General features: G+C 56.7%; 58 protein-coding genes, 4 tRNA genes and 1 rRNA gene (1 of these 63 cut by a window edge). 7 read left to right on the top strand and 56 right to left on the bottom strand.

The window, feature by feature from the left end; translation table 11 throughout:
• Positions 1–337, top strand: the 3' portion of a protein-coding gene (locus HBO41_RS19590) for a DEAD/DEAH box helicase (protein WP_169987432.1). 3,911 nt of this gene lie to the left of the window's left edge; the window shows 337 of its 4,248 coding nt (coding positions 3,912–4,248); its start codon lies off the left edge, out of view; the stop codon is at positions 335–337.
• A gap of 112 nt (positions 338–449) precedes the next feature.
• Here HBO41_RS19590 and HBO41_RS19595 read toward each other — a convergent pair whose 3' ends face one another.
• Positions 450–2,558 (bottom strand): mechanosensitive ion channel family protein, encoded by a 2,109-nt coding sequence (locus tag HBO41_RS19595; RefSeq protein ID WP_169987434.1) that lies wholly within the window; start codon positions 2,556–2,558, stop codon positions 450–452.
• Between the two features lie 241 nt (positions 2,559–2,799).
• Here HBO41_RS19595 and HBO41_RS19600 point away from each other — a divergent pair, with 241 nt between their 5' ends.
• The 3 genes from HBO41_RS19600 to HBO41_RS19610 are packed head-to-tail and all read left to right on the top strand — an operon-like array spanning position 2,800 to position 5,784.
• The gene (locus HBO41_RS19600; RefSeq protein ID WP_138449343.1) at positions 2,800–3,579 is read left to right on the top strand and encodes an endonuclease/exonuclease/phosphatase family protein; all 780 of its coding nucleotides are present in this window, start codon (positions 2,800–2,802) and stop codon (positions 3,577–3,579) included.
• Complete coding sequence (gene clsB / locus HBO41_RS19605; RefSeq protein ID WP_169987436.1) at positions 3,576–4,838, top strand: cardiolipin synthase ClsB; 1,263 nt, start codon at positions 3,576–3,578, stop codon at positions 4,836–4,838. The genes HBO41_RS19600 and clsB overlap by 4 nt, the downstream gene beginning before the upstream one ends.
• Positions 4,828–5,784, top strand: coding sequence for a lysylphosphatidylglycerol synthase domain-containing protein (locus HBO41_RS19610; RefSeq protein WP_169987438.1), 957 nt, complete (start codon positions 4,828–4,830; stop codon positions 5,782–5,784). Before clsB ends, HBO41_RS19610 begins: the two co-directional genes overlap by 11 nt.
• A 112-nt stretch (positions 5,785–5,896) precedes the next feature.
• On the opposite strand, the gene HBO41_RS19615 is transcribed toward HBO41_RS19610, so the two are convergent.
• Both HBO41_RS19615 and HBO41_RS19620 read right to left on the bottom strand, forming a co-directional pair.
• Positions 5,897–6,652 carry a S9 family peptidase gene (locus HBO41_RS19615; RefSeq protein ID WP_169987440.1) on the bottom strand — a complete coding sequence of 252 codons (756 nt, stop codon included), beginning with the start codon at positions 6,650–6,652 and terminating at the stop codon, positions 5,897–5,899.
• On the bottom strand, positions 6,642–7,751 hold the full coding sequence (locus tag HBO41_RS19620; protein WP_169987442.1) for a DUF3182 family protein: 1,110 nt from the start codon (positions 7,749–7,751) through the stop codon (positions 6,642–6,644). Before HBO41_RS19620 ends, HBO41_RS19615 begins: the two co-directional genes overlap by 11 nt.
• A gap of 249 nt (positions 7,752–8,000) precedes the next feature.
• Between HBO41_RS19620 and HBO41_RS19625 the strand changes: the two genes are divergently transcribed.
• Complete coding sequence (locus HBO41_RS19625; RefSeq protein ID WP_099547544.1) at positions 8,001–8,564, top strand: cysteine hydrolase family protein; 564 nt, start codon at positions 8,001–8,003, stop codon at positions 8,562–8,564.
• 20 nt (positions 8,565–8,584) lie between these two features.
• On the opposite strand, the gene tam is transcribed toward HBO41_RS19625, so the two are convergent.
• Positions 8,585–9,346 (bottom strand): trans-aconitate 2-methyltransferase, encoded by a 762-nt coding sequence (gene tam, locus HBO41_RS19630; RefSeq protein WP_138449351.1) that lies wholly within the window; start codon positions 9,344–9,346, stop codon positions 8,585–8,587.
• 102 nt (positions 9,347–9,448) lie between these two features.
• On the opposite strand from tam, the gene HBO41_RS19635 reads away from it, so the two are divergent.
• Positions 9,449–10,357, top strand: a complete 909-nt coding sequence (locus HBO41_RS19635) for a LysR family transcriptional regulator (protein ID WP_169987444.1) — start codon at positions 9,449–9,451, stop codon at positions 10,355–10,357.
• Positions 10,358–10,424: 67 nt separating this feature from the next.
• On the opposite strand, the gene HBO41_RS19640 is transcribed toward HBO41_RS19635, so the two are convergent.
• Both HBO41_RS19640 and HBO41_RS19645 read right to left on the bottom strand, forming a co-directional pair.
• Positions 10,425–10,952 (bottom strand): single-stranded DNA-binding protein, encoded by a 528-nt coding sequence (locus HBO41_RS19640; protein ID WP_017135971.1) that lies wholly within the window; start codon positions 10,950–10,952, stop codon positions 10,425–10,427.
• 9 nt (positions 10,953–10,961) lie between these two features.
• Positions 10,962–12,356, bottom strand: coding sequence for an MFS transporter (locus tag HBO41_RS19645; protein ID WP_017135970.1), 1,395 nt, complete (start codon positions 12,354–12,356; stop codon positions 10,962–10,964).
• Between the two features lie 178 nt (positions 12,357–12,534).
• Between HBO41_RS19645 and uvrA the strand changes: the two genes are divergently transcribed.
• Positions 12,535–15,369 carry an excinuclease ABC subunit UvrA gene (gene uvrA, locus HBO41_RS19650; RefSeq protein ID WP_026013597.1) on the top strand — a complete coding sequence of 945 codons (2,835 nt, stop codon included), beginning with the start codon at positions 12,535–12,537 and terminating at the stop codon, positions 15,367–15,369.
• Between the two features lie 65 nt (positions 15,370–15,434).
• On the opposite strand, the gene bfr is transcribed toward uvrA, so the two are convergent.
• The 50 genes from bfr to rrf all read right to left on the bottom strand — a co-directional run bounded on the left by bfr (position 15,435) and on the right by rrf (position 51,196).
• Positions 15,435–15,899 (bottom strand): bacterioferritin, encoded by a 465-nt coding sequence (gene bfr / locus HBO41_RS19655; RefSeq protein WP_015886133.1) that lies wholly within the window; start codon positions 15,897–15,899, stop codon positions 15,435–15,437.
• A 155-nt stretch (positions 15,900–16,054) separates the two neighbouring features.
• On the bottom strand, positions 16,055–17,494 hold the full coding sequence (locus HBO41_RS19660; protein WP_407073967.1) for a catalase: 1,440 nt from the start codon (positions 17,492–17,494) through the stop codon (positions 16,055–16,057).
• Positions 17,495–17,741: 247 nt separating this feature from the next.
• The gene (gene rplQ, locus HBO41_RS19665) at positions 17,742–18,128 is read right to left on the bottom strand and encodes a 50S ribosomal protein L17 (protein ID WP_017135967.1); all 387 of its coding nucleotides are present in this window, start codon (positions 18,126–18,128) and stop codon (positions 17,742–17,744) included.
• A 41-nt stretch (positions 18,129–18,169) separates the two neighbouring features.
• Positions 18,170–19,171 (bottom strand): DNA-directed RNA polymerase subunit alpha, encoded by a 1,002-nt coding sequence (locus HBO41_RS19670; RefSeq protein WP_003176403.1) that lies wholly within the window; start codon positions 19,169–19,171, stop codon positions 18,170–18,172.
• Between the two features lie 22 nt (positions 19,172–19,193).
• Positions 19,194–19,814: a 30S ribosomal protein S4 gene (rpsD, locus tag HBO41_RS19675; protein ID WP_003210056.1), complete on the bottom strand. Its 621-nt coding sequence runs from the start codon at positions 19,812–19,814 to the stop codon at positions 19,194–19,196.
• Positions 19,815–19,832: 18 nt separating this feature from the next.
• Positions 19,833–20,222: a 30S ribosomal protein S11 gene (rpsK, locus tag HBO41_RS19680; protein ID WP_002555466.1), complete on the bottom strand. Its 390-nt coding sequence runs from the start codon at positions 20,220–20,222 to the stop codon at positions 19,833–19,835.
• Between the two features lie 30 nt (positions 20,223–20,252).
• On the bottom strand, positions 20,253–20,609 hold the full coding sequence (gene rpsM / locus HBO41_RS19685) for a 30S ribosomal protein S13 (RefSeq protein WP_003210063.1): 357 nt from the start codon (positions 20,607–20,609) through the stop codon (positions 20,253–20,255).
• Between the two features lie 129 nt (positions 20,610–20,738).
• On the bottom strand, positions 20,739–20,855 hold the full coding sequence (rpmJ, locus tag HBO41_RS19690; RefSeq protein WP_002555468.1) for a 50S ribosomal protein L36: 117 nt from the start codon (positions 20,853–20,855) through the stop codon (positions 20,739–20,741).
• Between the two features lie 28 nt (positions 20,856–20,883).
• The gene (gene secY / locus HBO41_RS19695; RefSeq protein ID WP_017135965.1) at positions 20,884–22,212 is read right to left on the bottom strand and encodes a preprotein translocase subunit SecY; all 1,329 of its coding nucleotides are present in this window, start codon (positions 22,210–22,212) and stop codon (positions 20,884–20,886) included.
• A complete protein-coding gene (rplO, locus tag HBO41_RS19700) occupies positions 22,213–22,650 on the bottom strand; it encodes a 50S ribosomal protein L15 (protein ID WP_003176407.1) in 438 nt (145 codons plus the stop codon).
• Between the two features lie 3 nt (positions 22,651–22,653).
• Positions 22,654–22,830: a 50S ribosomal protein L30 gene (gene rpmD / locus HBO41_RS19705; protein WP_003176408.1), complete on the bottom strand. Its 177-nt coding sequence runs from the start codon at positions 22,828–22,830 to the stop codon at positions 22,654–22,656.
• A gap of 2 nt (positions 22,831–22,832) precedes the next feature.
• Positions 22,833–23,333, bottom strand: coding sequence for a 30S ribosomal protein S5 (gene rpsE / locus HBO41_RS19710; RefSeq protein WP_003176409.1), 501 nt, complete (start codon positions 23,331–23,333; stop codon positions 22,833–22,835).
• Between the two features lie 3 nt (positions 23,334–23,336).
• Positions 23,337–23,687, bottom strand: coding sequence for a 50S ribosomal protein L18 (gene rplR, locus HBO41_RS19715; RefSeq protein WP_017135964.1), 351 nt, complete (start codon positions 23,685–23,687; stop codon positions 23,337–23,339).
• A 10-nt stretch (positions 23,688–23,697) separates the two neighbouring features.
• Positions 23,698–24,231: a 50S ribosomal protein L6 gene (gene rplF / locus HBO41_RS19720; RefSeq protein WP_003176412.1), complete on the bottom strand. Its 534-nt coding sequence runs from the start codon at positions 24,229–24,231 to the stop codon at positions 23,698–23,700.
• 12 nt (positions 24,232–24,243) lie between these two features.
• Entirely contained in the window at positions 24,244–24,636 is a 393-nt protein-coding gene (rpsH, locus tag HBO41_RS19725) for a 30S ribosomal protein S8 (RefSeq protein WP_010566853.1), read from the bottom strand.
• Positions 24,637–24,844: 208 nt separating this feature from the next.
• Positions 24,845–25,150, bottom strand: a complete 306-nt coding sequence (gene rpsN, locus HBO41_RS19730) for a 30S ribosomal protein S14 (protein WP_003176414.1) — start codon at positions 25,148–25,150, stop codon at positions 24,845–24,847.
• A 13-nt stretch (positions 25,151–25,163) separates the two neighbouring features.
• Complete coding sequence (rplE, locus tag HBO41_RS19735; RefSeq protein WP_003176415.1) at positions 25,164–25,703, bottom strand: 50S ribosomal protein L5; 540 nt, start codon at positions 25,701–25,703, stop codon at positions 25,164–25,166.
• Positions 25,704–25,723: 20 nt separating this feature from the next.
• The gene (gene rplX, locus HBO41_RS19740; protein ID WP_003176416.1) at positions 25,724–26,038 is read right to left on the bottom strand and encodes a 50S ribosomal protein L24; all 315 of its coding nucleotides are present in this window, start codon (positions 26,036–26,038) and stop codon (positions 25,724–25,726) included.
• 11 nt (positions 26,039–26,049) lie between these two features.
• The gene (gene rplN, locus HBO41_RS19745) at positions 26,050–26,418 is read right to left on the bottom strand and encodes a 50S ribosomal protein L14 (protein WP_002555479.1); all 369 of its coding nucleotides are present in this window, start codon (positions 26,416–26,418) and stop codon (positions 26,050–26,052) included.
• A gap of 23 nt (positions 26,419–26,441) precedes the next feature.
• Complete coding sequence (gene rpsQ, locus HBO41_RS19750) at positions 26,442–26,708, bottom strand: 30S ribosomal protein S17 (protein ID WP_003176419.1); 267 nt, start codon at positions 26,706–26,708, stop codon at positions 26,442–26,444.
• 2 nt (positions 26,709–26,710) lie between these two features.
• On the bottom strand, positions 26,711–26,902 hold the full coding sequence (rpmC, locus tag HBO41_RS19755; protein WP_002555481.1) for a 50S ribosomal protein L29: 192 nt from the start codon (positions 26,900–26,902) through the stop codon (positions 26,711–26,713).
• A complete protein-coding gene (rplP, locus tag HBO41_RS19760; protein ID WP_003232424.1) occupies positions 26,902–27,315 on the bottom strand; it encodes a 50S ribosomal protein L16 in 414 nt (137 codons plus the stop codon). The genes rpmC and rplP overlap by 1 nt, the downstream gene beginning before the upstream one ends.
• Positions 27,316–27,327: 12 nt before the next feature.
• Positions 27,328–28,014, bottom strand: a complete 687-nt coding sequence (rpsC, locus tag HBO41_RS19765) for a 30S ribosomal protein S3 (protein WP_003176422.1) — start codon at positions 28,012–28,014, stop codon at positions 27,328–27,330.
• 13 nt (positions 28,015–28,027) lie between these two features.
• Complete coding sequence (gene rplV / locus HBO41_RS19770; RefSeq protein ID WP_003103908.1) at positions 28,028–28,360, bottom strand: 50S ribosomal protein L22; 333 nt, start codon at positions 28,358–28,360, stop codon at positions 28,028–28,030.
• 11 nt (positions 28,361–28,371) lie between these two features.
• Positions 28,372–28,647: a 30S ribosomal protein S19 gene (gene rpsS / locus HBO41_RS19775; protein ID WP_002555486.1), complete on the bottom strand. Its 276-nt coding sequence runs from the start codon at positions 28,645–28,647 to the stop codon at positions 28,372–28,374.
• Between the two features lie 16 nt (positions 28,648–28,663).
• Entirely contained in the window at positions 28,664–29,488 is an 825-nt protein-coding gene (gene rplB / locus HBO41_RS19780; RefSeq protein ID WP_003176423.1) for a 50S ribosomal protein L2, read from the bottom strand.
• A 14-nt stretch (positions 29,489–29,502) separates the two neighbouring features.
• Positions 29,503–29,802, bottom strand: a complete 300-nt coding sequence (gene rplW / locus HBO41_RS19785; protein ID WP_002555488.1) for a 50S ribosomal protein L23 — start codon at positions 29,800–29,802, stop codon at positions 29,503–29,505.
• Positions 29,799–30,401, bottom strand: a complete 603-nt coding sequence (gene rplD, locus HBO41_RS19790) for a 50S ribosomal protein L4 (protein WP_017135963.1) — start codon at positions 30,399–30,401, stop codon at positions 29,799–29,801. Before rplD ends, rplW begins: the two co-directional genes overlap by 4 nt.
• A gap of 12 nt (positions 30,402–30,413) precedes the next feature.
• Complete coding sequence (gene rplC, locus HBO41_RS19795; RefSeq protein WP_003194649.1) at positions 30,414–31,049, bottom strand: 50S ribosomal protein L3; 636 nt, start codon at positions 31,047–31,049, stop codon at positions 30,414–30,416.
• 81 nt (positions 31,050–31,130) lie between these two features.
• Positions 31,131–31,442, bottom strand: coding sequence for a 30S ribosomal protein S10 (rpsJ, locus tag HBO41_RS19800; protein ID WP_003186070.1), 312 nt, complete (start codon positions 31,440–31,442; stop codon positions 31,131–31,133).
• Positions 31,443–31,601: 159 nt separating this feature from the next.
• Complete coding sequence (tuf, locus tag HBO41_RS19805; RefSeq protein ID WP_003176426.1) at positions 31,602–32,795, bottom strand: elongation factor Tu; 1,194 nt, start codon at positions 32,793–32,795, stop codon at positions 31,602–31,604.
• 30 nt (positions 32,796–32,825) lie between these two features.
• The gene (fusA, locus tag HBO41_RS19810) at positions 32,826–34,931 is read right to left on the bottom strand and encodes an elongation factor G (RefSeq protein WP_010206921.1); all 2,106 of its coding nucleotides are present in this window, start codon (positions 34,929–34,931) and stop codon (positions 32,826–32,828) included.
• A 30-nt stretch (positions 34,932–34,961) separates the two neighbouring features.
• Positions 34,962–35,432 carry a 30S ribosomal protein S7 gene (gene rpsG / locus HBO41_RS19815; RefSeq protein WP_002555493.1) on the bottom strand — a complete coding sequence of 157 codons (471 nt, stop codon included), beginning with the start codon at positions 35,430–35,432 and terminating at the stop codon, positions 34,962–34,964.
• A 118-nt stretch (positions 35,433–35,550) separates the two neighbouring features.
• Positions 35,551–35,922, bottom strand: a complete 372-nt coding sequence (gene rpsL, locus HBO41_RS19820; RefSeq protein WP_002555494.1) for a 30S ribosomal protein S12 — start codon at positions 35,920–35,922, stop codon at positions 35,551–35,553.
• A 217-nt stretch (positions 35,923–36,139) separates the two neighbouring features.
• Positions 36,140–40,339: a DNA-directed RNA polymerase subunit beta' gene (gene rpoC / locus HBO41_RS19825; RefSeq protein ID WP_017135962.1), complete on the bottom strand. Its 4,200-nt coding sequence runs from the start codon at positions 40,337–40,339 to the stop codon at positions 36,140–36,142.
• Between the two features lie 64 nt (positions 40,340–40,403).
• On the bottom strand, positions 40,404–44,477 hold the full coding sequence (gene rpoB / locus HBO41_RS19830) for a DNA-directed RNA polymerase subunit beta (RefSeq protein ID WP_017135961.1): 4,074 nt from the start codon (positions 44,475–44,477) through the stop codon (positions 40,404–40,406).
• A gap of 219 nt (positions 44,478–44,696) precedes the next feature.
• Positions 44,697–45,062: a 50S ribosomal protein L7/L12 gene (rplL, locus tag HBO41_RS19835; RefSeq protein ID WP_010566858.1), complete on the bottom strand. Its 366-nt coding sequence runs from the start codon at positions 45,060–45,062 to the stop codon at positions 44,697–44,699.
• Between the two features lie 78 nt (positions 45,063–45,140).
• The gene (gene rplJ, locus HBO41_RS19840; RefSeq protein WP_003176433.1) at positions 45,141–45,641 is read right to left on the bottom strand and encodes a 50S ribosomal protein L10; all 501 of its coding nucleotides are present in this window, start codon (positions 45,639–45,641) and stop codon (positions 45,141–45,143) included.
• 199 nt (positions 45,642–45,840) lie between these two features.
• Entirely contained in the window at positions 45,841–46,536 is a 696-nt protein-coding gene (rplA, locus tag HBO41_RS19845) for a 50S ribosomal protein L1 (RefSeq protein ID WP_003232403.1), read from the bottom strand.
• Positions 46,536–46,967: a 50S ribosomal protein L11 gene (gene rplK, locus HBO41_RS19850; protein WP_003176435.1), complete on the bottom strand. Its 432-nt coding sequence runs from the start codon at positions 46,965–46,967 to the stop codon at positions 46,536–46,538. The genes rplA and rplK overlap by 1 nt, the downstream gene beginning before the upstream one ends.
• 117 nt (positions 46,968–47,084) lie before the next feature.
• Positions 47,085–47,618, bottom strand: a complete 534-nt coding sequence (gene nusG / locus HBO41_RS19855; RefSeq protein WP_003176436.1) for a transcription termination/antitermination protein NusG — start codon at positions 47,616–47,618, stop codon at positions 47,085–47,087.
• 9 nt (positions 47,619–47,627) lie between these two features.
• Positions 47,628–47,996 carry a preprotein translocase subunit SecE gene (gene secE, locus HBO41_RS19860; protein ID WP_003194658.1) on the bottom strand — a complete coding sequence of 123 codons (369 nt, stop codon included), beginning with the start codon at positions 47,994–47,996 and terminating at the stop codon, positions 47,628–47,630.
• A 45-nt stretch (positions 47,997–48,041) separates the two neighbouring features.
• Positions 48,042–48,117 (bottom strand) — tRNA-Trp (locus HBO41_RS19865).
• A gap of 161 nt (positions 48,118–48,278) precedes the next feature.
• Positions 48,279–48,354, bottom strand: a tRNA-Thr gene (locus tag HBO41_RS19870).
• Between the two features lie 26 nt (positions 48,355–48,380).
• A tRNA-Gly gene (locus HBO41_RS19875) sits at positions 48,381–48,454 on the bottom strand.
• Between the two features lie 24 nt (positions 48,455–48,478).
• Positions 48,479–48,563: transfer RNA gene (locus tag HBO41_RS19880), tRNA-Tyr, on the bottom strand.
• Between the two features lie 142 nt (positions 48,564–48,705).
• Positions 48,706–49,152: a hypothetical protein gene (locus tag HBO41_RS19885; protein ID WP_017135960.1), complete on the bottom strand. Its 447-nt coding sequence runs from the start codon at positions 49,150–49,152 to the stop codon at positions 48,706–48,708.
• 7 nt (positions 49,153–49,159) lie between these two features.
• Positions 49,160–49,909: a pantothenate kinase gene (locus tag HBO41_RS19890; RefSeq protein ID WP_017135959.1), complete on the bottom strand. Its 750-nt coding sequence runs from the start codon at positions 49,907–49,909 to the stop codon at positions 49,160–49,162.
• On the bottom strand, positions 49,899–50,858 hold the full coding sequence (gene birA / locus HBO41_RS19895; protein WP_169987447.1) for a bifunctional biotin--[acetyl-CoA-carboxylase] ligase/biotin operon repressor BirA: 960 nt from the start codon (positions 50,856–50,858) through the stop codon (positions 49,899–49,901). Before birA ends, HBO41_RS19890 begins: the two co-directional genes overlap by 11 nt.
• A gap of 222 nt (positions 50,859–51,080) precedes the next feature.
• Positions 51,081–51,196: ribosomal RNA gene (rrf, locus tag HBO41_RS19900) — 5S ribosomal RNA — on the bottom strand.
• Positions 51,197–51,317: the final 121 nt, after the last annotated feature.

Here is a 51,317-nt window from a genome sequence, read left to right on the forward strand (position 1 = left end):
GTTGCGCACCTTCCATCGCCTGGAAGCGCGGGGTGAGATTCGCGGCGGGCGGTTTGTGAGTGGTTTGGCGGGGGAACAGTTTGCGCTGCCGGAAGCGATTCCACTGTTACGCGAGGTACGCCGTCGCCCACATGACGGCAGTTTGATCGCGGTGTGCGGAGCGGACCCGTTGAACCTGGTGGGCACCTTGCTGCCGGGCGATAAAGTGCCGGCGGTGAGTGGTAACCGGATTGTGTATCGCGATGGCTTGCCGGCGGCGGTGATGGTCGCGGGTAAGCAGCAGGTGTTGCTGGAGGAGGACTTGCAGGCGGTGCAGGAGAAGTTGATCAGGCGCTGAACCCTCTGTTGACCTTGCCGGCCTCATCGCGGGCAAGCCCGGCTCCCACAGGGGAATGCATTCCAACGGTGGGAGCTGGCTTGCCTGCGATGAGGCCGGAACATTCATTACATCATTGAGGCCTGTGCTGCTCGGTCACCACCACCGCACCCGGCACCTCCTCACCCGCCTCATCCACATGCGCCGAACGCTTGGGCAGCCAAACCTGCTGTGGATAAGTTTGCGCGAAGTGCACCTCATCACAGTTATCCACAAGTTTTTTCAGGCGTTGGTTAAACGCGCGGCTCACAGCATATTGCCCGCCCGACACGGTACGGAACTGCGCCGTCAGCACCACGCCGTTGAGGTCCATCTTGTCGACCCCGAACACTTCCAGCGGACCTTGCAGGTTGTACTTGAGGAACACATCGTCGCGGATCGACTGCCCCGCCTCACGGATCAGCTCCACAGCCTTGTCCACGTCGGTGTCGTAGGTGAACTGCACCGAGAAGAACGCATAGGCAAACTGCCGCGACTGGTTGGTGACCGCCTTGATCTGCCCGAACGGCACCGAGTGCACAAACCCCTTGCCGTCTCGCAGGCGCAGGGTGCGGATGGTCAGGCCTTCCACGGTGCCGGCATGGCCGGAGTCGAGCACTACCCAATCGCCGATCGACAGCGTGTCTTCAATGATGATGAACAGGCCGGTGATCACGTCCTGCACCAACTGCTGGGAGCCAAAACCGATGGCCAGACCGACCACACCGGCACCCGCCAGCAGAGGTGCGACATTGATGCCCAGGTTGGCCATGGTGGTGATCGCGCAGATCACCACCAGCACGATCTTCACCGCATTGCGCAACAACGGCAGGATGGTCTTGACCCGCGTGCTGGGCTGGCGACTGGAGCGCTTGTTGACCGGCGGCTTCAACGCCTCCTGGATTGCTGTGTCGAGCACCACCCAGAACAGCCAGGTCACCAGCAGGATCAGGCCGATGCTGCTGAGGGAATCGCTGATCGCACGCCCCACCGAGTTGCGCTGGGCAAACTCGAACAGCGAGATGCCCCAGATACGCCCGAGAATTTCGATAAACGCGATGGCCATGGCGATGCGCAATATCGCGTGCAGCAGGCTCAGGAAGCGTTCCTTGTAGGCGCTGCTGCGCTGAATCGCCACCTGGCTGCGGGACTTGAACAGGTGTTGCAACACCGTGCTGAGAAACACCGTACCGATCAACAGAATCGTGGTGAACAGCGCGCAACGCAAAGCCTTTTGGTTATCGTCGCCGGCGCCGATCAGGTTGATCGCCGAGACCAGCACCATCAACAGAATCGGCCAATACCACAGCCCGGAAAACACTCGCAGCGATTGCTGCAGCGCCGGGTGTTTGAGGCGCTGGGCCAGCGGCCGATTGCGGATCAGATGCGCGACCGGACGGCGCAGGCGCACCACCAGCACGCCGAAAATCACCGCTGCAAACAGGCCGGTAAACACTGCGATGCTGCTGGTGATATTGCCGCCCAACTGGCGCGCGATCTGCGGGCTGGTCAGGGCATCGCTGAGAGCGGCGAGAAAGCCGATCAGGAACAGCGGCTTGGGGCAATAGTTGCGAATAATCTGCACGGCCGGGCGTTTGTGGCCGACGTTGAACATGACGATGACGCACAACAGCATCGACGTGGAGAAGATGCCGCTGCTGGTGGCATAGGCAAAACACAGCGCCAGCGCACGGCCTATGGAGCTGGGTAAAAAGTGGCTGACGTAAAGCGTCAGCGGCAGGCAGATCAGGGCTGGAATCGTGTAGGGCACCACGTAGCCAAGAACGCCCCGCAGACGCTCGCGCTGTGCAACGAAACGCCGCCGACCGAGGCGTTGCACGCTAAAGCGCCCGAGCAGCGTGAGTGCCGCAAAGGCGCCGACCCACACCCCGGACAGCAGCAGGAAGTCACCGGCCACGCTCCACGGCGAACGTTGCGCGGTTTGATCGACCAGCCGCCCGACCTCAACCGCCGCACGGTCGGCGCGCAGGCGCCAGGCGTCGATGAGGTTCTGGTTGAGGTCGAGTTTGTCTTGCACATCGTCAATGCTGGAGCTGATGGCGCCGAGCAGGCCACCTTCGACCAACAACTCCGGCTTGGCGGGAGCCTCAGCTGCCGCAGGCGCCGCGGCCGCGGCTTGCAGCGCGCCATTGCCACACATCAACAGCGCGACGAGCAGTAATGCAGTTTTTAGATTCAGCAAAACACCGGGCTCCTTCAGCAGGGTCTGTAAGGAACTGACGGGTTTGAGCGCTGATCGTTCCCACGCTCTGCGTCCATGGGACGCGGAGCGTCCCGGGCTGCGTTACCACGCGGGGCGTGGGAACGATCGGTTAACAGCACCGCCTGTAGGTCACTCGAAACTTTCCGTCAACACCCGCAGTCAGCCAATAACATCAGCCAATAAAACAGGCTTCACCCTTTACTTATCCACAGGAGCGATCATGGCTGCGATTGCCGACTGGGTGCCCGTTACGCCCAGCACCGCCATCACCCGCTTCACCGTGCTGACGGTGAATATCCATAAGGGTTTCACCGCGTTGAACCGACGCTTCATCCTGCCCGAGTTGCGTGAGGCGGTGCGCAGCGTGGGCGCCGACATGGTGTTCCTGCAGGAAATCCACGGCACCCATGAGCGGCACCCGCAGCGTTACAGCGACTGGCCGAAGATGCCGCAGTATGAGTTCCTCGCCGACAGCATCTGGCCGCAGTTCGCCTACGGCCGCAACGCGGTCTACCCGCATGGCGACCACGGCAACGCGCTGCTGTCCAAATTCCAGATCATCCGCTACGACAACCTCGACATCTCCCAGAGCGGCCATGAAAGCCGTGGCCTGCTGCATTGCGTGCTGCGCTTGCCGGGCAGCGGCCAAGAGGTGCATGCGATCTGCATGCACCTGGGCCTGCGCGAGGTGCATCGCCAGCAGCAATTGCGTTTGCTGGAGCAGCGCATTGCCGAGATTCCGGCTGACGCGGCGCTGATCGTCGCCGGTGATTTCAATGACTGGCGCCACAAGGCCGACCTGAGCCAAAGCGGGCTCAGGGAAGTGTTTATCGAAGCCCATGGCAAACCGGCGCGCACCTTTCCGGCGCGCCTGCCATTGCTGCCTTTGGATCGCATCTATGTGCGTAACCTGAAGGTGCATAACCCCAGGGCGCTGACGACGCGGCCCTGGTCTCACCTGTCAGACCACGTGCCGCTGTCGGTGGAGATCGAACTATGAATGTCGCCGTGGAACACATTGCCACCGACCAGCCACCGGATGATGCCAAGGCCCGCGACCTGGATTACGGCTGGCAACCGGGCAACCGCATTGAGCTGCTGGAGAACGGCGAGGCGTACTTTCCCGCCGTCTTCGAGGCCATGCGCCGGGCGCAGCGGGAGATCTTGCTGGAGACCTTTATTCTGTTCGAAGACAAGGTTGGCAATGAGCTGCAAGGCATCCTGATTGAGGCGGCGCAGCGTGGCGTAAAGGTGATCGTCAGCCTCGATGGCTTTGGCTGCGGCGAACTGAGCCCTGCCTTTCTCAGTGAGCTGGCCGAGGCCGGGGTGACGGTGCAAATGTTTGACCCGGCAGCGAAGATAGTGGGCATTCGCACCAACTGGTTCCGTCGCCTGCACCGCAAGATTGTGGTGGTGGACGCCGCCGTGGCGTTTATCGGCGGGATCAATTTTTCTGCCGACCACTTGGGTGATTTCGGCCCCGAAGCCAAGCAGGATTATGCCGTGCAGGTAAGCGGCCCGGCCGTGGCGGACCTGCATCATTTCGCCCTCGCCCAAAGTGGCCGCCAGGTGCGCACGCGACGCGGCTGGCGACGGCGCCAGCAACGGCCATCGCTGTGGCCGACGCACACCGACGACGGCCTGGTGCGCCTGATTTATCGCGATAACCTGCAACATCGCGATGATATCGAAGAGGCCTATATACACGCCTTGAGCAAGGCGCAAAAACGCGTGGTGATTGCCAACGCCTACTTCTTCCCAGGCTATCGCCTGCTGCGTGAAATCCGCAATGCCGCGCGACGTGGCGTACAGGTGCAACTGATCATGCAGGGCCAACCCGATGTGCTGCTGGCCAAGCTCGCCGCGCGCATGCTGTATGACTATTTGCTCAAGGATGGCGTAGTGATTCACGAGTATTGCCAGCGCCCGTTGCATGGCAAAGTGGCCTTGGTGGATGACGACTGGAGCACTGTGGGTTCGAGCAACCTGGACCCATTGAGCCTGTCGCTGAACCTGGAAGCCAACGTGCTGATTCGTGATCGCGCGTTCAATCAACAGCTGTACGAAAGCCTGGAAACACTGGCGCGCAATCATTGCCGGACCATGCCGGAAAACCGCAAGCCGCGCCTGTGGTTATGGCGATTGACCGTGGGCTTTTTGGTGTTCCATGTCATGCGGCACTTCCCCGCGCTGACGGGCTGGCTGCCAGCACACAAACCGCGCCTCAAGCCATTCGAGAGCCAGGCCCATGAGCACTGAAAGCGGCGGCTCGCGGTTCAAGCGCTGGAAGAAACCGCTGACGTTCGCGTTTTTTCTGCTGCTGATTGTGCTGTTCACCCTGCTCGCACGGCGCATCGACTGGAGCGAAGTGCTGCAAACGCTGGCGGCCTTCAAGCTGCGCACGCTGTTGATCGCCGGTGGGCTGACGCTCTGCAGCTTTCTTGTCTACGCCAGCTTCGACCTGATAGGCCGCACCTACATTCGCCAGGATTTGCGTTGGAAGCAGATCCTGCCGGTCGGGATCATCAGCTACGCCTTTAACCTCAACCTGAGCGCGTGGGTCGGCGGCATTGCCATGCGCTATCGGCTGTACTCGCGGCTCGGGGTGAGCACCAGCAATATCGCCAAGATTCTTGGGCTGAGCCTGGCCACCAACTGGTTTGGCTATATGGCTGTGGCCGGAGGGGTATTCAGCAGTGGGCTGGTGACCATGCCGCCGGGCTGGAAGGTCAGCAGCGGCGCGTTGCAAGGCATTGGCGTGGTGTTGGTGCTGGCCAGCCTGGGTTATCTGGCGGCCTGCCAGTTTGCAAAGAAACGCGCGTGGTCGATCAAAGGCATCGAGATCAACTTGCCGTCGTTGCGCATGGCTTGTTTGCAACTGGCACTCGGTGCGTTGAATTGGTCGTTGATGGCGGCGGTGATCTTTACGTTGCTGCCCGCCAAGCTGGACTACCCGCTGGTATTGGGCGTGCTGCTGATCAGCGCGATTGCCGGGGTGATCACCCATATCCCGGCCGGGCTCGGTGTGCTGGAAGCAGTGTTTATCGGGCTGATGCAGCATGAGGCGTCGCGGGGCAGTTTGCTTGCAGGGCTGATTGCCTACCGGGCGATCTATTTTATTTTGCCGCTGTTGGTGGCGGTGGTGATGTACCTGGCGGTGGAGGCCAAGGCCAAGGCGTTGCGGGTCAAGAAAACACCGGCGTGAACGGTGTCGGCAGTTCGATCGCCATCGCGGGCAAGCCCGCTCCCACAGGTTGCAATACATTCCAAGTGTGGGAGCCGGGCTTGCCCGCGATGAGGCCCTAAAGGGCACCCCACTATCGTGACTGAATAATGCTCAACCGCTCCCCCACCACCATCTCGGTAATCCAGTCCACCAGGATCGAGGTGTAGGCCTGCTGCGACACCGGGTCGCTCAACGAATGATCGGCGCCATCGATGATCCGATGGGTCAGCGAATGGGTGTTCTGGCAGGCCGCGCGGTAACTCATGATGGTGGCATGGGGTACGTGGTCGTCGGTTTCCGACTCGACGATCAGCACATCGCCGCTGAACTTGGCGCAGGCATGCAGGGCGCGATTGGTCTCGGCGTGCACCAGGGTGCTGCGGTAATCCATCAGGTCGGCCTTATCCAGGTCGCGCTTGGGCTTGAGCCACTCCTGGTCGCGATACAACGCCGGCACGCGCAGCGCCAACCAGCGTACCGGCCGCAATGAAGTGAGAATCGCCGCCAGATAGCCGCCATAACTGGTGCCCACCACGGCCACGGCCGAGGTGTCGATGGCGGGGTGTGAGAGCAGCCGATCATAGGCCGCCAGCAAATCGCGCAGGTTGTCTTCACGGGTGACGCGGGACAAGGGAATGCCGGTGCCGGCGTGGCCGCGCAGGTCGAAAGTCAGGCATACGCAGCCTAAACCGGCGATGCCCTTGGCGCGCTCAAGATCTCGTTCCTGGCTGCCGCCCCAGCCGTGCACAAACAAAACGCCGGGGACTTTGGATTTTGGACTCAGGAAGGTGCCGATCATCTGTTCGTCGTCGATATCGATCGCAATGCTTTCGCTTCTAGCCGTCATAAGATTTAACCGTCACATACTTGAGAAGAAAGTCGCTGTTTTCGGCCGGGCCGCGATACACCTCAATAGCGTGCGCCGGCAGCGGTTGGTCCACATAGGTCTCTACCGAGGACACATGAATCGCCCGCAGGCCGGGGTTATTGATAAAGCTTTGCAGCGCGGCGACTTCCGCGCTGCTGGCCCCACCCATGCGCCAGGATTGTTCGAGCACGCCACTACGGCGTTGGCCGTCACTGTCCAGGCCTTGGGCAATGTCGTAATTGCGCCGCGAGGCATAGAAACCAGGGTAGGCCTCATCGGCGGCACTGTCGAAGACCTGGGCTTGTTGGATGGCTTCGCGCACATCGTCGGGCAAATCGAGCTCAAGCAGATCTTCATAGCCACCGGGCACCACCAGCAAGGTCGAGCCGCCGTAAACCTCTTCGCCGTGCCCGTCCTGGGTGAGAAATTGCTCGCCGCAGTAGCTGATCACGTGATCGCCGATAAAGCTCTGGCCCACACTGTGGGTGGTGACGTCGTGCAGATCCTGCTCCAGCACTACGCCGTCGTTGAACAGCTGCGCCGCTTCGGGTCGCGCCAGCAAAGCCTCGAATGCGTCGAGGCTGTGGATAACTTCCTGGCCGCGTCCGGCACAGGCATGCACCGGTTTCACGCGAATCGGCCCGCTGTAGAGCAAGCGCTTGGCGGCAGGCAATGCGTCTTCAAGGGCAAACACGCTGAGCCCGTCGAGAACAACCGTGCGCACACGCTCACAGAACGCTGGCGACCAGCCTTCAGGCGCCGTGGCGTCAGGACTCAGCAGGCCGTGGGTGATCGCTTTGGTACAGATGAATGCGTGATCGACATAACCGCCCCACAGATCTTCCGGCCCTTTGATATTAAGCGGTCGCGCTTGAGCGGGGCCGACCAGGGTTTGGGTGGGTAACACATACAAGTCGAGGCCGGCGTGTAACTGCGGGTCATAGCTGCCGCCGAATTTTAGCCCAAGGATCTGCGCCAGCCAGCGCGCGAGGGCGCGATTGGTTTCGACTTCATGCTGCGGCGCCCCTTCTCTTGGGGAGTGGGCGACTACGCGTTTTTTGCGTTGAATCGGGGTCATGCGTCCCCCTTGGCGATCCTGCCATGTGTGTGCAAGGACGGTTGCATGGATCACGCCAAGGCAAGGCTGGGGAGGATGGCCGTTAAATCAAACAGTTACTGACACAGCGATGGCACTAGGCCTGTTTTATTCTGCACGACAGGGGTTTAAACGGACGGTGTTCTGCACGACGCCTCCATCAAAGCAGCTGCGTGGATGGCGACGGGCCAGCTAAGATGCAAGGCACTGCCAACCATCATAAGGACACCCATGGCCAAGCAAGCGCTCATCCTCATCGATATCCAGAACGATTACTTCCCCGAGGGCAAGTGGCCGCTCGATGGCGTGGAAGCCGCGGCGGACAAGGCCGCGCAGGTGCTGCAGGCGTTTCGCCAGGCGGGCAACGCCGTTGTCCATGTGCGCCATGAGTTCACCAGCGAAGACGCGCCCTTCTTCACGCCAGGCTCCGAGGGCGCGCACCTGCATGCCAAGGTACTCAACGAGGGTAATGAGCCGGTGGTGCTTAAACACTTTGTGAACGCGTTTCGCGGGACAAACCTGCGCACCGTGCTGGAACAACGCGCCATCACTGACGTGGTGGTGGTCGGCAACATGAGCCATATGTGCATCGACGCCGTGGTGCGGGCTGCGGCAGACCTGGGCTACCAGGTCACGCTGATTCATGACGCCTGCGCGACCCGCGACCAGGTATTCAATGGCCAGGTGATTGCGGCGGCGCAGGTGCATGGCGCTTATATGGCATCGCTGGCCTTTGGGTACGCCAGCGTGGTGTCGACGGATGAATACTTGAAGGCGCAAGCGGCGGCGCAATGACCACCGCTTGTTTGCGGCCCTCAGCGGGTTGCGATGATGAACAGACGCGGAAAAGGCAGTAATACAGTGCCGTCAGCCAGGGCCGGGTAAGCCTGGGTAATACGCGCCTGGTATTGCTGTAGGAATGCGGCTTTTTCGCTATCGGTCAACGGTGCAAGAAACGGCCGCAACGCAGAAGCCTTGAACCACTCCACCACCGCCCCGTGATCGGCCAGCGGGTGTTGATAGGTGGTGCGCCACACGTCGACGGTGCTGCAATGTTTGCTCAGCAGCTCGTAGTAGTAACTCGCGGTGTGCCGCTCATTGTGTTTGACCGCACCGATCTTGGCCGCCCACGGGCCATCTGCCGCCACTTCGCGGGCCAGCCGGTGGGCCGGTTCGTCAAGGTTGTCCGGGGTTTGTACGGCGAGGGTGCCGCCAGGTGTCAGCTGGTCGAGCAGATGCGGATAAAGCGTGGCGTGGTCAGGTAGCCATTGCAGGGACGCGTTGGCGAGGATCACATCGAACTTCTGGCCTGGGTTCCAGGCGGCGATGTCTGCCAGCTCGAAACTCAGTTTCGGCAAACGCTTGCGGGCGTCGACCAGCATGTCGTCGGAGCTGTCCATGCCCGTAACGTGCGCCTGCGGGAAACGCTCGGCCAACACTTCAGTGGAATTGCCAGGGCCGCACCCCAGGTCGACGGCGCTACGCACATCGGTATTGGGAATGGCCGCGACCAAGTCACGGACCGGGCGGGTGCGTTGCTGTTCAAACATCGTGTATTGCTTGGCAGACCAGGTCATCGCGGCTTTCCTTCTTTGTTAGCGGTGACCACAGCCTAAGTCTTGTGAGCCATGAGAACAAATGCCAGGATTGGCAAACTCCCATACCTTGAAAGTATCCTTATGTTGGAGCTTCGCCAGCTTAAAGCCTTCGTGGCTATTGCCGAGGAAGGCTACATCACTCGCGCTGCGGAACGCCTGGGCATGCAACAACCACCCTTGACGCGCTTGCTGCAGAGTCTTGAAACGCAATTGGGTGTGGTGTTGATGGAGCGCCTGCCCCGCGGCGTGCGCCCAACCACTGCCGGCCTCGCGTTGCTGGACGAGGCGCGTGACATCCTGGCGCGGGCCGAGGGTATGGCCGACGTGGTGCGCCGTGCCGCCCGGGGTGAACGGGGCCGACTCGCTATCGGCTTTACCAGCTCGGCGGCGTTGCACCCGTTTGTGCCCAGCGTGCTGCGGCGGTTTCGCGAGGCCTTTGTGGGGGTCTCGGTGGTACTGGAAGAAGCGGGAACCGGCGAACTGCTGGACGCGCTGGTGCAGGAAAAACTGGATGCCGCGTTTATCCGCTCACCGCTCAGTGGCACGCAACAGTTGCAGGACGAACCGATCCTGGTGGAGCCGATGCTGCTGGCGCTGCCGACTGATCACCCGCTGGCACTCGACGCTGGAGGCCCCCTACCCTTGGCGGCGCTGGCGGATGAAGTCTTCGTGCTCTATCGCCGTCGCGTGGGGCTGGGTTTGTATGACGCCATTCTGGTGGCCTGCCGTGAAGCGGGGTTCAGCCCGCAGGTGGTGCAGGAGGCGCCACGCATGACAGCGACCTTGAGCCTCGTGGCTGCGGGGCTTGGCGTCTCCATCGTGCCCGCCTCCATGCAGCGGCTGCGCGGCGATGGCATTGTTTATCGCGAGCTGACCGAGTGCCAGAGCCTGGTGGCGCCGTTGCATTTGGCCACGCGTATTGGCGACAGCTCAGCGGTATTGCGCAGGTTCAAGGAGATGGTGGTCACAGCGGCCGCGACGGACGCCTGATTGCAGGCATTAAAAAACCCCCGAGGCTTTCGCCTGCGGGGGTTTTGCTCGTTCCGAGCCTTGGACCTTAGAACGGGATATCGTCATCAAAGCTGTCGAAATCCGGAGCCGGCTGTGGCGCGGCCTGCTGTGGAGGCGGTGCCTGGCGCGACTGTTGCGGAGCCGACTGCTGCGGGCGCGGAGCCTGCTGGCGTGGGGTCGGAGCGGACTGCTGGTAGTTATTGCCCCCGCCCTGTTGGTCGCCCTGCTGTGGACGGCCGCCCAGCAGTTGCATGGTGCCTTGCATGTCCACCACGATTTCGGTGGTGTAACGCTTGATGCCGTCTTTTTCCCACTCGCGGGTCTGCAGTTTGCCTTCGATGTAGACCTGCGAACCTTTGCGCAGGTATTCACCGGCGATTTCTGCCACCTTGCCGAACATCGACACACGGTGCCATTCGGTTTTCTCGACCTTCTGGCCAGTCTGCTTGTCGGTCCACTGTTCGCTGGTCGCCAGACTCAAGTTGGTCACGGCGTTACCGTTAGGCAAGTAGCGAACTTCGGGATCCTGGCCGCATGTACCGACCAATATGACTTTGTTAACCCCACGGGCCATAACGTTCTCCTAGGCTGGGCGCGCTGTCGGCACTGGGTTGACCAGTTGCTCGAGCGTCGCGCGATCCAATAATTCGGTGTCTAATTTGATGTAGATGGCGGCTTCTTCTGCAATAACCACGGCATCTGTAACCCCGGTAACGGCCTTGAGGCGCTCAACCAGACCGGCTTCGCGGATCGCTTCTGGCGATAACGGCAAACGCAGGCTCGTCACATAGGGAGGTTCGCGCATGGTAACAGCAAAGGCCAACCAAAGTGCAGCCAGCCCGGCGCATCCGAGGAACACAACCGACAAACCGCCATGCTGGAACATCCAGCCGCCCATGATGCCGCCAAGCGCGGAGCCGAGGAACTGGCTGGTGGAATACACCCCCATCGCCGTGCCCTTGCCACCGGCCGGTGAAACTTTACTGATCAGCGAAGGCAGCGAAGCCTCCAGCAGGTTGAACGCGGTGAAGAACACCACCGTGCCGATTACCAGCGCCCGCAGGCTGTCGCCGAACTTCCAGAAGAATAGCTCAGTGAGCATCAGCGTCGCGACGGCGCCGAGCAAAACTCGTTTCATTTTGCGTTTCTTCTCGCCATAGATGATGAACGGGATCATGGCGAAGAACGAAATCAGCAGTGCGGTGAGGTACACCCACCAGTGCTGTTCCTTGGGCAAACCGGCTTTTTGCACCAGTGCCAGGGGCAGCGCGACGAAGCTGCACATCAGCATCGCGTGCAACACGAAGATACCTAAATCCAGGCGCAGCAGGTCCGGGTGCTTGAGCGTCGGCAACAATGCCTTGCGTGCGACGCCGGACTCACGGTGCTGCAAGGTGCCGGTGGAGCGCGGCACCATGAAGGCCACGATCACGATGCCGAACAACGCCATGCCGCCGGTGGCGAGGAACAGCCCGTGCAAACCGAAGGCACGGGTCAGCAAGGGGCCGACGACCATCGCAACGGCGAATGAAAGGCCGATGGTCATGCCGATCATGGCCATGGCCTTGGTGCGGTGTTGTTCGCGGGTCAGGTCCGAGAGCAGCGCCATCACCGCTGCGGAAATCGCCCCGGCGCCCTGTAGGACGCGCCCGGCAATCACACCCCAAATAGAATCGGATTGGGCCGCGACCACACTGCCGAGGGCGAACACGATCAGCCCCAGGTAGATGATGGGACGACGGCCGATACGGTCGGAAATGATCCCGAACGGGATCTGAAAAAGCGCCTGGGTCAGGCCATAGGCGCCAATCGCCAGGCCGATCAGTGCGGGGGTCGCTCCTGCGAGATCCATTCCATAGGTCGCCAGCACCGGCAACACCATAAACATGCCTAGCATACGGAACGCGAACACCAGGGCCAGACCGCTTGCTGCTCGGGTCTCGCCGCTACTCATGCGTTCGCTGTGGGGATCGTGCATGGAAAAACCTCGTGTGAACCGGCGGCGATTCTACCAGTCCCATCGATTGAGAGGGTATATGCGGCGCTTTGCCGCGCAGCTTTCATGTAAGGCTGCACCCGGCACTTTGACAGTGTATATTCATCCAGTCTTTAGCCGTATACTCCTGCATTATTTACGCCCGCCGTGCGAGGCCATCTTGGACAAGATCCTGATTCGTGGGGCTAGAACCCACAACCTGAAGAACATCGACCTGACCCTGCCCCGGGACAAACTGATCGTCATCACCGGCTTGTCCGGCTCGGGCAAATCGTCACTGGCGTTTGACACGCTGTATGCCGAGGGCCAGCGCCGCTATGTGGAATCGCTGTCGGCCTATGCGCGACAGTTCCTGTCAATGATGGAAAAACCCGACGTCGACACCATTGAAGGCCTGTCGCCGGCGATTTCCATCGAACAGAAGTCGACCTCCCATAACCCGCGTTCCACCGTGGGCACCATCACTGAAATCTACGACTACCTGCGCCTGCTGTATGCGCGCGTAGGTATTCCACGCTGCCCGGACCACGACATTCCGCTGGAAGCCCAGACCGTCAGCCAGATGGTCGACCTGGTGCTGGCCCAACCGGAAGGCGCCAAGCTGATGCTGCTGGCGCCGGTGATTCGCGAGCGCAAGGGTGAGCACCTGTCGGTGTTCGAAGAGCTGCGTGCCCAGGGCTTTGTGCGGGCGCGCATCAACGGCAAGCTGTATGAGCTGGACGAAGCGCCGAAGCTCGACAAGCAGAAGAAGCATTCGATTGATGTGGTGGTCGACCGCTTCAAGGTACGCGCCGACTTGCAGCAGCGTTTGGCGGAATCGTTCGAGACCGCGCTGAAGCTGGCCGATGGTATTGCCCTGGTCGCACCGATGGATGACGAACCGGGCGAAGAGATCATCTTCTCTGCACGTTTTGCCTGCCCGATCTGCGGCCATGCGATCAGCGAGCTGGAACCCAAGCTGTTTTCCTTCAACAACCCGGCCGGGGCCTGCCCGACGTGCGATGGCCTGGGGGTGAAGCAGTTCTTCGACATCAAGCGCCTGGTCAACGGTGACCTGACCTTGGCGGAAGGTGCCATACGCGGCTGGGACAGGCGCAACGTCTATTACTTCCAGATGCTGGGGTCGCTGGCGTCGCACTATAAATTCAGCCTGGAAGTGCCATTCAACCAACTGCCAGCCGAGCAGCAGAAAGTCATCCTGCACGGTAGCGGCTCGCAGAATGTCGATTTCAAATACCTGAACGACCGCGGCGATATCGTCAAACGCTCACACCCGTTCGAGGGCATCGTGCCCAACCTGGAGCGGCGCTACCGCGAGACCGAATCGGCGAGCGTACGCGAAGAGCTGGCGAAATTCCTCAGCACCCAGCCCTGCCCGGATTGCCGTGGCACGCGCCTGCGTCGTGAGGCGCGGCACGTATGGGTAGGCGAGAAGACGTTGCCGGCAGTAACCAACCTGCCGATCGGCGATGCCTGTGAATACTTCGGTGTACTCAAGCTGACCGGCCGCCGTGGGGAAATTGCCGACAAGATTCTCAAGGAAATTCGCGAGCGCTTGCAGTTCCTGGTCAACGTCGGCCTGGACTACCTGTCGCTGGATCGCAGCGCGGATACCTTGTCCGGTGGTGAGGCCCAGCGGATTCGCCTGGCCAGCCAGATTGGTGCCGGCCTGGTGGGCGTTCTGTACATCCTCGACGAGCCGTCGATCGGCCTGCACCAACGTGACAATGATCGCCTGTTGGGTACGCTGAAACACCTGCGCGATATCGGCAACACGGTGATCGTGGTTGAGCACGACGAAGACGCGATTCGCCTGGCCGATTATGTGGTCGACATTGGTCCTGGTGCGGGTGTGCATGGCGGGCATATTGTCGCCGAGGGCACGCCTGCCGAAGTGATGGCTCACCCGGACTCGTTGACCGGCAAGTACCTGTCCGGTCGCGTGAAAATCGAAGTGCCAGCCAAACGCACGCCGCGTAACAAAAAAATGGCGCTGCACCTCAAGGGCGCGCGCGGAAATAACCTGCGCAATGTCGACCTGGAGATTCCGCTGGGCTTGCTGACCTGCGTGACCGGTGTTTCCGGCTCGGGCAAATCGACGCTGATCAACAACACGCTGTTCCCACTGAGCGCCACCGCCCTGAACGGCGCGACCACCCTGGAAGCGGCTGCACACGACAGCATCAAGGGCCTGGAGCACTTGGACAAGGTGGTCGATATCGACCAAAGCCCGATTGGCCGTACACCCCGCTCGAACCCTGCGACCTATACCGGGTTGTTCACGCCGATACGCGAACTGTTTGCCGGCGTGCCAGAGTCGCGCTCACGGGGCTATGGGCCTGGCCGGTTCTCGTTCAACGTCAAGGGTGGCCGCTGCGAAGCTTGCCAGGGCGATGGCCTGATCAAAGTGGAAATGCACTTCCTGCCGGACATCTACGTGCCGTGCGATGTGTGCAAGAGCAAGCGCTACAACCGCGAAACCCTGGAGATCAAGTATAAGGGCAAGAGCATCCACGAAACCCTCGAGATGACCATCGAGGAAGCGCGGGTGTTCTTCGACGCAGTTCCAGCATTGGCGCGCAAGCTGCAGACGTTGATGGATGTGGGCCTGTCGTACATCAAGCTGGGGCAGTCAGCGACCACGCTGTCGGGTGGCGAGGCGCAACGGGTGAAGTTGTCTCGTGAGCTGTCCAAACGCGACACGGGCAAGACCCTGTATATCCTCGATGAGCCAACCACGGGCCTGCACTTCGCGGACATTCAGCAATTGCTCGACGTTTTGCACCGCTTGCGCGACCACGGCAACACGGTGGTAGTCATCGAACACAACCTGGATGTGATCAAAACGGCCGACTGGCTGGTGGACCTCGGACCGGAAGGCGGTTCCAAGGGTGGCCAGATCATTGCGGTGGGCACGCCGGAGCAGGTCTCCGAGATGCCACAGTCGCATACTGGTTACTACTTGAAGCCACTGCTGGCACGCGACAGAGCCTGATTTATCGGGCTCATGAAAAAGCCCCTGTCACTTTGCGGTGACAGGGGCTTTTTTGCAGCCGCAAATCAGAACTGCGATTGCAGGTAATTCTCCAGACCGACCAACTTGATCAGCCCCAACTGCTTTTCAAGCCAGTAGGTGTGATCTTCTTCGGTGTCATTCAACTGCACGCGCAGAATTTCGCGAGTGACATAGTCGTTGTGCTGTTCACAGAGCTCGATGCCCTTGCAGAGCGCGGCACGCACCTTGTACTCGAGACGAAGGTCGGCAGCGAGCATGTCAGGTACCGTGGTGCCCACGTCCAGGTCGTCGGGACGCATGCGCGGCGTGCCTTCGAGCATCAGGATACGGCGCATCAGCGCGTCGGCGTGCTGTGCCTCTTCTTCCATTTCGTGGTTGATACGCTCGTAGAGCTCGGTAAAGCCCCAGTCTTCGTACATACGCGAATGGATGAAATATTGGTCACGAGCTGCCAGTTCGCCCGTCAGCAACGTGTTGAGGTAATCGATTACGTCGGGGTGACCTTGCATCGCCCTACATCTCCCTGCTTGAAAGTCTGTAGTTTGAACCATGCTGACTCGAAGGTCACGGGACAAACGGCAGAAAAGCGAAGATATTCAGAGAAAAGTGGCGGAAATAACGCAAAAACCGCCCGAATGAGGGCGGTTCTGCTTCTCGTTTAGAGTCAGCTAAGCGTTACGCCCAATGCAGTTGCAATGCCCTGGCCGTAAGCTGGGTCAGCCTTGAAAAAGTGCTGAAGCTGGCGCTGAACCACATCACTGCTGACGCCGGCCATCGCGCCGGCGATGTTGTTAATCAGCAGCGCTTTCTGAGCGTCGTCCTGCAGGCGGAACAACGCACCGGCATGGCTGTAGTAGTCCGTGTCTTCACGTTGATCATAACGGTCAGCAGCACCGTTCAGCGCCAGAGACGGCTCAGCGTACTGTGGCGCCTGCTTTGGTGTATCCGCCACGCTGTTGGGCTCATAGTTAGGAGACGCACCACCGTAACCAAAGGACATGGAACCATCGCGCTGGTTGTTATTGACCGGACTCAATGGGGAGTTGATCGGCAACTGCTGATGGTTGGTGCCAACGCGATAGCGGTGGGCGTCCGCATAAGCGAAAACACGGCCTTGAAGCATACGGTCTGGCGACAGACCAACACCCGGAACCATATTGCTTGGGCCGAAGCATGCCTGCTCGACTTCAGCAAAGTAATTCACTGGATTACGGTTCAGCTCCAGCTCACCCACCTCGATCAACGGAAACTCCTGCTGCGACCAGGTCTTAGTCACGTCGAACGGGTTTTCATAGTGAGCAGCGGCCTGAGCCTCGGTCATGATCTGGATGTTGACGCTCCACTTCGGAAAGTCACCGCGCTCAATCGCATCAAACAGGTCACGCTGCGCGTAATCAGGATCGGTACCGGCGATACGTGTCGCCTCCTCGGGTGTCAGGTTTTTGATCCCTTGCTTGGTTTTATAGTGCCACTTGACCCAATGGCGCTCGCCTTTAGCGTTGATAAGGCTGTAGGTATGGCTCCCGAAGCCGTGCATGTGACGATAGCCGTCTGGAGTGCCACGATCCGAGAACAGAATGGTGATCTGGTGCAGCGCCTCTGGGGACAATGACCAGAAGTCCCAGACCATCTGTGCACTTTTGAGGTTGGTTTGCGGCAACCGTTTCTGGGTGTGGATAAAATCTGGAAACTTGAGCGGGTCGCGAATGAAGAACACCGGGGTGTTGTTACCAACGATGTCCCAGTTACCTTCCTCGGTGTAAAACTTCAAGGCAAAGCCGCGCGGGTCACGCGCAGTATCTGCCGAGCCACGCTCACCACCCACCGTGGAAAAACGCAGAAACGTTGGAGTCTGCTTGCCTACCGACTCAAACAGCTTGGCGCGGGTGTATTGGGTAATATCCCGAGTGACGGTAAACGTACCGTGTGCACCTGAGCCTTTGGCGTGCACACGACGCTCAGGAATGTTCTCACGGTTGAAGTGCGCAAGCTTCTCGATGAGATGAAAATCATCGAGGAGCAGTGGCCCACGCGAGCCGGCAGTGCGGGAGTTCTGGTTATCTGCGACGGGAGCGCCGCTGGCGGTGGTCAGAATTGTACTCATGCTCAATCTTCCTCAGGTCAGGCTTAGAACTGCCGGCTAATCGGCTGGAGGGAGTATTGACCATCAAGATGACACCATCAAATGCATTAAATCATGGACTTTGATAGAAAATAACTAATAACCCGTCAGGGCGAATAGAGTTTGGATTAATAAGGGAACCGGCAGCGACTTGAGGAATATAGACGACTTTCCTATCGCCCACAAAAAACCGGGCACTAGGCCCGGTTCTTCGTTGCAGCGTGTCGTCTTACTCGGCGCTTACAGCTTCGCCGGCAGTAGCACGATCAACCAACTCGACATACGCCATAGGCGCGTTGTCGCCAGTGCGGAAGCCGCACTTGAGGATGCGCAGGTAGCCACCCTCACGGGTAGCGTAACGCTTGCCCAGGTCGTTGAAGAGCTTACCAACGATAGCTTTCGAACGAGTACGGTCGAAAACCAAACGGCGGTTAGCCAGGCTGTCTGTCTTGGCCAAAGTGATCAGCGGCTCAGCAACGCGACGCAGTTCTTTAGCTTTCGGCAGGGTAGTTTTGATCAGCTCGTGCTCGAACAGCGACACCGCCATGTTTTGAAACATGGCCTTGCGGTGCGAGCTGGTACGGCTCAGGTGACGACCACTTTTACGATGACGCATGGTTCATTCCTTACCAAACTCACGTTCGGTGATTACGACGATCAGGCAGTCGCCTTGTCGTCCTTCTTAAGACTTGCAGGCGGCCAGTTGTCGAGGCGCATGCCGAGGGACAGACCGCGGGAGGCCAGAACGTCCTTGATTTCAGTCAAGGATTTCTTGCCCAGGTTCGGAGTCTTCAACAGTTCTACTTCGGTACGCTGAATCAGGTCGCCGATGTAGTAAATGTTTTCCGCCTTAAGGCAGTTAGCCGAACGTACAGTCAGTTCCAGATCGTCAACCGGGCGAAGCAGGATCGGATCGATCTCGTCTTCCTGCTCGATTACCACTGGTTCGCTGTCACCTTTGAGGTCGACGAACGCAGCCAACTGCTGTTGCAGAATGGTTGCGGCGCGGCGGATAGCCTCTTCAGGATCCAGAGTACCGTTGGTTTCCAGATCAATAACCAGCTTGTCCAGGTTAGTACGCTGCTCGACACGGGCGTTTTCCACCACGTATGCGATACGGCGAACCGGGCTGAACGAAGAGTCAAGCTGCAAGCGACCAATGCTGCGGCTTTCGTCTTCATCGCTCTGACGCGAGTCGGCCGGTTCATAACCACGACCACGAGCTACAGTGAGCTTCATGTTCAGGGCGCCGTTAGACGCCAGGTTAGCGATTACGTGATCGGGATTAACGATCTCGACATCATGATCCAGCTGAATATCGGCAGCGGTAACCACCCCCGAACCCTTCTTCGACAAGGTCAGCGTAACTTCGTCACGGCCGTGCAGCTTGATAGCCAGACCTTTAAGGTTCAACAGGATTTCAATTACGTCTTCCTGTACACCTTCGATGGCGCTGTACTCGTGGAGCACACCGTCAATCTCGGCCTCGACTACTGCACAGCCGGGCATTGAGGACAACAGGATGCGGCGCAGCGCGTTGCCCAGGGTGTGGCCAAAACCACGCTCGAGAGGCTCGAGAGTGATCTTGGCGCGGGTTGGACTGACAACCTGCACATCAATGTGGCGGGGTGTCAGGAACTCATTTACCGAAATCTGCATGGATGCACCTATTTTCTAGCCCTTACTTGGAGTAGAGCTCGACAATCAGGCTTTCGTTGATGTCGGCGGACAGATCACTGCGAGCAGGAACGTTCTTGAAAACGCCCGACTTCTTCTCAGTGTCTACTTCTACCCATTCTACGCGGCCACGTTGGGCACACAGATCGAGAGCTTGGACAATGCGAAGTTGGTTTTTTGCTTTCTCGCGAATCGCGACCACGTCACCAGCACGAACCTGGTAGGACGGAACGTTAACGGTTTGGCCGTTTACGCTGACGGATTTGTGCGATACCAGCTGACGGGATTCGGCACGAGTCGAACCAAAGCCCATACGGTATACAACGTTGTCCAGACGGCATTCGAGCAGTTGCAGCAGGTTTTCACCGGTTGCACCTTTCTTGCCAGCAGCTTCTTTGTAGTAGCCGCTGAACTGACGCTCGAGAACGCCGTAAATACGACGGACCTTCTGCTTTTCACGCAGTTGGGTGCCGTAATCGGACTGGCGACCGCGGCGTTGGCCGTGGATACCAGGTGCTGCTTCAATGTTGCACTTCGATTCGATCGCGCGCACGCCGCTCTTCAAGAAGAGATCGGTGCCTTCACGACGAGCGAGTTTGCATTTTGGACCAATGTAACGAGCCATTCTTTACAATCTCCTGGATTACACGCGGCGCTTCTTCGGCGGACGGCACCCGTTGTGCGGGATTGGCGTCACGTCGGTGATGCTGGCGATCTTATAGCCACAGCCGTTCAAAGCACGGACAGCAGACTCACGACCTGGACCTGGACCTTTGACGTTAACGTCGAGGTTTTTCAGGCCGTATTCCAGCGCAGCTTGACCAGCACGTTCAGCAGCTACTTGAGCAGCAAACGGGGTGGACTTGCGGGAACCGCGGAAACCCGAACCACCAGAGGTAGCCCAAGACAGCGCGTTACCTTGACGGTCGGTGATGGTCACGATGGTGTTGTTAAAAGATGCATGGATGTGGGCGATGCCATCAACCACTGTCTTTTTAACTTTTTTACGAGGACGAGCAGCAGGTTTTGCCATGATAATTTTCCTGTCGATTCGCGTGGGCGATTACTTGCGGATCGGCTTACGCGGACCTTTACGGGTACGCGCGTTAGTCTTGGTACGCTGACCGCGTACTGGAAGACCACGACGATGACGCAGACCACGGTAGCAACCGAGGTCCATCAAACGCTTGATTTTCATGTTGATTTCGCGACGCAGGTCACCTTCAGTGGTGAACTTCGCCACTTCGCCACGCAACAGCTCAATCTGCTCGTCGCTCAGATCTTTGATCTTTGCGGCTGGGTTTACCCCAGTGTCTGCGCAAATTTTCTGCGCAGTAGTGCGACCAACACCATAGATGTAGGTCAGCGAGATAACAGTGTGCTTGTTATCTGGAATGTTAACGCCTGCAATACGGGCCATTCAGTGGGACTCCAATTGACAGCTACCTACGCCCCGGAAGCCAAGAAATAGGGCGCGAGATAATATCGCTGTAATAACAAATAATCAACCCGGCAGCGCACTAGCTGCCGGGCTTCAAGCGGATCACACTCAGCCTTGGCGCTGTTTGTGACGCGGTTCCGCGCTGCAAATTACTCGAACAACACCTTCGCGGCGAATAATCTTGCAGTTACGGCACAGCTTTTTCACCGATGCACGAACTTTCATCACCAACTCCTCGAACCTTATGGGGTACTCAGCGCAACATGCCGCTGCCGTAGCCCTTCAGGTTGGCTTTCTTCATCAGGGATTCGTACTGGTGCGAAACGAGGTGCGATTGTACTTGGGACATGAAGTCCATCACAACCACGACCACGATCAGCAACGAGGTCCCGCCAAGGTAGAACGGAACGTTTGCTGCAACCACCAGGAACTGGGGAAGCAAGCACACGGCCGTCATATATAGAGCACCGAACAGGGTCAAACGAGTCAGAACGCCATCAATGTAGCGTGCCGACTGCTCACCTGGACGGATACCCGGAATAAAGGCACCGGACTTCTTCAGGTTTTCCGCTACGTCTTTCGGATTGAACATCAACGCCGTATAGAAGAAGCAGAAGAAAATAATCCCTGCACTAAACAGCAGAATATTCAACGGCTGACCAGGAGCGATCGACTGAGAGAGGTCCTGCAGCCAGCCCATATTTTCAGACTGACCAAACCAGGTACCCAACGAAGCCGGAAACAGCAAAATGCTGCTCGCGAAAATTGCCGGAATAACACCGGCCATATTCACTTTCAGCGGCAAGTGGCTGGTCTGCGCAGCAAAGACCTTACGGCCCTGCTGACGCTTGGCGTAGTGAACAGCAATACGACGCTGGCCACGCTCAATGAACACCACAAAACCGATAATCGCTACTGCCAGCACACCGATGGCAACCAAGGCGAAGATATTGATATCACCCTGACGTGCAGACTCGAAAGACTGCCCGATTGCTCTCGGAAGACCGGCGACGATACCTGCGAAAATCAACATCGAGATACCGTTGCCAACACCACGCTCAGTAATCTGCTCACCCAGCCACATCATGAACATCGCGCCAGCCACAAACGTGGATACCGCGACGAAATAGAAGCCAAAGTCACCAGTGAACGCAACGCCCTGCCCCGCCAGGCCAACGGACATGCCGATAGCTTGAACCAGGGCGAGAACGACAGTGCCGTAGCGGGTGTACTGGCTAATCTTGCGACGGCCAGCTTCACCTTCCTTCTTCAACTGCTCCAGCTGCGGGCTCACGGCGGTCATCAACTGCATGATGATCGATGCCGAAATGTACGGCATGATCCCCAATGCAAAGATGCTCATCCGTTCCAGCGCGCCGCCGGAAAACATGTTGAACAAGCTAAGAATGGTCCCCTCATTCTGTCGAAACAGGTCTGCGAGTCGGTCCGGGTTGATACCTGGAACCGGGATGTGTGCGCCTATTCGGTAGACGATAATCGCCAGGAACAGAAAACGCAGACGAGCCCAAAGTTCAGACATACCGCCTTTGCCGAGCGCTGAGAGAGCACCTTGCTTAGCCATTTATTCCTCGAACTTGCCGCCAGCTGCTTCGATAGCCGAACGCGCACCTTTGGTGGCGCCGATTCCCTTGCCGATAGTGACAGCGCGAGTCACTTCACCGGACAACATGATTTTCACACGTTGTACGTTGACGTTGATCACGTTGGCATCTTTCAGGGTCTGCACAGTAACGATGTCGCCTTCCACTTTAGCCAGCTCGGACAGACGCACTTCTGCGCGATCCATGGCTTTCAGGGATACGAAACCGAACTTAGGCAGGCGACGATGCAGCGGCTGTTGACCGCCTTCAAAGCCAGGAGCAATGGTGCCACCGGAGCGGGAGGTTTGACCTTTGTGGCCACGGCCACCAGTCTTACCCAAACCGCTACCGATACCACGGCCCGGACGATGCTTTTCGCGACGGGAACCCGGCGCTGGACTCAGATCATTGAGTTTCATCGATTAACCCTCTACACGCAGCATGTAGTAAGCCTTGTTGATCATCCCGCGATTCTCGGGAGTATCCTGGACTTCTACAGTGTGACCGATGCGACGCAGACCCAAACCTTTAACACACAGTTTGTGGTTAGGGATGCGGCCGGTCATGCTTTTGATCAGCGTTACTTTAACGGTAGCCATGATCAGAAGATCTCCTTGACAGTCAGACCACGCTTGGCAGCGATGGACTCAGGAGATTGCATAGCTTTCAAACCCTTGAAAGTGGCGTGAACCACGTTTACCGGGTTAGTCGAGCCGTAGCACTTGGCCAGAACGTTCTGAACGCCAGCAACCTCGAGGACAGCACGCATAGCGCCGCCAGCGATGATACCGGTACCTTCAGAAGCAGGCTGCATGTACACCTTCGAAGCGCCGTGAGCGGACTTCATTGCGTACTGCAGCGTGGTGCCGTTCAGATCAACTTGGATCATGTTGCGACGAGCAGCTTCCATTGCCTTCTGGATCGCGGCAGGCACTTCACGTGACTTGCCACGGCCGAAGCCAACACGCCCTTTACCATCACCTACCACGGTCAACGCGGTGAAAGTGAAGATACGGCCGCCTTTAACGGTTTTGGCTACGCGGTTAACTTGAACCAGCTTCTCAATGTAGCCTTCGTCGCGCTTTTGGTCGTTATTTGACATAACTTAGAACTCCAGCCCAGCTTCACGAGCAGCATCAGCCAGCGCTTTCACGCGACCGTGGTACTTGAAGCCAGAGCGGTCGAAAGCCACTTGCGAGACGCCCACGGCCTTAGCACGTGTAGCGACCAGCTGGCCAACCTTTGTGGCCGCGTCGATGTTGCCGGTGGCACCATCACGCAGTTCTTTATCCAAAGTCGAGGCGCTGGCCAGGACTTTGTTGCCGTCGGCCGAGATGACCTGGGCGTAGATGTGCTGCGACGAGCGGTACACGCAGAGACGCACGACTTCGAGTTCGTGCATTTTCAGGCGTGCTTTGCGAGCGCGACGCAGTCGAGTAACTTTTTTGTCGGTCATTTGCTATGCCCTACTTCTTCTTGGCTTCTTTACGACGGACGACTTCGTCCGCGTAGCGCACACCTTTGCCTTTGTACGGCTCTGGTGGACGGAAGTCGCGGATCTCAGCGGCCACCTGACCTACCAGCTGCTTATCAATACCCTTGATCAGGATATCGGTTTGGCTGGGGGTCTCAGCGGTGATGCCTTCCGGCAGTTCGTAATCCACTGGGTGCGAGAAGCCAAGGGCCAGGTTCAAAACCGTGCCTTTTGCTTGCGCTTTGTAACCAACACCGACCAGCTGGAGCTTACGCTCGAAGCCTTGGCTTACGCCTTGGACCATGTTGTTTACCAACGCACGCGTGGTACCGGCCATTGCGCGAGTTTGTTGATCGCCATTGCGAGCAGCGAAACGCAGCTCACCAGCTTCTTCAACGATCTCAACGGACGAATGGATGTTCAGTTCAAGAGTGCCCTTGGCACCCTTCACCGAAAGCTGTTGGCCTGCGAATTTTACTTCGACACCGGCTGGCAGCTTAACGGGGTTCTTAGCGACGCGAGACATGCTTATCCCCCCTTAGAACACAGTGCAAAGAACTTCGCCGCCGACACCGGCAGCGCGCGCAGCACGATCCGTCATCACACCTTTGTTGGTGGAGACGATAGACACGCCCAGACCGCCACGAACTTTCGGCAGATCTTCAGCGGACTTGTACTGACGCAGGCCTGGACGGCTAACGCGCTTCACTTCTTCAATGACCGAACGGCCTTCGAAGTACTTCAGCTCGATGGACAGCAGTGGCTTGGTTTCGCTGCTGATCTGATAACCCGCAATGTAGCCTTCGTCTTTCAGGACTTTGGCAACAGCTACCTTCAACTTGGAAGATGGCATGCTTACGACGGACTTTTCAGCCATCTGGGCATTACGGATACGAGTTAGCATGTCCGCTAACGGGTCCTGCATACTCATGGGCTAGACGCTCCTAATACAAAAAAATTAGCCTTGCGGCTACATATGTCGCCGAGAATCTCCGGCCATAAAAAACACGGGCTCAGGCGAGCCGCGTATTTTAGACATACTCCGGAAATGAAACAAGCCCCAAAAGGGGCTTGATCCAGATTCAAGGTCACCGGCGGTCAGTATCTTGCGATTCTGCCCACCTGGACGCTGAAAGTACTTACCAGCTGGCTTTAACCAGACCTGGTACGTCACCACGCATTGCCGCTTCACGCAGTTTGTTACGGCCGAGGCCGAACTTGCGGTAAACGCCGTGTGGACGACCGGTCAGGCGGCAGCGGTTACGCATGCGCGAAGCGCTTGCGTCACGTGGCTGCTTCTGCAGAGCAACTGTAGCTTCCCAGCGCGCTTCTGGACTTGCGTTCAGATCAACGATGATTGCTTTCAGTGCTGCACGCTTCTTGGCGTACTTGGCAACCGTGAGCTGACGCTTCAGCTCGCGGTTTTTCATGCTCATCTTGGCCATGGTCCTACTCCAATCAGTTGCGGAACGGGAATTTGAAAGCACGCAACAGGGCGCGACCTTCATCATCGTTCTTGGCAGTGGTGGTCAGGGTGATGTCCAGACCGCGGAGAGCATCGATCTTGTCGTAGTCGATTTCCGGGAAGATGATCTGCTCTTTCACGCCCATGCTGTAGTTACCACGACCATCGAAGGACTTGGCATTCAGGCCGCGGAAGTCGCGAACCCGAGGCAGGGAGATCGACAGCAGACGATCCAGGAATTCATACATACGCTCACGGCGCAGAGTCACTTTGACGCCGATCGGCCAACCTTCACGGACTTTAAAGCCAGCGATGGATTTCCGAGCGTAAGTCACAACGACTTTTTGACCGGTGATCTTTTCCAGGTCAGCAACAGCGTGCTCGATGACTTTTTTGTCACCGACCGCTTCGCCCAGACCCATGTTCAGGGTGATTTTGGTAACGCGTGGAACTTCCATCACGTTCGAAAGCTTAAGTTCTTCCTTAAGTTTCGGTGCGATTTCTTTCCAGTAAATCTCTTTTAGTCGTGCCATGGTCTTCTACCTAGCAGTGTTCAAGCATCAACCGCTTTTTGGGTCGACTTGAAGACACGAATTTTCTTGCCGTCTTCTACTTTGAAACCAACGCGGTCAGCCTTGTTGGTTTCGCCGTTGAAAATGGCGACGTTAGAAGCGTCCAGTGGAGCTTCTTTTTCGACGATACCGCCTTGTACGCCCGACATCGGGTTAGGCTTGGTATGACGCTTAACCAGGTTCAGACCGCCGATAACCAGACGGTTATTAGCGAGAACCTTAAGCACCTTACCGCGCTTACCTTTGTCTTTGCCGGCGATCACGATGATCTCGTCGTCACGACGAATCTTTTGCATGTCGGATCTCCTTACAGCACTTCTGGGGCGAGCGAGACGATCTTCATGAACTTCTCAGTACGAAGTTCACGGGTCACTGGCCCAAAGATACGGGTGCCGATCGGCTCTTGCTTGTTGTTCAGAAGAACAGCAGCGTTGCCATCAAAGCGGATAATGGAGCCATCAGCACGGCGTACGCCGTGACGAGTGCGGACTACAACAGCAGTCATCACTTGGCCTTTTTTCACTTTACCGCGAGGAATTGCTTCCTTCACGGTAACTTTGATGATGTCACCGATACCAGCGTAACGACGATGGGAGCCACCCAGCACCTTGATGCACATAACACGGCGAGCGCCGCTGTTATCGGCCACATCGAGCATGGATTGAGTCTGAATCATATAATTTCTCCGACCCCTAGTCCTTAGACTTCCACAGCGCGTTCGAGAACATCAACCAGTGCCCAAGACTTGGTCTTGGCCAGCGGACGAGTTTCACGAATAGTGACTTTGTCGCCGATGTGGCACTGGTTGGTTTCGTCGTGCGCGTGCAGCTTAGTCGAACGCTTAACATATTTACCGTAGATCGGGTGCTTAACGCGACGCTCGATCAGTACGGTGATGGTTTTGTCCATCTTGTCGCTGACAACACGGCCAGTCAGCGTACGGACAGTCTTTTCGGCTTCAGCCATGATCACTTACCTGCCTGCTGGTTGAGCACAGTCTTCACGCGAGCGATGTCACGCTTAACTTGCGAGAGCAGATGAGACTGCCCCAACTGGCCAGTTGCTTTCTGCATACGCAGATTGAACTGGTCGCGCAGCAGGCCGAGCAGTTGCTCGTTCAGCTGCTGTGCGGATTTTTCACGAAGTTCATTCGCTTTCATCACATCACCGTCCGTTTAACAAAGGCGGTGGCGAGCGGCAGCTTTGCAGCAGCCAGGGCAAAAGCCTCACGCGCCAGCTCTTCAGTTACACCCTCGATTTCATACAGGACTTTGCCTGGCTGAATCTGGGCTACCCAGTATTCCACGTTACCCTTACCTTTACCCATCCGAACCTCGAGAGGCTTTTTGGAGATCGGCTTGTCCGGGAATACACGGATCCAGATCTTGCCGCCACGTTTTACGTGACGGGTCAGTGCACGACGCGCTGACTCGATCTGACGAGCGGTGAGACGACCACGAGCTACAGACTTCAGCGCGAACTCGCCGAAGCTGACTTTGCTACCGCGCTGAGCCAGACCACGGTTGTGGCCTGTCATCTGCTTGCGGAACTTCGTACGCTTAGGTTGCAACATTTGGCGTACCCCTTACTTAGCAGCTTTTTTACGAGGCGCTGGTGCTTGTGGTTTCAGTTCTTCTTGGCGACCACCAATTACTTCGCCCTTGAAGATCCAAACCTTTACACCGATCACACCGTAAGTGGTGTGAGCTTCGTAGTTGGCATAGTCGATGTCGGCACGCAGGGTGTGCAGTGGCACACGACCTTCGCGATACCATTCAGTACGTGCGATTTCAGCACCGCCGAGACGACCGCTCACTTGGATTTTGATGCCTTTGGCACCAATGCGCATGGCGTTCTGTACAGCGCGCTTCATAGCGCGACGGAACATTACACGACGCTCCAGCTGCTGAGCTACGCTCTGCGCAACCAGCATACCGTCGAGCTCCGGCTTACGGATCTCTTCGATATTGATGTGCACAGGCACACCCATTTGCTTGGTCAGGTCCTGACGCAGTTTCTCAACATCTTCACCTTTCTTCCCGATAACGATACCTGGACGAGCGGTGTGGATGGTGATACGTGCAGTTTGTGCCGGACGATGGATATCGATACGGCTTACGGACGCGCTTTTTAGTTTGTCTTGGAGATACTCACGCACCTTCAGATCAGCGAACAAATAGTCCGCATAAGTCCGACCGTCTGCGTACCAGACGGAGGTGTGCTCCTTGACGATTCCCAGGCGAATGCCAATGGGATGTACTTTCTGACCCATCTCTTCGACTCCGTTACTTGTCAGCAACCTTGACAGTGATATGGCAAGACCGCTTGACGATGCGATCAGCACGGCCTTTGGCACGTGGCATGATGCGCTTCAGCGAACGCCCTTCGTTGACGAAAACGGTGCTGACCTTCAGGTCATCAACGTCTGCGCCTTCGTTATGCTCGGCGTTGGCTACGGCCGACTCCAGCACTTTCTTCATGATCTCGGCGGCTTTCTTACTGCTGAAAGCCAACAGGTTGAGCGCTTCGCCCACCTTCTTCCCGCGGATCTGGTCGGCGACCAAGCGGGCTTTCTGGGCGGAGATTCGAGCGCCCGACAACTTAGCGGCTACTTCCATTTCCTAACCCCTTAACGCTTGGCTTTCTTGTCTGCCACGTGCCCACGATAAGTGCGGGTACCGGCAAACTCGCCCAGTTTGTGGCCGACCATGTCTTCGTTAACGAGAACTGGGACGTGTTGGCGACCGTTGTGTACTGCGATGGTCAGACCGACCATTTGTGGCAGGATCATCGAACGACGCGACCAGGTCTTAACTGGTTTGCGATCGTTCTTTTCCGCCGCCACTTCGATCTTCTTCAGTAGGTGAAGATCAATAAAAGGACCTTTTTTCAGAGAACGTGGCACTGTCGTATCCCTCTATTTACTTGCGACGACGGACGATCATTTTGTCGGTACGCTTATTACCACGAGTCTTCGCGCCCTTAGTCGGGAAGCCCCATGGCGATACCGGATGACGACCACCAGAGGTACGACCTTCACCACCACCGTGTGGGTGGTCAACCGGGTTCATGGCAACACCACGAACGGTTGGGCGAACGCCACGCCAGCGTTTGGCACCAGCTTTACCCAGCGAACGCAGGCTGTGCTCGGAGTTCGAGACTTCGCCCAAGGTCGCGCGGCATTCAGCCAGCACTTTACGCATCTCACCAGAACGCAGACGCAGGGTCACGTAGACACCTTCACGAGCGATCAGCTGAGCCGAAGCACCAGCGGAACGAGCGATTTGCGCGCCTTTACCTGGCTTCAATTCGATGCCGTGTACGGTGCTACCAACTGGAATGTTACGCAGTTGCAGAGCGTTGCCCGGCTTGATCGGTGCCAAAGCACCTGCGATCAGCTGGTCACCAGCACTCACGCCTTTAGGGGCGATGATGTAGCGACGCTCGCCATCTGCGTACAGCAGCAGAGCGATGTGAGCAGTACGGTTTGGATCGTATTCGATACGCTCGACAGTGGCAGAGATGCCATCTTTGTCGTTGCGACGGAAATCGACCAGACGATAATGCTGCTTATGGCCACCACCGATGTGACGAGTGGTAATACGACCATTGTTGTTACGACCACCAGTCTTCGATTTTTTCTCGAGCAGCGGTGCGTGAGGAGCGCCTTTATGCAGCTCCTGGTTGACCACCTTGACCACAAAACGGCGGCCAGGGGAAGTCGGTTTGCATTTAACGATTGCCATGATGCACCCCTTCCTTACTCAGCACTGCTGCTGAAATCGAGATCTTGGCCTGGCTGAAGGGAGATAACTGCCTTCTTCCAGTCATTACGCTTGCCCAGACCGCGAGCAGTGCGCTTGCTCTTACCCAGAACATTCAGGGTAGTAACACGCTCTACTTTCACGCTGAACAGGCTTTCGACGGCCTTCTTGATTTCCAGCTTGGTTGCGTCAGTTGCAACCTTGAAAACGAACTGGCCTTTCTTGTCAGCCAGAACCGTAGCCTTTTCGGAAACGTGCGGGCCAAGCAGAACTTTAAATACGCGTTCCTGGTTCATCCCAGCAGCTCCTCGAATTTCTTCACGGCCGACACGGTGATCAACACCTTGTCGTATGCGATCAGACTAACTGGATCGGAACCTTGCACGTCACGTACATCAACGTGTGGCAGGTTGCGAGCAGCCAGGTACAGGTTCTGATCAACAGCTTCCGACACGATCAAAACGTCGGTCAGGCTCATGTTGTTCAGTTTGCCCAGCAGATCTTTGGTTTTTGGACTTTCAACAGCGAAGTCTTGAACCACGACCAGACGATCAGTACGCACGAGTTCAGCAAGGATGGAGCGCAGTGCTGCGCGATACATCTTCTTGTTGAGCTTCTGAGTGTGATCCTGTGGACGAGCTGCGAAAGTGGTACCGCCGCCACGCCAGATTGGGCTACGGATAGTACCGGCACGAGCACGGCCAGTACCTTTCTGACGCCAAGGGCGCTTACCGCCACCACGTACGTCGGAACGGGTCTTTTGCTGCTTGCTACCTTGACGGCCGCCGGCCATGTAGGCCACGACTGCTTGGTGAACCAGCGTCTCGTTGAATTCGCCGCCAAATGTCAGTTCGGAAACTTCGATCGCTTGAGCGTCATTTACATTTAATTGCATGTCAGCTTCCCCTTAACCGCGAGCCTTGGCCGCTGGACGTACAACCAGGTTGCCGCCAGTAGCGCCAGGAACAGCACCCTTGACCAACAACAGATTGCGTTCAGCGTCGACGCGCACTACTTCGAGGGACTGCACGGTCACGCGCTCAGCGCCCATATGACCGGACATTTTTTTGCCCTTGAATACACGACCAGGAGTCTGGCACTGGCCAATAGAGCCCGGGACGCGGTGGGAAACGGAGTTACCGTGAGTGTTGTCTTGGCCACGGAAATTCCAACGCTTGATCGTACCCTGGAAGCCTTTACCCTTGGACTGACCGGTTACATCAACCAGTTGACCAGCGGCGAAGATTTCAGCGTTGATCAGATCGCCAGCCTGGTAGTCGCCGTCTTCGAGACGGAACTCCATAACAGTGCGACCAGCTGCAACGTTTGCTTTAGCGAAGTGACCTGCTTGAGCAGCAGTCACGCGCGAAGCACGACGCTCGCCGACAGTGACTTGCACTGCACGATAGCCATCGGTTTCTTCAGTTTTGAACTGGGTGACGCGATTCGGCTCGATCTCAATGACCGTGACCGGAATGGAGACACCTTCTTCGGTGAAAATACGGGTCATACCGCATTTACGACCGACTACACCAATAGTCATGTTGTAAACCTCATGAGTGTACGGGGCTTTCACCCGCTATGGCCGCCCATTTCAGAGCGTTACACGACTAAGACCCAAGTCTTAGCCGAGGCTGATCTGTACTTCCACACCGGCCGCCAGATCAAGCTTCATAAGTGCATCAACGGTTTTATCCGTTGGCTGGACGATGTCCAGTACGCGCTTATGAGTACGGATCTCGTACTGGTCACGCGCGTCTTTGTTGACGTGCGGGGAGACCAGAACGGTGAACCGCTCTTTACGGGTAGGCAGTGGAATTGGACCACGCACTTGAGCACCAGTACGTTTCGCGGTTTCCACGATTTCCTGGGTGGATTGGTCGATCAGGCGATGGTCAAAAGCCTTCAACCTGATACGGATTTGCTGATTTTGCATTGGATTTCAGACTCCGGCTGCTATTCCCAGCGAGCGCAATACGCCCGTTAAAAGGAGGCGCAATTCTATAGACGGCCCTGATAGGTGTCAACCCAATAAAAAAGGCCCCCGCTGAGCGGGGGCCTTTTCAAAACATCAGAGCTATCTCAGAAGAGATAATTACTCGATGATTTTAGCTACAACGCCAGCACCAACGGTACGGCCGCCTTCACGGATTGCGAAACGCAGGCCGTCTTCCATAGCGATGGTTTTGATCAGGGTGACAACCATTTTGATGTTGTCGCCTGGCATTACCATTTCTACGCCTTCCGGCAGTTCGCAGTTACCGGTTACGTCGGTAGTACGGAAGTAGAACTGTGGACGGTAGCCTTTGAAGAACGGAGTGTGACGGCCGCCTTCTTCTTTGCTCAGCACGTACACTTCAGCTTCGAACTTGGTGTGCGGCTTAACCGAACCTGGCTTAACCAGAACCTGGCCACGCTCAACGTCGTCACGCTTGGTACCACGCAGCAGAACGCCGCAGTTCTCGCCAGCACGACCTTCGTCGAGCAGTTTACGGAACATTTCAACACCGGTGCAGGTGGTGACGGTAGTGTCACGCAGACCAACGATTTCCAGTGGATCTTGAACCTTGACGATACCGCGCTCGATACGACCAGTTACAACAGTACCGCGACCGGAGATCGAGAATACGTCTTCGATTGGCATCAGGAACGGCTTGTCGATAACACGAACTGGATCTGGGATGTAGCTGTCCAGAGTCTCAACCAGTTTACGAACGGACGTGGTGCCCATTTCGTTGTCGTCTTTGCCTTCCAGAGCCATACGAGCAGAACCGATGATGATCGGAGTGTCGTCGCCTGGGAAGTCGTAAGTGCTCAGCAGATCGCGCACTTCCATCTCAACCAGTTCCAGCAGCTCAGCGTCGTCTACCAGGTCGGCCTTGTTCAGGTAAACCACGATGTACGGAACGCCTACCTGACGGGACAGCAGGATGTGCTCACGGGTTTGTGGCATCGGACCATCAGCGGCCGAGCAAACCAGGATCGCGCCGTCCATCTGGGCAGCACCGGTGATCATGTTCTTCACATAGTCAGCGTGACCTGGGCAGTCAACGTGAGCGTAGTGACGGATCAGCGAGTTGTATTCAACGTGCGCAGTGTTGATGGTGATACCACGAGCTTTTTCTTCTGGCGCGCTGTCGATTTTATCGAAATCAACGATTGCGGAACCGAACACTTCGGAGCAAACGCGAGTCAGAGCAGCAGTCAGAGTGGTTTTACCGTGGTCAACGTGACCGATGGTGCCAACGTTGACGTGCGGTAGGGAACGATCAAATTTTTCTTTAGCCACGACAATTAACTCCTTGCCTAAAGGACTGAATCAGCCTTGTTTTTTGGATACAGTTTCAGCGATGTGCGCCGGAGCTGTGTTGTATTTTTTGAATTCCATAGAGTAGCTTGCGCGACCCTGGGACATGGAGCGAACGTCGGTCGCATAACCGAACATCTCACCCAACGGAACCTCGGCGCGAATCACTTTGCCGGAAACCGTGTCTTCCATACCCAAGATCATGCCGCGACGACGGTTAAGGTCGCCCATGACATCACCCATATAGTCTTCAGGTGTAACAACTTCTACCGCCATGATTGGCTCAAGCAACTCACCACCACCCTTCTGGGCCAGTTGCTTGGTTGCCATGGAAGCAGCCACCTTAAACGCCATCTCGTTGGAGTCGACGTCGTGGTAAGAACCGTCAAAAACGGTTGCTTTCAGGCCGATCAGCGGATAGCCGGCAACAACACCGTTCTTCATCTGCTCTTCGATACCCTTCTGGATAGCAGGGATGTATTCCTTAGGAACAACACCACCCACTACTTCGTTCACGAATTGCAGACCTTCCTGACCTTCGTCAGCAGGAGCAAAACGGATCCAGCAGTGACCGAACTGACCACGACCGCCGGACTGACGAACGAACTTGCCTTCGATTTCACAGTTCTTCGTGATGCGCTCACGATAGGAAACCTGAGGCTTACCGATGTTGGCTTCGACGTTGAACTCACGGCGCATCCGGTCAACCAGGATGTCCAGATGCAGCTCGCCCATGCCGGAGATGATCGTTTGACCAGTCTCTTCATCAGTCTTGACGCGGAAAGATGGATCTTCCTGAGCAAGTTTGCCCAAAGCGATACCCATTTTTTCCTGGTCATCCTTGGTCTTAGGCTCTACGGCAACCGAAATAACCGGCTCCGGGAAGTCCATGCGAACCAGGATGATTGGCTTGGCAGCGTCGCACAAAGTCTCACCAGTGGTGACGTCCTTCATGCCGATCAGGGCCGCGATGTCACCAGCGCGTACTTCCTTGATCTCTTCACGGGCGTTTGCGTGCATTTGCACCATACGACCCACGCGCTCTTTCTTACCTTTAACCGAGTTGATCACGCCGTCGCCGGATGCCAACACGCCCGAGTAAACACGGACGAAGGTCAAAGTACCCACGAATGGGTCGGTAGCGATCTTGAACGCCAGGGCCGAGAACGGCTCGCTGTCGTCTGCATGACGCTCCATTTCTTCTTCCTCGTTATCAGGGTTGGTACCCTTGATAGCAGGAATATCGGTTGGAGCAGGCAGGTAGTCGATCACAGCATCGAGAACCAGGGGAACGCCCTTGTTCTTGAACGAGGAACCGCAAACAGCCAAGACGATCTCACCAGCGATAGTACGCTGACGCAGAGCGGCCTTGATTTCCACGTTGGTGAGTTCTTCACCCTCGAGGTACTTGTTCATCAGCTCTTCGCTGGCTTCGGCCGCAGCCTCAACCATGTTGTTGCGCCACTCGTCAGCCAGTTCCTGCAGTTCTGCAGGGATAGGCTTACGAACAGGAACCATACCTTTGTCGGAGTCATTCCAGTAAACAGCTTCCATGTTGATCAGATCGATCTGACCCTGGAAGTTGTCTTCGGAGCCGATTGCCAATTGAATTGGCACCGGAGTGTGACCCAGGCGCTGTTTGATCTGACCGATCACGCGCAGGAAGTTGGCACCAGCACGGTCCATCTTGTTTACGTAAACAAGACGTGGAACGCCGTACTTGTTGGCTTGACGCCATACGGTTTCCGACTGAGGCTCAACACCCGAGGTACCGCAGAACACAACGACAGCGCCGTCGAGTACGCGCAGGGAACGCTCAACTTCAATGGTGAAGTCTACGTGGCCTGGTGTATCGATTACGTTGAAGCGATGCTCGTCTTTGTACTGCTTCTCGGAACCCTTCCAGAAGGCGGTAATAGCAGCAGAAGTAATGGTAATACCACGCTCCTGCTCCTGAACCATCCAGTCTGTGGTCGCGGCGCCGTCATGCACCTCGCCCATTTTGTGACTTTTGCCGGTGTAAAACAGTACGCGCTCGGTGGTGGTGGTTTTACCAGCATCCACGTGAGCAACGATACCGATGTTACGGTAGCGGCTAATCGGAGTAGTACGAGCCATAAAGCCCTCGCAAAATTAGTGAAGCTAAGATTAGAAGCGGTAGTGCGAGAAAGCTTTGTTAGCTTCAGCCATACGGTGCACGTCTTCACGCTTCTTAACAGCAGCACCTTTACCTTCAGCGGCGTCCAACAGCTCGCCGGCCAAACGCAGAGCCATAGACTTCTCGCCGCGCTTACGGGCGAAGTCTACCAACCAGCGCATTGCCAGAGCGTTACGACGGGACGGACGAACTTCGACCGGAACCTGGTAAGTAGCACCGCCTACACGGCGCGACTTCACTTCGACCAGCGGAGCGATGGCGTCGAGAGCTTTCTCGAAGATTTCCAGGGGGTCGCTGTTCTTGCGTTCTTTAACCTTTTCCAGCGCGCCATAAACGATACGCTCGGCAACGGCTTTCTTGCCGCTTTCCATCACGTGGTTCATGAACTTGGCCAGAATTTGGCTTCCGTATTTTGGATCGTCAAGCACTTCGCGCTTGGCTGCTACGCGTCTTCTTGGCATGGATAAGCCCTCAAACGGTCTTCAGGTTCGCTCGGAATCGGTGCCCTTTCGGGACGCCTCCGACCTTACTCTTATCGACTCAGAAAATAAGATGATTCAGTTTTACAAAAAGCCGCTACTACTTAGGCTTCTTGGTACCGTACTTCGAACGACCCTGGTTACGACCTTTAACGCCGGAAGTATCCAAGGAGCCGCGTACGGTGTGGTAACGAACACCTGGCAAGTCTTTTACACGACCGCCGCGGATCAGTACCACGCTGTGCTCTTGCAGGTTGTGGCCTTCACCGCCGATGTACGAGGAAACCTCGAAACCGTTGGTCAGACGCACACGGCATACTTTACGCAGTGCCGAGTTAGGTTTTTTCGGCGTGGTGGTATACACACGAGTGCATACGCCACGACGTTGCGGGCAGTTCTGCAGCGCAGGTACGTCGGATTTCTCGACGATACGCTTACGCGGCTGACGTACCAGCTGGTTGATAGTTGCCATCTACTAGCTCCACTGTTGTCTTGCGACGCTATTGTCTTGCAAGAAAAGCAAAATGGCAGGAACGAATTCCCGCCAAATTTAGGGGTACAAGAGTCTAAAGAGGATCTTGCCCCCAGTCAAGGCAAGGCCCCGACCTCCCCTCTCATCGAACCGGGACAAAAATGCCTCGATCCGACGAACGGGGGCTGCCAGGGCCCAGACTTATTTATCGCAGAACTCAGTTACCGCTTGAGTTCAGCGCTTCGGTCAGTGCAGCTTCCACTTCACTGGCGCTTACGCGCAGCGGCTTGTCAGCATCACGGCGGCGCTTGCGCTCGCTGTGGTAAGCCAAACCGGTACCTGCCGGGATCAAACGACCCACGACTACGTTTTCTTTCAGGCCGCGCAGGTAATCGCGCTTGCCGGTTACCGCTGCTTCGGTCAGTACGCGAGTGGTCTCCTGGAAGGAGGCCGCCGAGATGAACGACTCAGTGGACAACGACGCCTTGGTGATACCCAGCAACACACGAGTGAACTTGGAGACAAATTTGTCTTCCGCGCCCAGACGTTCGTTTTCTACCAGTACGTGAGTCAGTTCCATCTGGTCGCCCTTGATGAAACTGGAATCGCCGGATTCAGCGATTTCAACTTTACGCAGCATCTGACGCAGGATGGTCTCGATGTGCTTATCGTTGATCTTCACGCCTTGCAGACGGTAAACGTCCTGGATCTCGTTAACGATGTACTTGGCCAGCGCACTCACACCCAGCAGACGCAGGATGTCGTGTGGATCGCTCGGGCCGTCGGAGATAACTTCGCCGCGGTTTACCTGTTCGCCTTCGAAGACGTTCAGGTGACGCCACTTCGGAATCAGCTCTTCGTACGGATCAGTACCATCGTTCGGGGTAATGACCAGACGGCGCTTGCCTTTGGTCTCTTTACCGAACGCGATGGTGCCGCTGACTTCAGCCAGAATCGACGCTTCTTTCGGACGACGAGCTTCGAACAAGTCGGCAACACGCGGCAGACCACCGGTGATGTCGCGAGTCTTCGAAGTTTCTTGCGGGATACGCGCGATAACATCACCGATCGCGATCTTCGCACCATCCGCTACACCGACCAGGGCGTTGGCTGGCAGGAAGTACTGAGCAATTACGTCAGTGCCTGGCAGCAACAAGTCCTTGCCGTTATCGTCAACCATCTTAACGGCAGGACGGATGTCTTTACCGGCAGCTGGACGATCTTTCGCGTCGAGTACTTCAATGTTGGTCATACCGGTCAATTCGTCAGTCTGACGCTTGATCGTGATGCCTTCTTCCATGCCCACGTAGGTCACGGTACCTTTCATTTCGGTAACGATTGGGTGAGTGTGCGGATCCCACTTGGCCACGATTGCGCCAGCGTCGACCTTGTCACCTTCTTTAACCGAGATCACAGCACCGTACGGCAGCTTGTAACGCTCGCGCTCACGACCGTAGTCATCAGCGATTGCCAGCTCACCGGAACGGGACACAGCAACCAGGCAACCATCCACTCGCTCAACGTGTTTCAGGTTGTGCAGACGGACAGTACCGCCGTTCTTCACCTGAACGCTGTCAGCTGCGGAGGTCCGGCTTGCCGCACCACCGATGTGGAACGTACGCATGGTCAGCTGGGTACCCGGCTCACCGATGGACTGGGCAGCAATTACGCCAACCGCTTCACCGATGTTCACCTGGTGACCACGAGCCAAGTCACGGCCGTAGCACTTGGCGCAAATGCCGTAGCGGGTTTCGCAGCTGATCGGCGAGCGAACAATCACTTCGTCGATGCTGTTGAGTTCGATGAACTCGACCCACTTTTCATCCACCAGGGTGCCAGCAGGAACGATAACTTCCTCGGTACCTGGCTTGAATACGTCACGGGCAATTACTCGACCCAGTACGCGCTCACCCAACGGTTCTACAACGTCGCCGCCTTCGATGTGCGGAGTCATCAGCAGACCGTGTTCGGTGCCGCAGTCAACTTCAGTCACAACCAAGTCTTGCGCAACGTCTACCAGACGACGAGTCAGGTAACCGGAGTTAGCCGTTTTCAACGCGGTATCCGCAAGACCCTTACGAGCACCGTGAGTGGAGATGAAGTACTGAAGTACGCTCAAACCTTCACGGAAGTTCGCAGTAATCGGCGTTTCGATGATGGAGCCGTCCGGCTTGGCCATCAGGCCACGCATACCGGCGAGCTGACGGATCTGCGCAGCAGAACCCCGTGCGCCCGAGTCGGCCATCATGTACATCGAGTTGAACGACTCTTGATCGACTTCTACGCCATGACGGTCGATAACCTTCTCTTTCGAGAGGTTAGCCATCATCGCCTTCGACACTTCGTCGTTGGCCTTGGACCAAAGGTCGATCACTTTGTTGTACTTCTCGCCCTGGGTTACCAGGCCGGAGGCGTACTGGCTTTCGATTTCTTTCACTTCATCAGTTGCAGCATTGATGATCTGGGCTTTTTCATCCGGGATAACGAAGTCGTTAACACCGATGGAAACGCCGGAAATGGTCGAATAAGCAAAGCCGGTGTACATCAGCTGGTCAGCGAAGATCACGGTCTCTTTCAAACCAACCACGCGGTAGCACTGGTTGATCAGCTTGGAGATCGCCTTTTTCTTCATCGGCAAGTTGACGACGTCGTACGACAGGCCTTTTGGCACAACTTGATACAGCAAGGCACGGCCGACAGTGGTGTCGACAATACGGGTGCCGCTCACGCTGCCGCCATCACGGTCGTTGACGGTTTCGTTGATCCGCACTTTGACCTTGGCGTGCAGTGCGGCTTCGCCGGCACGGAACACACGGTCAACTTCTTGCAGGTCAGCGAACACACGACCTTCACCTTTGGCGTTGATCGCTTCACGAGTCATGTAGTACAGACCCAATACAACGTCCTGCGACGGAACGATGATTGGCTCACCGTTGGCTGGCGACAGAATGTTGTTGGTCGACATCATCAACGCGCGCGCTTCCAACTGGGCTTCCAGTGTCAGCGGTACGTGCACGGCCATTTGGTCGCCGTCGAAGTCGGCGTTGTACGCAGCACAGACCAGAGGGTGCAGCTGGATAGCCTTACCTTCGATCAGTACTGGTTCAAACGCCTGGATACCCAGACGGTGAAGGGTCGGTGCACGGTTGAGGAGAACCGGGTGTTCGCGAATCACTTCAGCGAGAACGTCCCAAACCTCTGGCAGTTCGCGCTCGACCATTTTCTTGGCCGCTTTGATGGTGGTCGCGAGACCGCGCATTTCCAGCTTGCCGAAGATGAATGGCTTGAACAGCTCAAGTGCCATCTTCTTGGGCAGACCGCACTGGTGCAGACGCAGGGTCGGGCCTACGGTAATTACCGAACGACCGGAGTAGTCAACACGCTTACCGAGCAAGTTCTGACGGAAACGACCTTGCTTACCCTTGATCATGTCAGCCAGGGATTTCAGAGGACGCTTGTTGGAACCGGTGATAGCGCGGCCACGACGGCCGTTGTCGAGCAAGGCATCGACAGCTTCTTGCAACATACGCTTTTCGTTGCGCACGATGATGTCCGGAGCGGACAGATCGAGCAGGCGCTTCAAGCGGTTGTTACGGTTGATCACGCGGCGGTACAGGTCGTTGAGGTCGGACGTCGCGAAACGACCACCGTCCAACGGTACCAGCGGACGCAGGTCTGGCGGCAGAACCGGCAGAACGGTCAGCACCATCCACTCTGGCAAGTTGCCGGAACCCTGGAAGGCTTCCATCAACTTCAGACGCTTGGACAGCTTCTTGATCTTGGTTTCGGAGTTGGTTTGCGGAATTTCTTCGCGCAGACGGCCAATCTCGTGCTCCAGGTCGATAGCGTGCAGCAGCTCGCGGACAGCCTCGGCACCCATACGGGCATCAAAGTCGTCGCCGAATTCTTCCAGCGCTTCGAAGTACTGCTCGTCGTTCAGCAGCTGACCTTTTTCAAGGGTGGTCATGCCTGGATCGATAACGACATAGCTCTCGAAGTAGAGAACGCGCTCGATATCACGCAGGGTCATGTCCATCAGCAAGCCGATACGGGACGGCAGCGATTTCAGGAACCAGATGTGGGCAACCGGCGAAGCCAGTTCGATGTGCGCCATGCGCTCACGACGAACCTTGGCCAGTGCAACTTCAACGCCGCACTTCTCGCAGATCACACCACGGTGCTTCAAGCGCTTGTACTTACCGCACAGGCACTCGTAATCCTTTACCGGGCCAAAGATCTTGGCGCAGAACAGGCCGTCACGCTCAGGTTTGAACGTACGGTAGTTGATGGTTTCCGGCTTTTTAACTTCACCGAACGACCACGAACGGATCATCTCAGGCGATGCCAACCCAATACGGATGGCGTCGAACTCTTCGACTTGACCCTGGTTTTTCAGCAAATTCAGTAGGTCTTTCAAGGCCTTTCCTCCTGGCGGAGCAGAGAGCGGGCTAAACAACCCCGCTCTCGATTCGCGTCACGTGTTATTCGGTTTCCAGATCGATATCGATGCCGAGGGAACGAATTTCTTTGATCAACACGTTGAAGGACTCGGGCATGCCCGGCTCCATACGGTGATCGCCGTCCACGATGTTTTTGTACATCTTGGTCCGACCGTTCACATCGTCCGACTTCACTGTGAGCATTTCTTGCAGAGTGTATGCAGCACCGTATGCTTCCAGTGCCCAGACCTCCATCTCCCCGAAACGCTGACCACCGAACTGAGCCTTACCACCCAGCGGCTGCTGGGTAACCAGGCTGTACGAACCGGTAGAACGAGCGTGCATCTTGTCGTCTACCAAGTGGTTCAGCTTCAGCATGTACATGTAGCCAACAGTAACCGGGCGCTCAAACTTGTTGCCGGTACGGCCGTCGAACAGCTGCATCTGGCCGCTTTCTGGCAGGTCTGCCAGTTTCAGCATGGCCTTGATTTCGCTTTCCTTGGCACCGTCGAACACCGGGGTAGCCATTGGAACGCCGCCGCGCAGGTTCTTCGCCAGGTCCAGGATTTCCTGGTCGGAGAAGGTGTCCAGCTCTTCGTTGCGACCGCCGATCTCGTTGTAGATCTCGTGCAGGAACTTACGCAGGTCAGCAACCTTGCGCTGCTCTTCGATCATACGGTTGATCTTCTCGCCCAGACCTTTGGCCGCGAGGCCCAGGTGGGTTTCGAGGATCTGACCAACGTTCATACGCGAAGGTACGCCCAACGGGTTGAGGACGACGTCGACCGGGGTGCCATTGGCATCGTGCGGCATGTCTTCAACCGGCATGATCACGGAGACCACACCTTTGTTACCGTGACGACCGGCCATCTTGTCGCCCGGCTGGATGCGGCGACGGATTGCCAGGTAAACCTTGACGATTTTCAGCACGCCTGGAGCCAGGTCATCGCCCTGCTGCAGTTTGCGCTTCTTGTCTTCGAACTTGTCGTCCAGCAGACGGCGGCGATCAACGATGTAGGCCTGGGCCTTCTCGAGCTGCTCGTTCAGAGCATCTTCAGCCATGCGCAGTTTGAACCACTGGCCGTGCTCAAGACCGTCGAGTACTTCGTCGGTGATGTCCTGACCTTTCTTCAGACCTGCGCCGCCTTCAGCCTTGTGGCCTACCAGAGCGGAACGCAGACGTTCGAAGGTCGCGCCTTCAACGATACGGAACTCTTCGTTCAGGTCCTTGCGGATCTCGTCGAGTTGAGTCTTCTCGATGGACAGTGCACGAGCATCACGCTCAACGCCGTCACGGGTGAAGACCTGTACGTCGATAACAGTACCCTTGGTACCGGTAGGTACACGCAGGGAGGTGTCTTTAACGTCGCTGGCTTTTTCACCGAAGATGGCACGCAGCAGCTTCTCTTCCGGAGTCAGTTGGGTCTCGCCTTTCGGAGTGACCTTACCTACCAGGATGTCGCCTGCGCCAACTTCAGCACCTACGTAAACGATACCGGCTTCGTCCAGCTTGTTCAGTGCAGCTTCACCCACGTTAGGGATGTCTGCAGTGATTTCCTCTGGCCCAAGCTTGGTATCACGTGCCACACAGGTCAGTTCCTGAATGTGGATCGTGGTGAAACGGTCTTCTTGAACAACACGCTCGGACAGGCAGATGGAGTCTTCGAAGTTGAAGCCGTTCCATGCCATGAACGCGATGCGCATGTTCTGACCCAGAGCCAGTTCACCCATGTCGGTGGACGGGCCGTCGGCCATGATGTCGCTACGCTGAACGCGGTCACCCTTGCTCACCAGCGGACGCTGGTTGATGCAGGTGTTCTGGTTCGAGCGGGTGTATTTGGTCAGGTTGTAGATGTCGACACCGGCTTCGCCAGTTTCAACTTCATCATCGGCAACACGAACCACGATACGGCTGGCATCAACGGAGTCGATCACGCCGCCACGACGGGCTACGACGCAAACGCCGGAGTCACGGGCTACGTTACGCTCCATGCCGGTACCTACCAGCGGCTTGTCAGCGCGCAGGGTTGGTACAGCTTGACGCTGCATGTTGGAACCCATCAACGCACGGTTGGCGTCATCGTGTTCCAGGAACGGGATCAGCGACGCTGCAACCGAAACTACCTGCTTCGGCGAAACGTCCATCAAGGTGACGTCTTCCGGCGCCTTGACGGTGAACTCGTTCAAGTGACGAACAGCTACCAGCTCGTCGATCAGGACTTTCTTGTCGTTCATCGTGGCCGAAGCCTGAGCGATCACGTGATCAGCTTCTTCGATGGCGGACAGGAATACGATCTCGTCGGTGACCAGAGCGTCTTTCACCACGCGGTACGGGCTCTCGAGGAAGCCGTACTGGTTGGTGCGCGCATAAGCGGCCAGGGAGTTGATCAGACCGATGTTCGGACCTTCCGGCGTTTCGATCGGGCAAACACGACCGTAGTGCGTCGGGTGTACGTCACGAACTTCAAAGCCAGCACGCTCACGGGTCAGACCGCCCGGGCCCAGTGCAGAAACACGGCGCTTGTGGGTGATCTCGGAGAGCGGGTTGTTCTGGTCCATGAACTGGGAAAGCTGGCTGGAACCGAAGAACTCTTTCACTGCCGCAGCCACTGGCTTGGCGTTGATCAGGTCTTGCGGCATCAGGCCTTCGCTTTCAGCCATCGACAGACGCTCTTTGACCGCACGCTCAACACGCACAAGGCCAACGCGGAACTGGTTTTCGGCCATTTCGCCTACGCAGCGAACACGACGGTTACCCAGGTGGTCGATGTCATCGACGATGCCTTTACCGTTACGGATGTCGACCAGAGTCTTCAGTACCGCGACGATATCTTCCTTGCACAGCACGCCCGAACCTTCGATCTCGGTACGACCGATACGACGGTTGAACTTCATCCGGCCGACCGCAGACAGGTCATAACGCTCAGGGCTGAAGAACAGGTTGTTGAACAGGGTCTCGGCAGCGTCTTTGGTCGGTGGCTCACCAGGACGCATCATGCGATAGATCTCGACCAGCGCTTCCAATTGGTTGCTGGTGGAGTCGATCTTCAGTGTGTCGGAGATGAACGGACCGCAGTCGATGTCGTTGGTGTACAGGGTCTCGATGCGAACAACCTGGGCCTTGGCGATTTTTGCCAGGATTTCGGTGTTCAGCTCGGTGTTGCACTCAGCCAGGATTTCGCCTGTAGCCGGGTGAACGATAACCTTGGCGGTGGTGCGACCCAGGACGTAGTCCAGAGGCACTTCCAGCGACTTGATGCCGGCTTTTTCGATCTGGTTGATGTGGCGCGCAGTAATACGACGACCCGCTTCAACGATCACTTTGCCGTTTTCGTCCTGAATGTCCAGAACGGCAATTTCACCACGCAGACGCGAAGCAATCAGCTCCAGGCTGAGGGTTTCATCCTTCAGGCTGAATACGTTGGTGGTGTAGAAAGCGTCCAGCACCTGCTCAGTGGTGTAACCGAGCGCGCGCAGCAGTACCGAGGCCGGCAGCTTGCGACGACGGTCGATACGCACGAACACGCAGTCTTTCGGGTCGAACTCGAAGTCCAACCACGAACCGCGGTACGGAATGATCCGCGCGGAGTACAGGAGTTTACCGGAGCTGTGCGTCTTGCCGCGGTCGTGGTCGAAGAACACGCCCGGGGAACGGTGCAGCTGGGAAACAATAACACGCTCGGTACCGTTGATTACGAAGGTACCGTTTTCAGTCATCAGTGGGATTTCGCCCATGTAGACTTCTTGCTCTTTGATGTCCTTGATCGCTTTGTTCGACGATTCTTTGTCGAAAATGATCAGGCGGACTTTTACCCGCAAAGGTACGGCGTACGTAACACCGCGCAACACGCATTCTTTGACATCAAATGCCGGTTCGCCCAGGCGATAACCCACGTACTCCAGCGCAGCATTGCCGGAGTAGCTGATGATCGGGAAAACGGATTTGAAGGCCGCATGCAGGCCCACGTCGCGGAACTGATCTTTGGTCGCTCCCGCCTGCAAGAATTCACGATACGAATCCAGCTGGATAGCCAGAAGGTACGGGACATCCATGACGTCCGGCAACTTGCTAAAGTCCTTGCGGATACGTTTTTTCTCAGTATATGAGTAAGCCATCAGCGTTCCCCAGCTTGGTCACCTGCTTGTTTGGCCCCTCCGACGGGAGCAGCCAGAAAATCTTGCAAACCCCATGGTTTGCACCACCGCATCGGGTGGTTACAGCGCGTAATTGGCGGCGACCGAGTCGACAGCCAAGAACGGAAAAAGGCCGGTGGCAAGAGCCACCAGCCATCAGCCTTCAGCTTAACGCTTGGGCTGGAGACGCAAGGTCGATGCTTACTTCAGCTCGACTTTAGCGCCTGCTTCTTCCAGCACTGCTTTAGCTTTGTCAGCGGCGTCTTTCGACACTGCTTCCAGAACCTGGGCAGGAGCGCCGTCAACTACAGCCTTGGCTTCTTTCAGGCCCAGACCGGTCAGTTCACGAACTGCCTTGATCACGTTTACTTTCTTCTCGCCAGCTTCCAGCAGCATGACGTTGAATTCGGTTTGCTCTTCAGCAGCAACAGCAGCAACAGCTGGGCCAGCGGAAGCAGCGGCAGCGGAAACGCCGAATTTTTCTTCGAAAGCTTTGATCAGCTCAACAACCTGCAGAACCGACATTTCAGCTACGGCGTTGAGGATATCTTCTTGGGAGATAGACATTACTGTATTTCCTGAATTGGGGGACGGCCTACGCGGCCATCGAAATAAACAAAAATACGCGAAAGGAGGTGCTCAGCCTTAGGCTGCGGCAGCTTCTTTTTGCTCGCGAACTGCGGCCAGAGTACGAGCCAACTTGCTGGTAGCGCCTTGAATCACGCTCATCAGCTGAGAAATAGCTTCGTTACGGGTCGGCAGTGTTGCCAGTACGTCGATTTGGTTAGCTGCGAGGAACTTGCCCTCGAACGCAGCTGCCTTGATCTCGAACTTATCCTGACTCTTGGCGAATTCCTTGAACAAACGGGCAGCAGCACCCGGGTGATCTTTGGAGAACGCGATCAGAGTCGGGCCGGTGAACACGTCGTTGAGAACACTGTATTCAGTGTCAGCAACAGCGCGCTTGAGCAGGGTGTTACGTACAACACGTACGTATACGCCAGCTTCACGAGCCTCTTTACGGAGTCCGGTCATAGCGCCTACTGTCACACCACGGGCATCAGCCACGACAGCGGACAGAGCAGCTTTGGCAGCCTCGTTGACTTCAGCGACGATGGCCTTCTTGTCTTCGAGATTAATTGCCACGGGTTTAACTCCTGCTTGTTACCGTTTCATCTGGCCGAAGCCGGATGTCGTTTTGGTGTCTGATTCGGTAAGGAACCGGGAGCACCATCTGCGTAGGCTTGAGGTTTAAGGCTTGCGCCGCCTACGGTCTTGGATAGCCCCCGCCAGGCAGGGACCCCAATTTTTTCAATTGGCGCGATCTCTCGCACCAACGTATTTCTTATACGTCCAGCGAGCCTTGGTCGATGACCAGACCTGGGCCCATAGTGGTGCTCAGGGTAACGCGCTTGACGTAGATACCTTTCGAAGAAGCTGGCTTGATACGCTTCAGATCAGCGATCAGGGCTTCAACGTTTTCCTTCAGCTTGACGGCATCGAAGCCGACTTTGCCAACGGAGGTGTGAATGATGCCGTTTTTGTCGGTGCGATAACGAACCTGACCAGCCTTGGCGTTTTTAACCGCGGTAGCTACGTCTGGCGTTACGGTGCCGACTTTAGGGTTAGGCATCAGACCACGTGGACCGAGGATCTGACCCAACTGACCTACAACGCGCATTGCATCCGGGGAAGCAATAACTACGTCGTAGTTCAGGTCGCCGCCTTTCATTTCGGCAGCCAGGTCGTCCATGCCAACGCGATCAGCGCCGGCGGCCAGAGCAGCTTCAGCTGCCGGGCCTTGGGTGAAGACAGCAACACGTACAGTCTTGCCAGTACCGTGTGGCAGCACAGTAGCGCTACGAACGACCTGGTCGGATTTACGTGGGTCAACACCCAGGTTTACAGCAACGTCAACGGACTCGCTGAACTTGACAGTCGACAGCTCGGTCAGCAGGGCAGCGGCGTCTACAAAGTTGTAGGCCTTGCCTGCTTCGATTTTGCCGGCGATAGCCTTTTGGCGCTTGGTCAGCTTAGCCATTACACACCCTCCACGTTAAGGCCCATGCTACGAGCAGAACCGGCGATGGTACGCACGGCTGCATCCATATCAGCTGCAGTCAGATCCGCGTTTTTGGTTTTCGCGATTTCTTCCAGCTGAGCACGAGTTACGGTGCCAACCTTAACGGTGTTAGGACGAGCGGAACCGCTAGTCAGACCAGCAGCTTTCTTCAGCAAAACCGAAGCCGGGGTCGACTTGGTTTCGAAAGTGAAGCTACGGTCGCTGTATACAGTGATGATCACTGGAGTCGGCAGACCTGGCTCAAGACCCTGAGTACGGGCGTTGAAGGCCTTGCAGAATTCCATGATGTTCACGCCGTGCTGACCCAGAGCCGGGCCGACAGGTGGACTTGGGTTGGCCTGAGCGGCCTTCACTTGCAGCTTGATGTAAGCGGTAATCTTCTTGGCCATGAGGCACTCCAATTACGGGTTCAAACGCCTCGAAAGGCTCCCCGGTTACTTGCGCGTTTATCCCAGTGACGACAAAACCCCACAGCCTAAGGCTGCGGGGTTGGGATGCTTGCTCAGCTAGACCTTCTCGACCTGGCTGAACTCCAACTCTACCGGAGTAGAGCGACCGAAAATGAGCACTGCCACTTGGATCCGGCTCTTTTCGTAGTTAACTTCTTCGACGGTGCCGTTGAAATCAGCAAACGGACCATCTGTGACACGAACAACCTCACCCGGCTCGAACAACGTCTTCGGCTTAGGCTTGTCGCTACCGTCAGCAACGCGACGCAGAATTGCTTCCGCCTCTTTGTCGGTGATCGGAGCAGGCTTATCAGCAGTACCGCCGATGAAACCCATGACACGAGGAGTGTCCTTGACCAAGTGCCAAGTACCTTCATTCATGTCCATCTGAACCAGCACGTAGCCAGGGAAGAACTTGCGTTCGCTTTTGCGCTTCTGACCATTCCGCATTTCAACCACTTCTTCAGTGGGAACCAGAATTTCGCCGAAGCCATCTTCCATGCCTGCAAGCTTTACGCGCTCTAGCAAAGAGCGCATAACATGCTTCTCGTAACCCGAGTAAGCATGCACAACGTACCAACGCTTAGCCACGGGACACCCTTAGCCAACAATCAAGGAAACAAGCCAGCCGAGCAGGGAATCAAGCCCCCACAACAGCAACGCCATAACCAGAACAACAGCCACAACAATCAACGTGGTCTGCGTGGTTTCTTGGCGAGTCGGCCAAACGACTTTACGAATTTCGGTGCGAGCTTCCTTTACCAGGACCGCGAAAGACTTGCCTTTGGCAGTCTGCAGGCCTACAAAGGCAGCTACAGCAGCAAGAGCGAGCAAAGCGAGTACGCGGTACAGGATCGGCGAAGCAGAGTAGTACTGATTGCCAACAACGCCTACGACCACCAACGCGACCACAGCGAGCCACTTGACGAGATCGAAACGAGAGCTTTGAGCTTCAGCCTTAGGAGTCATCTATGAAGATCCTGTGAAAAGAAAGCCAGACACACCACGTGAATCTGGCAGGTCAGGAGGGAATCGAACCCCCAACCTACGGTTTTGGAGACCGTCGCTCTGCCAATTGAGCTACTGACCTAAAACAAAATCAGGCCGACCATTATGCAGGCCTGAAAAAGACTTTACAACAACCAACCCCACTGGACCTGAAATCACCTGGCAACAAAGCCAAATGCAACACCAACAAGCCGAGGCAGCTGTTAAAACAAAGGCAGATATTTTCATATCTGCCTTGTTATATGGAGCTCTTGAGCGGATTTGAACCGCTGACCTCACCCTTACCAAGGGTGTGCTCTACCAACTGAGCTACAAGAGCAAAACACATTGCACAACCTGCAAACTTGGAGCGGGTAGCGGGAATCGAACCCGCATCATCAGCTTGGAAGGCTGAGGTTCTACCACTAAACTATACCCGCGGAGCTTGCAGCTCACGCTAAAAATGGTGGAGGGGGAAGGATTCGAACCTTCGAAGTCGTAGACGTCAGATTTACAGTCTGATCCCTTTGGCCGCTCGGGAACCCCTCCTAAGCGAGCCGGCATTCTACATCACGCCGGCCTTCTGTCAAGCATTTTCTCATTAAAAATATGAGGTTAGCTGCGTTGACCTTCGCTTCACGCTGTAGACCGTAAAGGTCTTCACTGCGAAGCGGGCGCCATTCTATGCAAACTATTCGACAGTTGCAACGCCTTCGCACAACATTATTTTATGTTTTAACTCATTGAATTCCTTAGCAAGGTTTTCAAACGGCAGATCCTCAGCCAACCTCCTGCTTTCAGGGGCGACACGAAGCCAATAGCCGGAGGCATCAGGCGTATTGAGGAGAAGCACTTTGACCTTTATATCCAGGCTTATGAGGCGCTGCTCTACCGACTGGGCCTGGCGCTGATCAGCGAAACCACCGATGTATAGACACGTACTTTGTGCGTCAGGCGCTTTTGCCCGGTCGCGCCGAACCATGGGGTCAGAGGATTCACTCAATAGGCGAATATCCTGCTGAGAGCCCTTATAGAGACTCAGTGGCGTTACATCTTTAGCACGCAATGGGGCTTCCTGTTGATGCCAGATGTAATAGAAGGCATTGAGAACGAGCAAAAGCAAAAACAGCCAACGCATAAATACCTCAGGACAAAGGGCACGCCATCGCCAGACCAACAAAAACCAGATCAGGAACAAAACGAGCGTGAGGCACGGCATCGGAGACCAGGTCAGCATCCCCGCCAGTCAGAAAAACCGTGAAGTCATTCCCCCAATAGCTCCGAGCCAACTCAAGCTGTGTCAAAACAAACCCTCTGAGCATCAGCGTACAACCCCGCTCAACGGCTTCCACAGTCGTCCGCCCCGGCGAGAGGCGTGCCAGGGCCTGCTCTGCCGCAATATCGTCGTAGCGGATTTTGCGCGTGTGCGTTCGCAACTGGCTGCGCATGAGGGGCATTCCCGGGCAAATGAAGCCGCCAAGGTGCTCACCATCGGCAGCAATAAAGTCTGCAGTGGCTGCGGTACCGAAATCGAGTACCAGGCAGGCACCTGATGCCAGCTTGAAACCACCGAGCATTGCCAACCAACGATCCAGCCCAAGACGCTCAAACTCTTCGTAGCCGTTACGTACACCCGCCGCCTCCCTCGCTGAGACAGCACAAGACACAACAACCCCAAATGCCCCCTGCAATGCCTCAACCAACTGCCCGGTCTCTTCGGAGGCCCGAACACTTACCAGGCGGCAGCGCGTCAATGACAACCCCGGGATTGCCTTCAGGCCCTCGATCAACTCAAGGTCCGAGCCGACAACACCCTCAGCGGACGCCCTGGCCATAGGCGAATCGAGCACACGCCACTTGATAAAGCTATTCCCACAGTCGAGCTCAAGAATCATCACGCAACCTCAGGCTTAACTCACCGCCGCTGTATATTTTCTCGACACCCTCGACACTCAGCCGCAGCGCGCCCTGGTGATCAACACCCAGCACCACACCATCAATCTGGTTAACACCCGCGATAAGAGATACGGCCTTACCCTGCCACAAATGATTTCGCTCCCACTCTTCCTGAAGCGCAGCAAAACCGAAAGCCTTATGTCGCTCCAGGTGACTTTGCAACTGCAGTCCAAGGCGTGCGACCAAGTGATTTCGGTCGACAGGGGAGCCCGTCTCCAACTGCGCCGACGTCCACTGCTGATCGACCTCTGCCGCCTTCTGCATATTTACGTTGATCCCTATACCGAGCACAACATGGCAAACATCAGCGGGATCTCCAACCAATTCCAGCAAGATACCGGCAATTTTTTTCTGCCCAACCAGGACGTCATTCGGCCATTTCAAGGCGGCGCCCTGGACACCCAACTCACGCAGGGCCTGCATGACTGCCAATCCGACGACAAGGCTAAGCCCTTCCAACTGCCTCAGCCCGCCGTCAATGCGCAATACGAGGCTGTAATACAGGTTTTGAGCAAACGGACTGACCCACTTGCGGCCCCGCCTCCCTCTTCCCGCCGTTTGCTGCTCCGCAAGCACCAGAAATGGCGCCGCGCAACCTGTGCCGACGAGGCGCAAAGCCTCGGCATTGGTGGAGTCTATGGAGTCAGAGATGTAAACAGGCCACGCCAAAGCAGGAGCGCGCTCTTGAATTTCTTCAGCACTCAAGAACACCAATGGAGATGCTAGCTGGTACCCCCTGCCGCGAATTTTATGAATGGGCAGGTTCAATTCAGACTCCAGATGCTGGAGCTGCTTCCAAACAGCACTGCGGCTGACACCCAGGGCAACACCGAGCGCCTCTCCGGAGTGGAATCGACCATCTTTGAGAAGTGTTAACAACGTCAGCATGCAAGCATCGCCTCACAATGAGGCACGCATGATAGCCATGCGCAAGGTCATTGCATAGAAAGGACAGGATTTAGCACTGGAGGCTGCTGCAAAGCAGGCTTACGTGGCATCTCAGCCTGAACGCGTTGTGATTAACGCCACTCGTGAGCGAGATTTACGCCTAAACGAGCGCCCAAAACAAAACCCCTGATTGCGTTAGCAATCAGGGGTTTCGGAATTTAATCTTGACGATGACCTACTCTCACATGGGGAAACCCCACACTACCATCGGCGATGCATCGTTTCACTACTGAGTTCGGGATGGGATCAGGTGGTTCCAATGCTCTATGGTCGTCAAGAAATTCGGGTACTGAGTCGTAGCCAGTTGGCTTCGCTTCAGCAAATTGGGTATGTGACAGCTTTCGGTGTTTTGTGAGCGTCGAACTTTCGGTTTATCTCGTCTTCACACACCGCAATATG

It is taken from the genome of Pseudomonas sp. WS 5146 (assembly GCF_012985495.1).
GTDB classification, from domain to species: domain Bacteria; phylum Pseudomonadota; class Gammaproteobacteria; order Pseudomonadales; family Pseudomonadaceae; genus Aquipseudomonas; species Aquipseudomonas edaphica.

Bases quoted from the DNA above. Each gene is read 5' to 3' on its own strand.
- HBO41_RS19600 (WP_138449343.1), top strand. From the start codon at position 2,800: ATGGCTGCGATTGCCGACTGGGTGCCCGTTACGCCCAGCACCGCCATC.
- clsB (WP_169987436.1), top strand. From the start codon at position 3,576: ATGAATGTCGCCGTGGAACACATTGCCACCGACCAGCCACCGGATGAT.
- HBO41_RS19610 (WP_169987438.1), top strand. From the start codon at position 4,828: ATGAGCACTGAAAGCGGCGGCTCGCGGTTCAAGCGCTGGAAGAAACCG.
- HBO41_RS19615 (WP_169987440.1), bottom strand. From the start codon at position 6,652: ATGACGGCTAGAAGCGAAAGCATTGCGATCGATATCGACGACGAACAG.
- HBO41_RS19620 (WP_169987442.1), bottom strand. From the start codon at position 7,751: ATGACCCCGATTCAACGCAAAAAACGCGTAGTCGCCCACTCCCCAAGA.
- HBO41_RS19625 (WP_099547544.1), top strand. From the start codon at position 8,001: ATGGCCAAGCAAGCGCTCATCCTCATCGATATCCAGAACGATTACTTC.
- tam (WP_138449351.1), bottom strand. From the start codon at position 9,346: ATGACCTGGTCTGCCAAGCAATACACGATGTTTGAACAGCAACGCACC.
- HBO41_RS19635 (WP_169987444.1), top strand. From the start codon at position 9,449: ATGTTGGAGCTTCGCCAGCTTAAAGCCTTCGTGGCTATTGCCGAGGAA.
- HBO41_RS19640 (WP_017135971.1), bottom strand. From the start codon at position 10,952: ATGGCCCGTGGGGTTAACAAAGTCATATTGGTCGGTACATGCGGCCAG.
- HBO41_RS19645 (WP_017135970.1), bottom strand. From the start codon at position 12,356: ATGCACGATCCCCACAGCGAACGCATGAGTAGCGGCGAGACCCGAGCA.
- bfr (WP_015886133.1), bottom strand. From the start codon at position 15,899: ATGCAAGGTCACCCCGACGTAATCGATTACCTCAACACGTTGCTGACG.
- HBO41_RS19660 (WP_407073967.1), bottom strand. From the start codon at position 17,494: ATGAGTACAATTCTGACCACCGCCAGCGGCGCTCCCGTCGCAGATAAC.
- rplQ (WP_017135967.1), bottom strand. From the start codon at position 18,128: ATGCGTCATCGTAAAAGTGGTCGTCACCTGAGCCGTACCAGCTCGCAC.
- HBO41_RS19670 (WP_003176403.1), bottom strand. From the start codon at position 19,171: ATGCAGATTTCGGTAAATGAGTTCCTGACACCCCGCCACATTGATGTG.
- rpsD (WP_003210056.1), bottom strand. From the start codon at position 19,814: ATGGCTCGTTACATTGGTCCAAAATGCAAACTCGCTCGTCGTGAAGGC.
- rpsK (WP_002555466.1), bottom strand. From the start codon at position 20,222: ATGGCAAAACCTGCTGCTCGTCCTCGTAAAAAAGTTAAAAAGACAGTG.
- rpsM (WP_003210063.1), bottom strand. From the start codon at position 20,609: ATGGCCCGTATTGCAGGCGTTAACATTCCAGATAACAAGCACACTGTT.
- rpmJ (WP_002555468.1), bottom strand. From the start codon at position 20,855: ATGAAAGTTCGTGCATCGGTGAAAAAGCTGTGCCGTAACTGCAAGATT.
- secY (WP_017135965.1), bottom strand. From the start codon at position 22,212: ATGGCTAAGCAAGGTGCTCTCTCAGCGCTCGGCAAAGGCGGTATGTCT.
- rplO (WP_003176407.1), bottom strand. From the start codon at position 22,650: ATGAAACTCAATGATCTGAGTCCAGCGCCGGGTTCCCGTCGCGAAAAG.
- rpmD (WP_003176408.1), bottom strand. From the start codon at position 22,830: ATGGCTACCGTTAAAGTAACGCTGATCAAAAGCATGACCGGCCGCATC.
- rpsE (WP_003176409.1), bottom strand. From the start codon at position 23,333: ATGTCAAATAACGACCAAAAGCGCGACGAAGGCTACATTGAGAAGCTG.
- rplR (WP_017135964.1), bottom strand. From the start codon at position 23,687: ATGACCGACAAAAAAGTTACTCGACTGCGTCGCGCTCGCAAAGCACGC.
- rplF (WP_003176412.1), bottom strand. From the start codon at position 24,231: ATGTCTCGCGTCGCTAAGAACCCCGTTAAGCTGCCAGCCGGTGTCGAA.
- rpsH (WP_010566853.1), bottom strand. From the start codon at position 24,636: ATGAGTATGCAGGACCCGTTAGCGGACATGCTAACTCGTATCCGTAAT.
- rpsN (WP_003176414.1), bottom strand. From the start codon at position 25,150: ATGGCCAAGATGAGCATGAAAAACCGCGAGCTGAAGCGTCAGCTCACG.
- rplE (WP_003176415.1), bottom strand. From the start codon at position 25,703: ATGGCACGACTAAAAGAGATTTACTGGAAAGAAATCGCACCGAAACTT.
- rplX (WP_003176416.1), bottom strand. From the start codon at position 26,038: ATGCAAAAGATTCGTCGTGACGACGAGATCATCGTGATCGCCGGCAAA.
- rplN (WP_002555479.1), bottom strand. From the start codon at position 26,418: ATGATTCAGACTCAATCCATGCTCGATGTGGCCGATAACAGCGGCGCT.
- rpsQ (WP_003176419.1), bottom strand. From the start codon at position 26,708: ATGGCTGAAGCCGAAAAGACTGTCCGTACGCTGACTGGCCGTGTTGTC.
- rpmC (WP_002555481.1), bottom strand. From the start codon at position 26,902: ATGAAAGCGAATGAACTTCGTGAAAAATCCGCACAGCAGCTGAACGAG.
- rplP (WP_003232424.1), bottom strand. From the start codon at position 27,315: ATGTTGCAACCTAAGCGTACGAAGTTCCGCAAGCAGATGACAGGCCAC.
- rpsC (WP_003176422.1), bottom strand. From the start codon at position 28,014: ATGGGTCAGAAAGTACATCCCATTGGCATTCGCCTGGGAATCGTCAAG.
- rplV (WP_003103908.1), bottom strand. From the start codon at position 28,360: ATGGAAGTAGCCGCTAAGTTGTCGGGCGCTCGAATCTCCGCCCAGAAA.
- rplB (WP_003176423.1), bottom strand. From the start codon at position 29,488: ATGGCAATCGTTAAATGCAAACCGACTTCCCCTGGCCGCCGTTTTGTG.
- rplW (WP_002555488.1), bottom strand. From the start codon at position 29,802: ATGAACCAGGAACGCGTATTTAAAGTTCTGCTTGGCCCGCACGTTTCC.
- rplD (WP_017135963.1), bottom strand. From the start codon at position 30,401: ATGCAATTAAATGTAAATGACGCTCAAGCGATCGAAGTTTCCGAACTG.
- rplC (WP_003194649.1), bottom strand. From the start codon at position 31,049: ATGACTATTGGTGTAGTCGGTCGTAAATGCGGTATGACCCGTATTTTC.
- rpsJ (WP_003186070.1), bottom strand. From the start codon at position 31,442: ATGCAAAATCAGCAAATCCGTATCAGGTTGAAGGCTTTTGACCATCGC.
- fusA (WP_010206921.1), bottom strand. From the start codon at position 34,931: ATGGCTCGTACTACTCCGATTAGCCGCTACCGTAACATCGGTATCGTT.
- rpsG (WP_002555493.1), bottom strand. From the start codon at position 35,432: ATGCCAAGAAGACGCGTAGCAGCCAAGCGCGAAGTGCTTGACGATCCA.
- rpsL (WP_002555494.1), bottom strand. From the start codon at position 35,922: ATGGCAACTATCAACCAGCTGGTACGTCAGCCGCGTAAGCGTATCGTC.
- rpoB (WP_017135961.1), bottom strand. From the start codon at position 44,477: ATGGCTTACTCATATACTGAGAAAAAACGTATCCGCAAGGACTTTAGC.
- rplL (WP_010566858.1), bottom strand. From the start codon at position 45,062: ATGTCTATCTCCCAAGAAGATATCCTCAACGCCGTAGCTGAAATGTCG.
- rplA (WP_003232403.1), bottom strand. From the start codon at position 46,536: ATGGCTAAGCTGACCAAGCGCCAAAAGGCTATCGCCGGCAAAATCGAA.
- rplK (WP_003176435.1), bottom strand. From the start codon at position 46,967: ATGGCCAAGAAGATTACCGCTTACATCAAGCTGCAAGTGAAGGCCGCT.
- secE (WP_003194658.1), bottom strand. From the start codon at position 47,996: ATGACTCCTAAGGCTGAAGCTCAAAGCTCTCGTTTCGATCTCGTCAAG.
- HBO41_RS19885 (WP_017135960.1), bottom strand. From the start codon at position 49,152: ATGCGTTGGCTGTTTTTGCTTTTGCTCGTTCTCAATGCCTTCTATTAC.
- HBO41_RS19890 (WP_017135959.1), bottom strand. From the start codon at position 49,909: ATGATTCTTGAGCTCGACTGTGGGAATAGCTTTATCAAGTGGCGTGTG.
- birA (WP_169987447.1), bottom strand. From the start codon at position 50,858: ATGCTGACGTTGTTAACACTTCTCAAAGATGGTCGATTCCACTCCGGA.